Source organism: Kitasatospora sp. NPDC127035 (genome assembly GCF_042726075.1).
In the GTDB taxonomy this organism is placed as follows: domain Bacteria; phylum Actinomycetota; class Actinomycetes; order Streptomycetales; family Streptomycetaceae; genus Kitasatospora.
Genome location: NZ_JBHXDN010000007.1, coordinates 112040 through 166981, shown reverse-complemented (window position 1 = coordinate 166981; position 54942 = coordinate 112040). Strand labels below are relative to the sequence as shown.

Here is a 54942-nt window from a genome sequence, read left to right as displayed (position 1 = left end):
GAGCCGGCGGGGTTCGACCAGGGCGGTGAAGCCGGCCCAGTCGTTGTTGTGGTCGGGGTGGGCGGCGTCGTCGGTGATCTCGGGAATGCGGCGCGGCCGGGTGGGGAGGTGGAGGGGCGGTTCGTGGTCGTCGCGACGCAGGGTGAGCCAGGTCCAGGCCGAGCCGGGGCGGGCGGTGTCCCGGTCGTCCGGGCGGGCGTAGCCGGTGAGTTCGAGGCCCCGGGCGGTCCAGCGGGCGCGCAGCAGCCCGAAGGCGGCGTCCTCGTCGCCCCCGGGTGACGGTTCGCCGGAGCGGGGTGCGGCGTGCGGGAGGACGAGCCGGGTGAGGACAGTCATCTTCCACGAACCTTTCTCGGCAAGAAATCGCGAAGTTACCGGGAAATGATTCCTGAAGTCAATTAAATGTTTACCTGAATATTGCCTGGGAGTTCTCTCGGAGAATGCGTTCTCGACGGTGCCCACGGAAAAGGGCGCCTGACGCGAACATCGCGTCGGGCGCCCTTTTCCGTGGACCGCGGCGGCTACGCCTCGCGGCTCAGCATCGCGTCCACCACCCGGGCGGCGGCCTGGCCGTCGTCCAGGTCGCAGTACTTCTCGCGGAACGCCGCGTACCGGTCGGCGTTCTCCGCGGCCACCTCGTCCACCCGGCCCAGCGCGGCGACCAGCTCCTCGGAGGTGGCCAGCAGCGGGCCGGGCGCCTCCTTCTCCAGCGGCAGCGAGAACCCGCGCAGGTTGTCGCGGTAGTGCGCCAGGTCGTAGGTGAAGAACAGGATCGGCTTGCCGGTCGCCGCGAAATCGAAGACCGACGCCGAGTAGTCCGTCACCAGCACGTCGGCGACCAGCAGCAGCTCGGCGGTGTCCGGGTAGCTGCTGACGTCCCAGACGTAGCCGTTGCCGGCGCCCGGGATCGGCTCGCGCACGTTGGAGTGCCGGCGGACCAGCAGCACCTGGTCGTCGGCCAGCGCGGCCTGCGCCGCCTCCAGGTCCAGCTGCAGGTTCAGCTGGTAACCGCCGTAGTGGCGGCGGCGGTCCTCGCGCCAGGTGGGCGCGTACAGCACGACCTTCTTGCCCTCGGGCAGGCCGAGCCGCTCGCGCACCTGCTCGGCGGTCTTCTCCCGGTCGGGGGAGAAGAACAGGTCGTTGCGCGGCAGACCGCTCTCCAGGATCTCGCCCTTGAAGTCGAACGCGCGACGCAGCACCGGAGCCGCCCAGGTGCTCCCCGCGACCAGCAGGTTCCAGTTCGGGACCTCCTTGGCGAGGCCCTTCAGGTAGTGCGCGTCGGTGAACCAGACCTTCTCGAAGTCGTGGCCGATGTTCTTCAGCGGGGTGCCGTGCCAGGTCTGCAGCACGATCTGCCCGGGCCGGCGGACGAAGAAGTCCGGCAGGTGCGCGCTGGTCACGATGTACTTCGCGGTGGCCAGCGTCTCGAACCACTCGGGGCTCCAGAGCCGGACCGCGCCGGCCGTCTGCGGCAGGTCGGCCTGGAGGTCGTCACTGCCCCACAGGTGCTCCAGCGGCAGGCCGCGGCGGACCAGCTCCTCGTGGATCGCCCGCGGCGAGTCCGCGTAGAGCCCGCCGAGCGCCACGTTGTACAGCACCGTGTCGCGCAGCGGCGCCCGGCGGGCGGCCGGGTAGTCGACCTTCCGCAGCTGGCGCTGGCGCCAGCCGCTGCGCTCCTCCGGAAGCAGTATGTTCTCCGACTCCAGCTGCAGGCCGTCGTGGTGGCGGCGCTCCAGCACGATCCGCTTCCCGCGGGCCTCCACCTCCAGCGGCAGCGAGCCGAAGCACTCGGGCGCGATCAGCGCGTACGAGCTCATGTCCGGGTTGTAGACGACGCCGGCCGGGCGGAACGAGATGTTCCAGCCGCCCTGCGCGAGCGGCGCGTTGCCCGCGAACGAGGCCGTCGGCACGGCCGGCAGCGCGGTCCGGAAGCGGCCGTCCGAGATCTCCACCGGGTAGACGTGCTGCTCCTCGCCCCAGTGGTGGCGGACCAGCAGCTCCCAGTGATGGTTGCCGGGCAGCGGGAAGGTGCCGCTGAGCAGGAAACCGTCCGCGCCGCGCGAGGTGATCTCGTGGACCACCGGCTGCAGCAGCTGGTCGGAGAGCTGCAGGTAACCGCCGGGGGAGGGCTTGGAGTACAGCGTGCGCTGCGCCGCGACCGGGGCCTCGGGGTTCAGCAGCACGTTGAGCTGCTCCGGGGCGTTGCGGTCGTCCAGGGCGATCGGGACGCTGAGGCCGTTGGCCAGCTCCAGGGAGGCGTCCCAGCGGTCGCGGGCGCGCTCCTCGGCGATCGGGTCCAGCTTCGCCCAGGCCTCGCGGACGGCGGTCAGCTCGGCCGTCGGGAAGGAGATGTGGAACGGCTGGAGCGTGCCGACCGGGGTGCCCTGCGAGAGCGGGAAGAACAGCTCGCGCTCGGACTCCACGTGGGTCAGCCGCAGCCGCGCCCCGGCCAGCCGGACGCCGGCGCGGGCGGCGCCGGAGATCTCGACCGTGTTGCCGTGCGCGGCCAGCCCGGTCACCCGGACCTGGACGTTCTCGACCCTGACGTAGACGCTGCCGTCGCGGACGAACGGCACGATCCGGACGTCCGGCTCGACCCAGTGCGAGGGCAGGTACAGCGCGGTGTCCGCCCAGCCGGCCCAGATGCGGCCCTTGTAGACGCCGCCCTTGCCGGCGCCGGCCACCAGGACGCGCCAGTTGCCGTCCTTCCACTGGCCCCGGTGCTTGAGCTTCGCCGGGTCGAGGGCGACGGTGAAGCCGGCCCAGTCGCAGTTGTACAGGTCGTGGTGGTTGGTGGCGGTGGCCTCGGGGCTGTACTGGGTCTTCATCGGCACGGCGACGACCCGGCGGCCCTTGGTCTCGCGCAGCACCAGCGTGCGGACCATGTCGAGCTTGTTGGCGGCGCCCAACTGCTCCGGGTAGGCGTGCCCGGTCAGCCGCAGCCGGCCGCCCTCCCACGCCGACCCGTAGAGCCGGCTGCGGATGACGGTGGAGTTGCGCAGGCTCAGCAGGTTCGACGGCACGCTCTTGCGGCCGCCGCGCAGGAACGGGTAGTCGGCGTACGGGCGCAGCAGGCCCTTGGCGACGACGCCGCCGTTGCTCTCGCCCTCGTACTTGATCTGCTCGACGAACTCGTCGACCCGGCCCTGGAGGGTCAGGTGGTACTTCAGGCGCAGCGGCGCCCGGAGCTTCTTCACCGGGTCCGGGCCGATCGACCGGAGGAGGCGGCTGACGCACTTCACGTAGGCGTCCCGGTACTCCTTGTCGCCGTCCACGACGGACCAGAAGAACATCGGGAGCTCCTCGACGAGGGTGTTCTCGTCGTAGGTGCGCAGGTACTCGGCGAAGCGCGGCTCGGTCTGCTTCTTCAGCCAGCCGCGGACCAGCTCGACCGAGGTGACACGGTCGATCAGGCCCTTCGGGTTGGTGCGCATCTGCGTGATCGACATCTCGCCGACCTCGCGCTCGCGCCAGTGGTAGATCGGCTCGGAGAGCACGTCCACGCTCTTGGCGAGGTAGTGGTGCGGCACGCTGACCGGCGCGTCCTCGTACAGGATGCCCTCGGGGTAGAGGATGCCCGCCGCGTCGAAGAAGGAGCGGCGGTACACCTTGTTCCACGCGGTGCGGTCGGTGACCAGCGAGGGGATCTCGGTGATGTGCGTCTTGAGCACGGTCTTCGCGAACGGGCGGCTGTGGCCGCCGGACTGGTAGTAGCCGATCGCGCGGAACCGCAGCACGTTGCCGGTGGCGAAGTCCGAGCCGGTCTCGTCGAGCGTGTTGATCATCAGCTCGTACGCGCTCGGCGGCATCGAGTCGTCGCTGTCGACGAAGCAGAGGAACTCGGAGTCCGGGTCGATGTGCCGGATACCCGTGTTGCGGGCCGCGCCGAGGCCCTTGTTGACCTGACGCACCAGGCGGAACCGCGAGTCCTCGGCGGCGTAGGCCTCGGCGAGTGCGGCGCTGGTGTCCTTCGAACCGTCGTCGACCATGACGCACTCGAAGTCGGTGAACGTCTGGGCGGCGATCGAGTCGAGACACTCCACGAGGTAGCGCTCGACGTTGTAGATCGGGACGACGATGGAGAGGCGGGGAGCCATCGGCTACGCAGGCCTTTCTCGGGAAGGAGCGTGGCAGCCCGTTCGGGGTCTGACCGCACTTTGAATCGGTGCGTACGTGCCTGTCGATCCTACCGTCCGGCCCAAGGGGCCCCCGGGCAACCGTGGTCCGCCGGCCACTACCCTGTGCCCATGCCCCGCTTCAGCGTGATCGTTCCGGTCCACAAGGTCGAGGAGTACCTCGTCGAGTGCCTCGACTCGGTGCTCGGCCAGGGTGGTCCGGACCTCGAACTGATCGCGGTGGACGACCGCTCCCCGGACGGCTGCGGCGCGCTGCTCGACGCGGCCGCCGTCCGCGACCCGCGGGTCCGGGTGCTGCACCTGCCGGAGAACGTCGGCCTCGGCCGGGCCCGCAACGCCGGCCTCGACGTCGCCACCGGCGACTACGTGGTCTTCCTGGACAGCGACGACACGATGACCCCCGGCCTGCTCAAGGCCGTCGACGACCGGCTCGCGGCCGGCGGCGACCCGGACGTCCTCGTCTACGACTACGCCCGCACCTACGCCGACGGCCGGATCACCCGGGCCGCCTCCTCGCACGTCTTCGGCGCGGCCTCCCCGGCCGTCTTCGACCTCGCCGCCCGCCCGGACCTCCTCGACCTGCTCCAGGTGGTCTGGAACAAGGCCTACCGGCGCGACTTCGTCACCGCGCAGGGCCTCGCCTTCCCGGCCGGCTACTACGAGGACACCCCCTGGACGTACCCGGCGCTGCTCGCCGCGCGGAGCATCACGCTGCTCGACCGGGTCGGCGTGCACTACCGCCAGCGCCAGGAGGGCGGCAACATCCTGGCCACCGCGAGCCGCCGGCACTTCGACGTCTTCGCCCAGTACGACCTGGTCTTCGCCTTCCTGGACGGCCGCCCCGGGCTGGACCACTGGCGCCCGGTGGTCTACGGCCGGATGCTGCACCACCTCAACACCGTGGTCTCCCGGCCCGGCCGGGTCCCGCCCGGCGACCGCCGCGAGTTCTTCCGCCGCGCTGCCGCGCACTGCGCCCGGCTCCGCCCGGCCGGCTACCGCCCGCCCGCCGGGGTGGCCGGGATCCGGACCGAGCTGCTCGCCCAGGGCCGGTACACCCCCTACCAGGCGGTCCGCGCGCTGGCCCGGGCCCGCCGGCTGGTGCGGCGCTGACGCTCCGCCCGCGGAGCGGGTCGGCGGACCTGCCGGTGCGCCGGGGAGTCTGACGGCCATTCGGGCGACCTGCCGGTATAACCGGACGGGTGGACTTCCTGACCCGCCTTCCGGTGATCGGCCCGCTCGTGGCACGGGTGCTGCACAGCCGCCCGTACCGTGCCTACGAACACTTCACCGCCGTCCGCGGCAACCGGCTGGCCGGCGCGGTCACCTTCTTCGGCTTCCTCGCGCTCTTCCCGCTGCTCACGGTGGCGCTGGCGATCGCCGTCGCCACCCTCAGCGACGCCCGCGTCCAGGACATCCAGGACCGCATCTCCGAGCAGCTGCCCGGCATCTCGGACGCGCTCAACCTGCCCTCCCTGGTGGCCAACGCCGGCGCGGTCGGGCTGGTCAGCGGCGTCCTCCTGCTGCTCTCCGGGCTCGGCTGGGTGGACACCATGCGCACCTCGATCCGGGACGTGTGGCAGCTGCCCGACGAGGAGGGCAACCCGCTGCTGCGCAAGGGCTGGGACTGCCTGGTGCTGGGCGGCCTGGGCGTGGTCTCGCTGTTCTCGCTGGGGGCCTCGGCCGCGGGGACGACGCTGGCCGGCCGGATCGCCGACTGGATCGGCCTGGGCCGCGGCGGGCCCGGCGGCTACCTGCTCACCGGCGTGGGCCTGCTGGTCGCGGTCGCCTCGGCGATGCTGCTCTTCGCCTACCTGCTGGCGCCGTTCGCGCGGATCGGCGGGCAGCGCCGGCGGGTCGTGCTGCAGGGGGCGCTGATCGGTGCGGTCGGCTTCGAGCTGCTGAAGATCCTGCTCTCCTCCTACCTCGGCTCGGTCGCGGGGAAGAGCCTCTACGGCGCCTTCGGGGTGCCGGTGGCACTGCTGCTCTGGATCAACTTCGTCTGCCGGCTGCTGATGTACTGCGTGGCCTGGACGGCGACGGCCGACCCGGAGGCCGCCCGGGACCGGGTCCGCGAGCGGGCCCGCGCGATGGTCGAGGCCGCCGACGAGGCCGTCGACCAGGCCGCCGACCCCGCGAAGCCAGGAGCGAAAGCCGGAGCGACGAAGGCCGGAGCGACGAAGGCCGGAGCGGAGACCCCGGCCGGAGACGCTGCGGACGGCGGCACGGACGGCGGGCGTGAGAGCGGCCCCGGGGGCGAAGCGGACGGCGGCGCGACGGAGGCCCGGCCCCGGACGTGAGACCGGGCCCCGTCACGGGTTTCAGCCGCCGGCGGCGCGCCGCCGGTTGAGCAGCAGCAGCCCGGCGGCGCCGCCCGAGGTGAGGGCGAGCGCGACGGCGATCCAGCCGACCGGGCCGAGCCCGTCGCCGTCGCCGCCAGTGTGCGCGGCGGATGCCGTGTCCGCGGCGGTGGTCGTGGCGGCCGGCGAGGGGTGCGGCGGCGGTGCGGGTGCGCCGGCGGCGCCGCCCGCCTGGCCGGTCGGGACCGGTGCGGCGGTCTCGCCCTCCTCGACCAGCTTCCCGACCGGGCTGACCTTGCCGGCCGCGGCGAAGCCCCAGTCCAGCAGCGCCGCCGTCTCGTCGTAGACCTTCTGGTACGAGGTCGGGTGCATGACCGTCACCAGCAGGGTGCGGCCGTCCCGCTCGGCGGCGCCGACGAAGGTGGAGCCGGCGTTGGTGGTGAAACCGTTCTTCACGCCGATCAGGCCGGGGTACTTGCCGAGCAGCCGGTTGGTGTTGGCGATCCCGAAGCTGCCGCGCTGCCCGGTGTTCTTGTCCACCGCGCCGGGGAACAGCATGTCGCGGGTGGCGCAGTACCCGCGGAAGTCGGGGTTGCGCAGCCCGGCGCGGGCGAACAGGGTCAGGTCGTAGGCCGAGGAGACCTGGCCCTCCGAGTCGTAGCCGTCCGGCGAGACCACCCGGGTGTCCCGGGCCTGGAGCGCCTCCGCCCGGGCCTGCATCTCGGCGACGGTCTGCTGGACGCCGCCGTTCATGTGCGCGAGGACGTGCACCGCGTCGTTGCCGGAGCTGAGGAAGACCCCGCGCCAGAGGTCCTCGACCCGGTACTCCAGGTCCTCCTTGATGCCGACCAGGGAGCTGCCGGCGCCGATCCCCTGGATCTCCGCGTCCGCGACCTTGTGCACGGCGTTGCGGTCGAACTTGGGCAGCACGGTGTCGGCGAAGAGGATCTTGAGGGTGGAGGCCGGGGCCAGCCGCAGATGCGGGTTGCTGGCCGCCAGCACCTCGCCGGACACCGCGTCGGCGACTATCCAGGACTGCCCGGTGAGATCGCCCGGCAGGGCCGGGGCGCCGGCCAGTGGCGCCACCTGGACCCCGGGGAGGCCCAGCCGTTCGCCGCCGACCGCGGCCGGCGGCGGTGGTTCGTTCGGGGCCGCGACGGCCACCGGGGCGGCGAGGAGGAGCGGAAGGGCCGCGACGGGCGCGGCGATCACACGTGCGAGCTTCGAGCAAGTGGGCACCAGCAGACGGTACCCAGTGCAGGCCCCCGCCGTCCGCCACTCCGTCGTCCTCCGCCGCAGGAGGGGCCCGCCGTACTCCGAACGGCCGCCCGCGCATACTGGGGAGGCACGTCGTCTTCACCGCTCCGCCGCCTTCACCGCGTCGCCCCGCCGCCCCGCCGAGGAACGCCCCATGAAGCTCAGTCGCCGCACCTCCTGGTTCCTGACCGCCTTCGGCGTCTGGTCCATGATCATCTGGACCGCCTTTGATGAGAAGGTACCTAGCAAAGCTTCGGCAAAGCGGAAAGCGCAGGTCAGACGGTGCGGCAAGCTCAGAGCATGGCAACCTTCCTCGCTCCGGGCATCCCCTCGGACCAGCTAGACGTCGTCCGGGTCGGGCTGTACGCCCGTCAGTCCAGCAAGCGGCCGGACGCCTCCGAGGCGTCGCCCGAGGCACAGCTGAGCGCCGGTCACGCCCTGGTGGCCGCACGCGCCACCAGCAAGTGGCAGGTGGTCCGGGAGTACAAGGATGTGGGCAAGTCGGGGTGGGACCCGAAGGTTGTCCGGCCGGACTTCGAAGAAATGATGCTCTCCGTCGAACGCGGGGAATTGGACGTCATTGTTGTCAATGAGCTTTCGCGCCTGACCCGGCAAGGCGCTTACGAAGCCATGACGATTGACAAGAAGCTGCGCGAGTACGGCGTGCGACTTGTCAGCGTTCAGGAGCCGTTCCTTGACACCAGCAATCCTGTCGGTGAGGCAGTTTTTGCGCTCATCGCTGCGCTGGCCAAGCAGGACTCCGATATCAAGGCGGCCCGCACCGCCGGCGCAAAGGACGAGATTCAAGCCGTCGGTGGACGCCACTCCTCCACCCCACCTTTCGGGATGAAGGCCCGCCGCGAGATGATCGGAAAGCTCACCGTCACCACGCTTGAGCCCAATGAGGATCATTGGGAGGGAGCGGGAATGGCCTACGCCGAGGTGGTCCGGAAACTGGTTGGCCTGGCGTTCAAGGGGTACGCCTACAACCGTATTGCGGCAACCATGAACCAGGAAGGCGTACCCGCCCCGGGCACCACGGCGCAGCGCAACACCGAAGCACGCAAGAAGGCCGTCCTGGAACGCGGATTCCCTGGCAGGCAGCGGACTGGGATCATTTGGCGGGCGCAGACCGTGCGTCACATCCTCACGCATCCCTGTATCGGAGGGTTCGCCTCCGCACGTCTCCCAAAGGGCCCCAAGGGTACACTGACCAACGTCATTGCCCGGGACGGGTCAGGGGCTCCTCTTGCGCCACACAAGGGCATCATCCCCGGCCAGACATGGCTAGAGCTTCAGGAGAAAATCGGTCAGCGCGGCCTTGCTGAGCGGCAGTACGAGAACAGCGTGCCGGAGCTGCTTTCGGGGTGGAAGTTCTCCCGCTGCGCCAAGTGTGAGGGCTCGATGGGCAAGAGCGGGCGGTACTACATGTGCGCAAACCCGATTGGGCATGGCGGCCTTTCCGTGCAGATCACCCACCTTGACGACTTCGTGGCCCGCCGGGTGTGGGCAAAGATCAGCAATGCCGATCTCTCCGACCCGGAAGACCAGGCATGGCTTGTGGCAGCTGCCGTACGGTTTGCAGAGCAGCAGGACCTTGCCGGAGTCGAGGACGAACGGGCCGAAACGCAGGCGCACCTTGACCACGTCCAGCAATCCATCACGGATCTTTATGCGGACCGGAAGGCAGGCGTCTACAAGGGGGAGCGTGGAGCGGCGGCATTCCAGGGAACCATGCTCCAATACCTGGAATACGAGGAGACGTGCTTTGAGCGCCTTCGACAACTGAACGATAAGTCGGCGAATGCGGTGCAGATCCCGGCGGAGTGGTTTGCTGCTGAATCTGACCCGCTGGGACCGGAGTCCCCGTGGGCAGGATGGGACGTCATCAAGCGTCGGCAGTTCCTCGATTTGTTCCTCTCCGGCGTAGCCGTTGGCCCTGGGCGGCGCGCTGACCGGTCCGTAATCCCTGTTGCCGACCGCGTCACCCTGGATTGGCGACCGACACCCGCACCCGAAGAGCTGGCGCACATTATGGGGAACAAGCGCCCGCTGGTGGTCATCTGACGATTCGCCGGAACCGGCCCGGATTGCAGAGATTGAGTCTCTGTGGTCCGGGCCACCTTTGTGTCACCGAGGTGCGACGACTGAATGTAGTTTGCCTCTTGGCAAGATCGCACAGCGAGTGTCTGACCTGCGCGAATGTAGAAATGTAGAAATGTAGGGGTCCCCACATCCACCCTAAGTGCATCTAGATCCCTCTTACGGGGGAAGCCGAGAGGCTCGACACTCGTACCGACGCGCCCCAACAATTGATCAACTGAATAGTGAACCCCGGCAGAGGCCCTACGGCCTTCTTGCCGGACCCGCCGACAGAGATCCGTCTCTTGTCGATAGGCCCGTGTTACGGATGCTGCTTTCCCAACGGTCAGGTCGGTGACCGATGGATGTGCAGCGCCCGTGATGCGGGGCCATTTTTGTACCCAAATTCGACTAGGGGCCGGCCTGTGGACCGACGATCCGAAATCGCCAAGCACATCAACAACGCCCGCGCCGCAGTAGAGGCGAAGAAGGCCGCCAATGCGCCTACCCACGGAAATGTGACCCCGCAGCCGGCCGCCGACCTCTCCGCGCTGTGCCAGCAGATTGGCGCCAAGTTCTCCATCCCTGAGACATGGCGCGACCGCCTTACGGGCTCGAATGCCGAGGAAATCACGGCGGACGCTCGAAAGCTCGCCGAGCACTTCCGTTCGCCCCTCAAAATTACGCCTACGCCACTCGTCAGGGGTGGCGGCGCTGCCGAGCACGATCCCGGGAATGGAGAAATCGATCCGGTAAAGCTCGCCGCTCTAATCCTCCGGCGGCGAATGGCGGCCTAGAACTGCACCGCTAAGCCGCTTCTCTCTGAATTCCTGCCGACAAGGAGCCATATCAATGTCTTACATTTCGCCCGACGCCCGAATCACTCGACTCAACGCGCTGTACGACCAGGCGTCTCGGGAGGTCCCGCGCTACACGTATACGTGCACGCCGGAAAGCGTGAAGAACGCTCTCGATAAATTTGAAGAAATTCTGCGCAAGCGCGCGGAATCCGACGACGCCGTTTCTTTTGCCGAGGCTGACCTCGCCAAGGTGGAGGGCAGGGATCAGCTCGCTGTCAAGGTGGCCCTTGCACAGGGTAAGCCGCTTCCCAAGTCGACCAACCGTGGCCTGCTGGAGAGCCGCCTTGCGGAGGCTCAGCGCGTCCAGACGGCGGCCTATGAGCTTGCCGCCGAGGCCGCTTCGGCGGTCCGTGCTGCGGCTATCTCCGTGCGCGCTGACTGGCGCTCTGACGTCACCGGCCTGGCCGAGGAGAAGCGCGCCGCTGCCGTGGTCGCGGCAACTCAACTGGCCTGTCTCATGGATGAGTTGGTCACCCTGGCGGAAACCGTGGAGGACCTTGACGCGGACCTGGGCCATCCGTGGAACGGGAACGGGCAGCAGTGGCGCTACATGGCACCGCGCGGGGGCATCAATTGGAACGGCGACCGAATTGCGCTGGATCGAATTCTGACCGATCGGCTGGAGTTTAACGGCAATGCATATGGTGCCCTTCCCGGTCGCCTCGACCCGAAGGCGGACCCGGACGCCGAATTCGACCCGGCGGCCGGCCCGTCCTCTCCCGTCAGTGATATGGAGCCGTGGAATCGATGAGCTACGTTCTGACTGATCGGGACGTTGCACTCAAGGCGCTGGGTCACGTGATCCGCAGCGCCGAAACTGGCTGCCTCATTTCGGAAAGACTGGACCGGGGCGGTCGGGCAGTTGTGCGATACGGCGCGCATGGCCATACCAAGAAGGAACTTGCCCATCGTGTGATCTATCGAGCCCTTAATCGGCCGGTTGCGGCTAATGAAGAGCTGCGCCGGATCTGCCGGGACTCGCGTCGCCTGGAGCCTAAGCATTCTGAATTGGTGCGCCATTAGTAGGGGCGCACCCCCTGGGGCATGACCCCCTCCCCGGGGTTCCTTCCCCGCAGAGACTTAGCAGGAATCGGCCTCTGTACCGGTCTGGGACTTTCGGGTAGAGCAGTCTTCTTTGTGAAATGCCTAGTCAGACCCATTTCGTCACACAGAAGCAGCAGGGCCATGCGCGGGTGTGCACATGCGGGTGCGCGTGGGTGCGCGCACGCGAGGGAGGCTAACCACCAGAACACCCTTAAATCGCTGCCACAGCGGACCGTGGACGGCTTTTCAGGTGGGGGTTGGACAGATGGACCAACCCGCCCATCCAAAGCGCTCAGATTCCAGTTTCGAAACCGACGAGAGGTGTCCTTGAAGATCACCCACCCGGCATGCGGCCGGGAGTGGTCCGGCCGGCGCGCCCAACACTGCGCGGCCTGTTGCGAGACGTTCGGCAGCACGCGCGCTGGTGACGCCCACCGCACTGGCCCGCACGACGCCCGCAGGTGCCTTCCGCCCGTCACCGTCGGCCTGTGGCCAGACGCTTGCGGTGTCTGGCACCGGAGGCCCTACCGGGACCGCTGATTCGCCTCTTGCCCCCGTCTGACTCCTCACAGGGGCGGGCGGGGGCTTCTTTGCGTTCTCATGCCAGGCCAAATTGTTGGTCGGCGTAAGGGGCCCGCCGACGACGCCGGAAACCGGAGAGGAGGGCAAGGGTAGGTGCACATCAACTGAACTAATTCGTCTGACAGTTGGGCTGCTTGGCCAGCATACTGGCGCCCATGAGTGAGATTTGGGTGCCGACGCTTCAGTTCCCCGACGGTGACGACGAGGACGAGCACGTGAAGACCACGTTCGCGCACTACGGCCTAGCGATGTATCACGCCGAGGTTCTGGGGCACGGGCTCGTCAACGCGCTCGCTGTAACAAAGATCATCGAAGCCTGAGAGCAGGCTGAGGTTCTGATCCGCGACCCCTGGGTGCAGGGCTTCAAGAAGACCATGGAGAAGCTGATCACCCACGTCAGTCGGCAGACAGCCGCTGATCAGCAGCTTATCGACGACCTCAACGAGTGCCGGACTCGCCGCAACCATCTCGCCCATGCCTTCTGGCGCGATCACGCAGAAGAGTTCTGCTCGTACACGGGCCGAAACGGCATGATCGCAAAACTTGAGTCCGACGATGCCCTGTTCGTGTAGACGGACAAGCGTCTCGCTGAGGTTGTGGGCCCGCTCCACGGCCAGCTAGGCATCACTGAGGACCTGTTCAGTACGACCTTCAGCACGCTGTATCGCGAGGCCAAAGAGCGTTAGAGGGGGTGGGCGGCTGACTGGGCACTGCGTTCCTGCTCACAGTGGATCGTACGGTTGGGACGTGGCCCCAGGAGCTTCCACTAGCCGAGGTGCGGCGTGGTCCTGCCGTCTAGAAAGTGTCGGAGTCGAAGGCGCTGTGTGTGGTGCATCGGTAGATCACCGATGCCTTCAGGCGCGACGAACCGAAGGTCTGTGGACTCGTCAGAGATGCGCAGTTCACCGCCCGTGATTCGGGCCGTGAAGCAGACGTTGAACTGTTGTCGAACCTCGCCATCCGAATAGGCGATGACATGCCGAGGGTCTGTGTAGGTACCGACCAGTCCCGTGATCTCTACATCGAACCCGGTCTCCTCGCGAACCTCTCGCACCGCAGTGTCCGGAAGGGACTCGCCAAGATCCATCGCTCCGCCAGGCAGGGCATACAGTCCGTTGTCAGTACGTCGTTGGAGCAGGATGCGTCCAGCCTCATCCGTGACAACGGCGGAAGCCGCGACCACCAGCCGGTTTGGCTTGGGCGCGTTGGGGTCGTCGTAGTACTCGGTCCGTGCCATGTCTCAGCTCTCCTCGACTGGTTGTGATGCGCTCCACACCGCATCGAAGCTCGAAGCGTAGGTGTCGAACATCGTGCCCGCACCCGTCCGTCGGAGATGCCAGACCGGAGCACCGAAGGCGTTCACGCCCCAGACGTGGGCATTCACGAGAAGGTGATCGTCTGCCCGGTACAGGCTGTTGTAGAGCGTGGTCCCATGGGTGCGGATCTCGATACCGGGAGTGCCGATGAGTGGGCGGTAGTGCATCAGTGCGAGGCGGCATCGGGACTCGATGCCGTGGCCGAACCTCTCCTCTTCGCCGCGCTGTCTTACGTTCTCGCTCTCGGCGTCACCGAGGGCGATGCGGACCACGCAGCCATCGGCGGCACGCTCGCGAAGGAGATCGTTGAGCCTGGGGTACGCCTCGTGGAGGAACACGGCAGCGTAGACCAACACGTCAATGCGTTCAGCAGCCTTACCGAGCAGATCAACGAAGACGGACACCGGCAAGTCAGCCCGCTGCTCGTACAGCGCCACGAGCTCGGGGCTTATCGCCCGTGCGGCTCGTGGCTGCCGCAGGCTCGGCCACAGTGCGAACATGTCTACTCCCAGGGCTTCGGCCGCCAGACGCGCTGTCCCTAACCGGGGCGTCCTGCTTTGGTTGGCCCACCGCTCAACCGACTTGGTGTCCACGCCGGCCTTCTCGGCGAGGGCGGCACATGTCCAACCACCCGACACCATGACGCTCTTCAGTCTCTCGTTCGGCATCTCGCTTGTCTCCCCGCAGGCACCGGTCCTTTGCTAGGGACGTTCTATCGCGCGAGGGACGTTCAGAAGTGTCCTTTGCGCGAGGTTTCACCGTCCCGGGCGGTTGCCGGATCTTGGGGGCAACTCGGCGGGAGGAGCGACCAATGACGGCCAAGACGGGTAGCGGAAGCACGCTGCCTGAGTACAGGGCGGCGCGTCGCCAAGCGAAGGGGACCTTCAACCCGCTTGACGACTACGACGCTGAGGTGTCGGCCCGGGTGACGGTTGGCGACATCCTGCGGGAGTGGCCCGCCTGCACCTGCGGCACGGACAACTGTCCCGACAAGGGGGCCTCGTGATGCGGCCGGGGGTGGCCTCTGAAGCCCCCGCAGTGTGCCCGGTGGGCCGGTCGTTCGCTCGCATGGCCGCCGTGTTCGCTGAGGCCCCCGCAGAGCTTCAGGACATGGATGCCATGCGCGACATTCAGAAGCCCCGGGACAAGCACATTGCGGAGTGCACCAAGGGGTGTGCGCCGTGAGGATGCTTCCTGAAGCCCCCGCGCGGGCCGTCAGCACAGAGTGCCCGGGGTGTGCCTACTTCGACGAGATCGAAGCGCAGTACCCGGCCGACAAGAACCCGACCATTGCCAGACACCTGGGCCGGTGGCGGCAGCAGCACGCAGGCGACTGGGAGTGCTTGAACCAGGAGGCAGACCCGGATGATGACCGGGACGGCGTTCAGGTGCCCCCTGAGGGCCCCACGGAGGGCTCAGAGCCCGTAGACCCGTTCGCTTGGATCATGGCCCATCCTTGGCCCCGAGAGCGGCCTGCCGGGCCCCGCCCGGTTCTCACTCTGGAGGAACACTCTGCTGCGTCCCTGACGCCGGAGGAGCGGCAGCGCCGGGCGGTGCTGCTGGCCCGGGTCCGTGAGGCGAACCACCCGAGGCGCTGACGCGCCCAGAAGACCCCCGTCCTGGTCACCTGGGGAAGGAATCGGCCGGGACGGGTCGTACGACCCGGCGGGCGAGCGCCGGTTGGGCCCAACGGCACGGAGGTACTGAGATGGGGAAGCACGGCGGCGGCACCGGCGACGGCAAGGGTGGCAAGCAGCAGGACGACAGCAACAAGGGCTCCGGGCACGGGGGTGGCGGGTCCGACGAGGGCGGCAACACCTCGGACGGCTCGTCCCCGGCGGGCGGCAAGTGACCGGCGAGACGCGCAAGGAGGCGGGCCCTCAGGGGCTCGCCTCCGCGCTGGTGGCCAGCGGCGCGCTTTCCTCGGACTGGCTTCCGTCCTTCAGGGCCGTGCCCCGTGAGCTGTTCGTCCCGGATCGCATCTGGCCGGGCATCGCGGACGGCACGAAGCAGAACCCCGTGGTGCGCCGGTCGCAGGACCCCGAAGCGTGGCGAAGGGCGGTCTACTCGGACATCCCGCTGACCACGCAGTGGGACGACGGGGACCACGCGGGTGACGGGCTCGGTACCACCCCCAGTTCATCCAACTCCATGCCCACGATGGTGTTCTCGATGCTCCGAGATCTCGACGTGCGCCCCGGTGACAGGGTGCTGGAGGTCGGAGCCGGCACGGGGTGGAACGCGGGCCTGCTGGCCCACCGCCTGGGCAGCCCCAACGTGGTCACCGTCGAGTACGACGCGGACGTTATCCGTGGCGCACGGGAGAACCTTGATCGGGCCGGACTTGAGCCGACTGTGATCGAGGGCGACGGACGGCAGGGCTGGCCGGAGGGCGCTCCCTACGATCGGATCATCGCCACGTGCTCCTTGCTGGAGATCCCTCCGGCGTGGCTGGAACAGACGGCGCCCGGCGGGGCCATCCTCGCCCCGTTTGGCACCGAGTACGGCGGCGAGCAGATCGTCCGGCTGACCGTGAACGACGACGGGACCAGCGCGAGCGGCAGGTTCACCCGGAGTTCGGCGTTCATGCGGCTGCGCCAGCAGCGCACCGACCGGCCGCCCTTCGAGGACTACCTACGTGGTCAGGAATGGCCTGCCGACGCCGAGAGAAGTACCACCGCCCTGGCCCCTCCAGACACAGGTGGGTGGTTCGAGCTGTTCGTCATCGGGGCGGCTGTGCCCGGGACGTTCTGGCGGGCGGAGCGCTACGACAACGGCGCGTACACGCTGTGGCTCTACAGCCGGGACGCCCGGTCGTGGGCCTCCGCCGACTATGAGCGGGACCGCGCGGAGTACGAGGTGTACCAGTCCGGCCCCCGGAACCTATGGGACGAGGTGGAGGCCGCCTGGCGCTGGTGGGATGACCAGGGCCGACCCGGCTTCGACCGGTTCGGGCTCACGGTGACCCTGGACGGCCACACGGTGTGGCTGGACAGCCCGGAGACCCCGGTGCCGGTCCGAGGCTGAGCCAGAACGGCCCCGTCCCTGCGCTGCCCCAAAGCGCATGGGCGGGGCCGCCGTTCCTGGCGAAGGACTCCGCCTACTTCTCGGCGCGGCGGGTCGCGAGAATGCCCCGGAGGCCGATGACGCCGACGGCCGTACCGAGGAAGAACGAGGTGATGGCGAGGAGCAGGTGGACCCAGAAGAAGGCAGTCGGCTGGGAGTGGTCGCCGTTCACGAACGCCTGCCCGCCGGAGTCCTTCCAGAGGTTCTTGGCGAAGGTTGACCAGATCACCCAAGACCACACGCCGAATGCTGCGAGGAACCAGGAGACGGGGCGGGTGAGCTTCACGGGGATGTCCTTCATGAGGGGAGGCGTTCCCTCCAGTATGTGACCCGCCCCTGTTCGGCTGACCGGCGGGGAAGCTTCCGATTCTCCTAGGTGGCTTCCATTCAACGACCTTCGTCAAGAACCTCTGGAAGGACTCCGGCGGCCAGGCCTTCGTCGACGGCGACCACGGGCAGCCCACCGCCTTCTTCTGGATCCACCTGCTGCTCGCCGTGACCTCCTTCGCACTCGGCGCCGCCGTCGGCGCGGTCGGCGTCCGCGGCCTGCGCGCCGCCCGGCGGGAGCCGGTCGCCGGCTGACGCGATACCCGGTTGCCTGACGGTCCGGCAGGCTGGAATTATCCCCACCGCTCGATCGCGATCGAATCTTCTTTCGCGTCCTTCATCGCACCAAGGGTGGGGTACTCCATGAAGCCTGCGCACCTCCGTCGGCTCGGCGGGGCGGCTGCCGTCGCCGTGGCGGCAGGTCTGCTCGCCGCGCCGACCGCCGGCGCGGCCGAGACCGGCCTCCGGGTCACCGGGACCACCGCGTCCCCGCGGCCCGGGAACGTTTCCGAGGGCGTCGTCACCGACGCCTGCGACGCCACCACCGCACCCGGCTGGATCGGGCGGACCACCGACGGCCCGACGCTCAGGGCGACCGTCGCCTCGGACACCGCGGGCACCCTCTCCGCCCGCTTCTCGGTCCGGGACCTCACCGCCGACGGCGCCGCCGTCTTCAGCGCCGTCCGCGAGGCCTCCGCCTGGAACAAGGAGGCGACCACCCTCGTCCCCGGCCTGGTGGACGGCCACGGCTACGCCTGGAACGCCCGCGCCCTCCAGGGCCACAAGATCTCGGCGGCGTCCCCGGACTGCCACTTCAAGGTGGACCTGACCAGCGCCCAGCCCACCGTCTCCTCCGCGGACTTCCCGCCGCTCGGCTCCGGTCAGACGCCCGGCAAGTACGCGGGAGAGACCGCCGCCTTCGTCATCAGCGGTACCGACCCGGCCCCCGCCGGCGGGGGCGAGGCCTCGGGCCTGGCCTGCTACCGGTACGCCCTCAACGACAGCCTCCTGATGTCCGGCGGCTGCGACAGCGGCGCCAGTGTGAAGCCCGGCCCGGGCGGCACCGTCACGCTCGACGTCAAGGTGAGGGAGTGGGGCACCAACGTCCTGTACGTCAAGGCGGTGGACAACGCCGGCAACAGCAGCTTCAACACCGGCTACCACTTCTACGCCCCCTCGGACCCGCGGCCGAAGCCCAGCGCCGTCGGCGACGTGGACGGGGACGCCGTCCCGGACATCCTGCTGCCGGACACCGCAGGCAACCTGCAGATCATCAGCGGCCGGGCGAACGACACCACGCCGTCCTCCGTCCTGCCGGCCGACCTCGCCCCGGGGTCGGTCAAGAACTGGAACAACTACCGGGTGTCGCACCGCGACCGGAACTACTCCACGGCCGACGACCTGCTCGTCCGGGAGGTCGGCGGGCCCGGCAGCGTCTACCTGCTCCGGAACGTCTACGGCACCGGGGAGTTCAGCCGCTCCGGCACCGGCTACGTCGACTGGCCTCGGTGGTGCGCCAACCCCGGCCCCTGCGCGCCGGGCTACCCGGTCGGCTGGGACGGCGTCCAGGACCTCGTGCTGCCCGGTCGGATCGGCACCACCGGCCCGGCCGGGTCGGGCCTGCTCAGGATGCAGGCCGGCGATCTCTGGGTGGCCACGCCCTTCCCCGGCGGAGGGAGCTTCAACGACGCCGAGCGACTCACCACCGGTGGCCTCTGGGCCGGCTACGACCTGGTGACCCCCGGCCCCGACGCCTCCGGAGGTCTCGTGCTGTGGGCGCGTGAGCGGGCCGACGGGGCACTGCACGCCTACGCGATCCCGAAGAAGGCCGACGGCACCCTCGACTTCTCCGCCCTCGCCGACCCGTCGGCCGGCGTGGTCGCCACCGGCTTCACCGTGGACGCCTACCCGACCCTGGGCAGCTCCGGCGACCTCGACGGGAACGGCACCGCCGACCTCTGGGCCGTCACCGCAGACCGTCACCTGGTGACCTACAGCGGCTGGACCGCCCCGAAGGACCTCGGCGTGCTGCGCTGAGCCTTCTCCGGGTACCGCGAAGGCCCCGTCCGATCGTGAGATCGGACGGGGCCTTCGACAGGGAGCGGGGATCAGAAGCGACGGGTGACCAGCGCCCGCTTCACTTCCTGGATCGCCTTGGTGACCTCGATGCCACGCGGGCAGGCCTCCGAACAGTTGAAGGTGGTCCGGCAGCGCCAGACGCCCTCACGGTCGTTCAGGATCTCCAGCCGCTGCTCCGCACCCTCGTCGCGCGAGTCGAAGATGAAGCGGTGCGCGTTGACGATCGCGGCCGGACCGAAGTACTGGCCGTCGTTCCAGAAGACCGGGCAGGACGACGTGCACGCGGCGCACAGGATGCACTTGGTGGTGTCGTCGAACCGCTCGCGGTCCTCGGCGGACTGCAGGCGCTCGCGGGTCGGGTCGTTCCCCTTGGTGATGAGGAACGGCATGACGTCCTTGTACGCCTGGAAGAACGGGTCCATGTCCACGATCAGGTCCTTGAGGACCGTCAGGCCCTTGATGGCCTCGATCGTGATCGGCTTCTCCGGGTTGACGTCCTTGACCAGGGTCTTGCACGCCAGCCGGTTGCGGCCGTTGATCCGCATCGCGTCGGAGCCGCAGATGCCGTGGGCGCAGGAACGGCGGTAGGTGAGGGTGCCGTCCTGCTCCCACTTGATCTTGTTGAGCGCGTCCAGGACGCGCTCCTTCGGGTCCATCTCCAGCTGGTAGTCGACCCACACCGGGTCCGGGTGCTCCTCCGGGTTGAACCGGCGGATCCGGAAAGTGACGGTGATCAGCTTGACGGCCCCGCTCTCGGCCGCGTCCAGAGCGGCCGAGTGCTTCTCCACGGTCGGAGTGCTCATCAGTACTTACGCTCCATCGGCTGGTAGCGGGTCGTGACGACCGGCTTGTAGTCGAGGCGGATGGAGGTGGTGCCGTCCGCGGCAACCTCCTGGTACGCCATGGTGTGCTGCATGAACTTCACGTCGTCACGGGTCGGGAAGTCCTCGCGGTAGTGACCGCCGCGCGACTCCTCGCGGGCGAGCGCGGAGACGGCCAGGACCTCGGCCAGGTCGAGCAGGTTGCCCAGCTCGACGGCCTCCAGCAGGTCCGTGTTGTAACGGAAGCCCTTGTCCTGGATCGCGACGTTCTTGTACCGCTCGCGCAGCGCGGCGATGTCCTCGACCGCCTGCTTGAGGGTGGCACCGGTGCGGTAGACCATGGCGTTGGTGTCCATGGTCTCCTGCAGCTCCTTGCGGATCACCGCCACGGACTCGGTGCCGGTGGACTCGCGCAGGTTGTCGACCAGGGCCTGGACCTTCTCGGCCGGGTTCTCGGGCAGCTCGGTGTAGCCCACCGTCTGCGCGTAGTCGGCGGCGGCGATGCCGGCGCGCTTGCCGAAGACGTTGATGTCCAGCAGCGAGTTGGTGCCCAGGCGGTTGGCGCCGTGCACGGACACGCAGGCGACCTCGCCGGCCGCGTACAGGCCGGGGACCACGTCGGTGTTGTTGCGCAGCACCTCGCCCTCGACGTTGGTCGGGATGCCGCCCATGGCGTAGTGCGCGGTCGGCTGGATCGGGATCGGGTCCGTGTAGGGCTCGATGCCGAGGTAGGTGCGCGCGAACTCGGTGATGTCCGGGAGCTTGGCGTCCAGCTGCTCCGGCGGCAGGTGGGTGAGGTCCAGGTAGACGTGGTCGCCGTCCGGACCGCAGCCGCGGCCTTCGCGGATCTCGGTGTAGATCGCGCGGGAGCAGACGTCACGGGACGCGAGGTCCTTCATGACGGGGGCGTAGCGCTCCATGAAGCGCTCGCCGTCCTTGTTGCGCAGGATGCCGCCCTCGCCGCGGGCGCCCTCGGTGAGCAGGATGCCCATGCGCCAGATGCCCGTCGGGTGGAACTGGAAGAACTCCATGTCCTCCAGCGGCAGGCCGCGGCGGTAGACCAGGGCCTGGCCGTCACCGGTGAGGGTGTGGGCGTTGGAGGAGACCTTGAAGAACTTGCCGGTGCCGCCGGAGGCGAAGACGACCGACTTGGCCTGGAAGACGTGGATCTCGCCGGTGGCCAGCTCGTAGGCGACGACGCCGGCGGTCTTGCCCTCGTTGAGCAGCAGGTCGAGGACGTAGAACTCGTTGAAGAACTCGACGCCGTGCTTGACGCAGTTCTGGAACAGCGTCTGGAGGATCATGTGACCGGTGCGGTCGGCCGCGTAGCACGAGCGGCGGACCGGGGCCTCGCCGTGGTTGCGGGAGTGGCCGCCGAAGCGGCGCTGGTCGATCCGGCCCTGCTCGGTGCGGGAGAAGGGGAGACCCATCTTCTCCAGGTCGAGGACGGCGTCGATGGCCTCCTTGCACATGATCTCGGCGGCGTCCTGGTCGACCAGGTAGTCACCACCCTTGACCGTGTCGAAGGTGTGCCACTCCCAGTTGTCCTCCTCGACGTTGGCGAGGGCGGCGCACATGCCGCCCTGGGCCGCGCCGGTGTGGGACCGGGTGGGGTAGAGCTTGGTGAGCACCGCGGTGCGGCTGCGCTGGGTCGACTCGATGGCCGCGCGCATGCCGGCGCCGCCGGCGCCGACGATGACGGTGTCGTACTGGTGAATCTGCATGGGGGTTCTAACTCGCCTCTGGCCTCTGCCGATTGCCGATTAGATGTTCGGGTCGAAAGTGAAGATCACCAGGGTGCCGAGCAACACGGTGAAGACCGTGGCGGCGCCCATGAGGCCCTTCAGCCAGAGCCGGGTGGAGTCCTTCTCGGCGTAGTCGTTGATGACCGTCCGCATGCCGTTGGAGCCGTGGAGCATGGCCAGCCAGAGCATCAGGAGGTCCCAGCCCTGCCAGAACGGCGAGGCCCAGCGGCCGGCCACGAAGGCGAAGCCGATCTTGGAGACGCCGCCGTCGAGCACCAGCATGATCAGCAGGTGGCCGAGGATCAGCACCACGAGGACGATGCCGGACAGGCGCATGAAGAGCCAGGCCAGCATCTCGAAGTTGGTACGGGTGCGGCGCGGGGTCTTCTTCGTCCGCTGGCGCGCCGGCTCGATCACGAAGTCGTCGGCGGGGTTGCCCGTGCCGAGACCCTTGCCGGTGTGCGCCTGGGCGGAGGGGACCACCAGGGCGTCGGAGATTTCCGTGGACATGTCTCAGATCACTTCCCGAACCAGGAGGTCAGCGTGTGCTGCAGGATCGGGTAGAAGGCGCCGGCCATCAGGACGACCCAGACCCCGACCACGGACCAGAGCATCTGCCTCTGGTACTTCGGGCCCTTCGACCAGAAGTCGACGGCAACGACCCGCAGGCCGTTCAGGGCGTGGAACAGGATGGCGGCCACCAGGCCGTACTCCATCAGGTTCACGAGTGGCGTCTTGTACGTCTGAATGACGGTGTCGTACGCCTCGGGGGACACGCGCACCAGTGCGGTGTCCAGGACATGTGCAAACAGGAAGAAGAAGATGAGGACGCCGGTGACTCGATGAGCCACCCAGCTCCACATGCCTTCCCGGCCGCGGTACAGCGTTCCAGCCGGCACGGAAAAACCCTCCGGAAGCGATTGGGGGCTCGGCCGGCTTCGGTGTCGGTCAGCCCGGCCGGGTACGGTCCACCGGCCGCGAGCATCCTATCGACGCCGTGTCGGGAACCGCCTCCGGGGGCCCGAGGTGTGATCAATCAGGCACGACTGGCCTAGTCGGGCGGGAACCCGGGCGTCGGTTGTCACGGAAAGTGATGGTTCGGGCGCGCTACCGTGCGCACCCCCCGAACCCTGCCGCCGACACCCTGCCGAGGCCCCCGTGCTGCCCTCCCCTCCCCGCCCCTCGCCCGTTCCGCCGCCCCGTCTCCCGCTCCGCCGTTCGCCCCGCCTATCGCTCAGGCCCTCGACCCGCCCGCTGTCCGGCCTGGTGCTCGGCGCCCTGCTCCTCGCCACCGGCTGCGCCACCGTGGACGGCTCCGCCGACCGGGCCCGGGGCGGCGGCCCGGGCCGGGAGCTGTCGGCGGCCGAGCTGCGCGCGGCCGTGGTGACCGACGCCGACCTCGGCCCCGGCTACACGGTCACGGTGATGACGCCGGGTCACGGCGAGACCGGCTCGGGGGGCGGGCGGGAGGTCGCCGACCTTCCGGTGTGCCAGCCGCTGCTGGACGCGGTGACCCCGGCGGTGGCGGCCGGCGCGGCCTCGGCCCCGCCCGGCCCGGCGGCGCCGTACGCGGAGACGGACCTGGGCGTGGCGCGGGCCGCGGACCCGGAGGGGAGCGTCTACGGGGGGCTGCTCGGCTACCGGGGCGACCGGGCGGCCCGGCTGCAGGCGGAGCTGGGGGGCCTGTTCGGTCCGTGTGCGGACTTCACCTCGACGGCGCCGCCGCCGCCGGCGGAGAAGGGGCGCAAGGAGGTGCGGACCCGGCACCGGCTGAGCCGGAACGACACGCCCACGCCCGGGGGAGCCGACGCCGTGACCGGATTCACCCTCACGAATGAATCGGGCTCGGTGGTGCTCGCTCAGCGTGCGGTGCTGGCGCGGGTCGGTCCGGCGCTGGTGGTGTTCAGCACGGTCGGCGTGGGCCCGGCTCCGGCCCCCGAGCCGGACGGGCGGATCGTCGGCCAGCAGGTGGCCAAGCTGCGGGCGGCCCAGAAGGGCTGAGCCGCCCGGAGAACGACCGGGCGGCTCAGCGGGCCGAGGCCCCGGAGTGGGTGGCGACCAGGTGTTCCAGGCGGGTGAGGGCGATCCGGCGCAGTTCGTCGGACGCCACCAGACGCTCCTCGTCCCGGTCGTTGGCGAGCCGGGTGCGGATCGAGCTGAGGACGGTGTCGAGCATCTCCTCGGGGACGACGTTCTCCAGGCAGACCACGAAGACGTGGCCGAACCTGGCCTCGTAGGCGGCGTGGGCCGCCCGGAGCGCGGTGTGCGCCGCCTGGCTGCCGGGTGCGCGCATGCCGAGGAGCGGCTGCGGCATCCAGCTCTCGTCCGCCAGCGCCTCGGCCAGGTCGGCCGGGCGCAGGTCGTACGAGGCCTCGCTGGCGGCGGCCAGCAGGGACTCTATGTCGGGGTAGGGCCGGTGCGCGGTGAGCCTGAGGGCCCACCGGTGGCTGCCGCAGCAGGCCAGCAGGGCCTCTTCGGCGGCGCCGGCGTCGGCCTCGTTGAAGCGGTGCAGTCCGAGGAGGGTCGGCTCGGTCCGGGGGTCGAGCCGCTGTGACGGAATGTCGCTGGCCAGCGGGTCCTCCTCGTGAGGGCGGGAAGGGGCCGGTGAAGTGGTGGTGAAGTCAGGTGAAGTATGAGGCTGCGGGGCGGCGTCCAACGCCCCTCCGTCAGCGACTCAAAGGTAGTTGAGCGGTCATCAGTTGGGGAGAGCGCACGCGGATTTCATCCGAACGAGCTATCAAGTTGTGACGTTGACACCTCGGTGTCAGCGCCCTCCCCATCTTCATCTGCTACGACGTGCCGTCCCCCGTGCCCCTTCCGTCAGCACCGCGTTCCACGGGGTCGCTCCGCACGGCGCCCGGCAACGCGTCAGGAACACCTGGTCCCGGCGGCCGGGAGCGTTCCCTCGGTGAGGTAGGCGGCGTAGGCCGCGTCGATGCAGCCGTTGCCCTTGCCGAAGGCGCCGTGGCCCTCGCCGACCCGGGTCAGCAGGGTGGCGTTGGCGAAGCCCTTGGCCAGCGACTCGGCGGCGGCGTACGGGGTGGCCGGGTCCCCGGTGGAGCCGACGACCAGGATCGGCGCGCTGCCCTCGGCCCGGACGGTGTGCGGCTTCTCGGGCGACCTGAACGGCCAGCCGGTGCAGGAGCCCTCGGTGAAGTCCTCCGCGGTGACGTCCTTGGTGAGCAGCGGGGCCTCCTGCCGGAGCTTCGCCACGGCCGCCTGGGCCTGCTCGGGCGTCGGGGCCGAGGAGGCGCCGTCGGCGCAGCGGACGGCGACCAGGGCCGCCTCGCTGGGGTCGTAGTGGCCCTGGTCGTCCCGGCCGTTGGACTCGTCGGCGGAAGCGAGCAGGACGTTGCCCTGGCGGGCCTGCATCGCCTCGGCGAAGGCGAGCCGCAGGTACGGCCAGTAGGTCTTCTCGTCGCCGTAGAGCATCTGCGTGACGCCGGTCCAGGCGAGGCCGCTGCCGACCTTGCGGCCGTCCTTGGTGGGCAGCGGCTTGTCGCGCAGCCCGTCGAGGAAGTCGGCGGCCTTCTTGGCGGCCTTGGCGGAGGACTTGCCCAGCGCGCACTCGTCGGCGTGGTTCTCGACGCAGTCGACGGCGAAGCGCTCGAAGGACTTCGCGAAGCCGATGATCTGGTTGACGCTGCTGTCGAGGCTCTCCTGGGCGGGGTCGACGGCGGCGTCGAGGATCAGCCGGCCGGTGTTCCCGGGGAACTCCTCCGCGTAGAGCGCGCCGAGGTAGGTGCCGTAGGAGATGCCCAGGTAGTTGAGCTTCTGGTCGCCGACGGCGGCGCGCAGCACGTCCAGGTCGCGCGCGGTGCTGCGGGTGCCGACGAAGGGCAGCAGCTTGCCGGACTTGGCCTGGCAGGCGGCGATGTACTCGGCCTCCTGCTTGTCCGACAGGGCCTTCGCCTCCTGCGGGTCGAGCGGGTCGTCCTGCGCGTTGAGCGCGTCGCGCTGCTTGTCGTCCAGGCAGACCACCGGGGAGCTGCCGCCGGTGCCGCGCGGGTCGAACCCGATCACGTCGAAGCGGTTGTGCAGGGTGCCGTCGAACTGCTCGGCGCCGAACTTGACCATCTCCACGCCGGAGCCGCCCGGGCCGCCGGGGTTGACCATCAGCGAGCCGATCCGCTGGTCCTGCTTGCCGGCGGGCAGCTTGATCAGCGCGAGGTCGAGGGCCTCGCCCGCCGGGTCGGCGTAGTCGAGCGGGACGTGCAGCTTGCCGCACTTCATCAGGGACGTGTCGATCTTCGCCTCGGCCGCCTCGGCGTCCGGGGCGCAGGCGGCCCAGCTGATCTGCTGGCCGTAGAACGGCTTGAGCGCGGGGTCGGCGGCGCCGGTCGGCTTCGCGGTCGGGGTGGGCGTCGGGGTGGGCGTCGGCGTCCCGGCGGCTGTGGTGGCGGCCGTCGGCGGGGTGGTGGCGGCCTGGTCCTGGGCGGGCTTCTGGTCCCCGCCGCACGCCGTGGTGAGGAGAAGGGTGCCGGCAGCGACCGCGGCCAGCAGAAAGCGCGGGCGGGCGGCCCGATAATTCGTCATCGCACGTATGTACCACTGTCGGGTGACAGCCCCGGTGCGCACCCCCGGGGTGCCGGCCCCGGAAGGCCGGTGCCGAAAGGCTCGAACGTATGCGAACAGCCTGAACGCCGCCATGGGCCGGGCCGCACCGTGGCGGCCCGGCCCGGCCGGGGGCGGGGGAGGGGTCAGAGTTCCCGGTGCACCTTGTGGTTGGCGGCCTGGGCGCGCGGGCGGACCACCAGCAGGTCGATGTTGACGTGGGACGGCCGGGTGACCGCCCAGGCCACGGTGTCGGCGACGTCCTCCGAGGTCAGCGGCTCGGCGACGCCCGCGTACACGGAGGCGGCCTTCTCCTCGTCGCCGCGGAACCGGGTGACGGCGAAGCCCTCGGACTTGACCATGCCCGGGGCGATCTCGATCACCCGGACCGGCTCCCCGCACAGCTCCAGCCGGAGCGTCGCGGCGATGGTGTGCGCCGCGTGCTTGGCCGCCACGTAGCCGCCGCCGCCCTCGTACGCGGCCAGCGCCGCGGTGGAGGAGAGGACGAGGATGGTGCCGTCGCCGCTCGCCCGCAGGGCCGGCAGCAGCGCCTGCGTCACGTGCAGCACGCCGAGCACGTTCACCTGGTACATGGCCAGCCAGTCCGCCGGGTCGCCCGACTCCACCGGCTCGGCCCCGATCGCCCCGCCGGCGTTGTTCACCAGGACGTCCACCCGGCCGATCCCGGCCGCGAAGGCGTCCACGGCGGCCCGGTCGGTCACGTCCAGGGTGTGGGCGCGCCCACCGATCTCCTTGGCCAGCTGCTCGATCCGGTCGGTCCGGCGGGCGGTCAGCACCACGTCGAAGCCCTCGGCCGCGAGCCGGCGGGCGGTTGCCGCGCCGATCCCGCTGCTCGCGCCGGTGACGACGGCCACCTTCTGCTCGGTCATTGCCACTCCTGAGATATCCGGTCGGTTCAGCCGATCATCTCAAGGCCGCTCGCCCCCGGGCCGCCGGCGTTACATTGCGAGGGGAGGGGACCGTCCGGCCGAACACCGCGGAGGACACCATGACCCCCGAACCGCCGCCCGAACCGCGCCGCACCGAGTCGGGCCTCCCGATCGCGCCGCTCTACGGCCCCGAGGCCCGGGCCGGCCGGGACCCGGCCGAGCGGCTGGGCCGGCCGGGCGCGTACCCGTACACCCGGGGCGTCCACCCGTCGATGTACACGGGCCGGCTCTGGACGATGCGCCAGTACGCCGGCTTCGGCACCGCGGCCGAGTCCAACGCCCGCTACCGGCAGCTGATCGCCGGCGGCTCCACCGGCCTCTCGGTCGCCTTCGACCTGCCGACCCAGATGGGTTACGACTCGGACGCCCCGCTCGCCGCCGGGGAGGTCGGCCGGGTCGGCGTCGCGGTGGACAGCGTCGAGGACGTGGCCGACCTGTTCGAGGGCATCCCGCTCGGCGAGGTCTCCACCTCGATGACCATCAACGCACCGGCCGCCCTGCTGCTCCTGCTCTACCAGCTGGTCGGCGAGGCCCGGGGGGTGCCGCCGGCCCGGCTCACCGGCACCGTGCAGAACGACGTGCTCAAGGAGTACATCGCCCGCGGCACCTACATCTTCCCGCCGCGGCCCTCGCTGCGGCTGGTCGCGGACGTCCTCCGGTACTGCCGGGCCGAGATCCCGCGCTGGAACACCATCTCGATCTCCGGCTACCACATGGCCGAGGCCGGGGCGACGCCCGCGCAGGAGGTCGCCTTCACCCTGGCCGACGGCATCGCGTACGTGCGCGCCGCACGGGCGGCGGGTCTGGCGGTGGACGACTTCGCGCCCCGGCTCTCCTTCTTCTTCGTGGCCCGGACCACGCTGCTGGAGGAGGTCGCGAAGTTCCGCGCGGCCCGCCGGATCTGGGCCCGGGTGATGCGCGACGAGTTCGGTGCCCGGGACCCCCGCTCGCAGATGCTGCGCTTCCACACCCAGACCGCCGGGGTGCAGCTGACCGCCCAGCAGCCCGAGGTCAACCTGGTCCGGGTCGCGGTGCAGGCCCTCGCGGCGGTGCTCGGCGGCACCCAGTCGCTGCACACCAACTCCTTCGACGAGGCGATCGCGCTGCCCACCGAGAAGGCGGCCCGGCTCGCCCTGCGCACCCAGCAGGTGCTCGCGTACGAGACCGACGTGACCGCCACCGTCGACCCGTTCGCCGGCTCGTACGCCGTGGAGGCGCTGACCGACGCGACGGAGGAGGCCGTGCTCGTGCTGATGGCCCGGGTCGAGGAACTCGGCGGCGCGGTGGCCGCGATCGAGGCCGGGTACCAGAAGACGGAGATCGAGCGGAACGCCTACCGGATCCAGCGGGAGACCGAGGCGGGGGAGCGGACGGTGGTCGGGGTCAACCGGTTCCGGCTGGCGTCCGAGGAGCGGTACCGGCCGCTCAGGGTGGACCCGGAGGCCGGCCGGCGGCAGGTGGCGCGGCTGGCCCGGGTGCGGGCGGCGCGGGACCGGTCGGCGGTGGACCGCTCGCTGGCCGCGTTGCGCCGGACGGCCGGTGGGCCGGACAACGTGCTGTACCCGATGCGGGAGGCGCTGGCCGCCCGGGCCACCGTGGGCGAGGTCTGCGACGCGCTGCGCGAGGTCTGGGGCGGCTACGCCCCGGTCGAGCGGTTCTGAGTGGTGCGGGGCCGGACCGTCGGTGCCGCCGTGCGATTCCGAGCCATCGTCAATTCCCCTGGTGGGAGGGGCGTGACCTTGATCGCCGACGGTCGTTGCACTGGGCAGGAACCTGGGGAAGGCGGCTGAAACAAGATGTCATACCCACCTGCTCGGCCGGTATGCGCCCATCCGGGGACTTCTTTTCCGGAAGTCGGGCCAAATCCCCCCAACGGGCCTACCCTTGTTGAGATGAACCGTCGTGAGTCCGCCCAGTCGGCCGTCACCCTCACCGCTGCCCGTCCCGCCGCCGGTCTCCGTGACCGGGTGAGCGGGCTGGAGCCCGAGCTGATCGCCTTCCGGCGGGACCTGCACCGGCACCCGGAGCTGGGCCGCCAGGAGTTCCGTACCACCGGTCTGCTGCGCGACCGCCTGGTCGCCGCGGGCCTCGCCCCCCGGATCCTCCCGGGCGGCACCGGAATGCTCGTCGACGTCGTTCCCGAGTCCGCACCGCGCGGGGCCGGCTTCCTGGCCTTCCGCGCCGACATCGACGCCCTGCCGATCGACGACGCCAAGACCGACGTCCCCTACCGTTCGACCGTGCCCGGCCGGGCCCACGCCTGCGGCCACGACGTGCACACCTCGGTGGTGCTGGGCACCGCGCTGGTGCTGGCCGAGGCGGCCCGCACCGGCGAGCTGCGCCGTCCGGTCCGGCTGGTCTTCCAGCCCGCCGAGGAGGTCATGCCCGGCGGTGCGCTGGACGTGATCGCGGCCGGCGGGATGGACGGCGTCGAGCGGATCTTCGCGGTGCACTGCGACCCGAAGGTGGAGGTGGGCCGGGTCGGGCTGCGGGTCGGGGCGATCACCTCGGCCTGCGACCGCCTGGTCCTGAGCCTGGACGGTCCCGGCGGCCACACCGCCCGCCCGCACCTGACCACGGACCTGGTCACCGCGATCGCCCGGATGGCGGCCGACCTCCCGACCCTGCTGGCCCGCCGGATGGACCCGCGCTGGGGCGTCTCGCTGGTCTGGGGCCGGATCGCCGCCGGCTCCGCGCCCAACGTGATCCCGCAGCACGCGGAGCTGGAGGGCACCGTCCGCTGCCTGGAGCTGGCCGGCTGGCGGGATGCGCCGGAGCTGCTGCACGAGCTGATCGCCAGGCTCGCCGAGACGTACCGGGCCAAGTGGACGCTGGACTACCACCGGGGTGTCCCGCCGGTGGTCAACGAGGCGGTCTCGGTGGCCCTGCTGGAGGAGGCCATGACAGCGCGTTTCGGCCGCTCCGGCCGCCAGGTGGTGGAGGACACCGAGCAGTCGCTCGGCGGCGAGGACTTCTCCTGGTACCTGGAGCACGCTCCGGGTGCGCTGGCCCGGCTCGGCGTCCGCACCCCCGGCGACACCGCCGTCCGTGACCTGCACCAGGGCAGATTCGACGTGGACGAGCGCGCGATCGCGATCGGTGTGGAGCTGTTCGCGGCGCTGGCCCTGGATCCGGACACGGAGCCCGGGGAGGGCTCCGAGGTCCTCTGAGGGCCCTTTCGGCGGTCGTAAACCGGACACTCACCATGAGTGTCCGGTTTGTCGCAATACAGGCTTTATTTACGGTTACGTACACTGGGCTGCGCCAGTTCCGACCGCCGTTCCTGCATGGAAAAGGGGCGTCGGGAGGGCCGTGAGACCACGGTTTGATAACAACCCGAATGCTCCGGCGGCCCGTAACCCAACCGTGTTCTACGCGCGTTACGGTGGCGTCCGACCACGCTAATCGGGTGCGTGTGAGAAGGAGATACTCCCTTGCGCCGTTCTACTAAGCTCGCCGCGGTTGTGCTCTCGGGTTCCCTGGGCATCGCCTCGCTCGCCGCTTGCGGCGCAAAGAGCAACGACACCGCCGCCTCTTCCGGCTCCGCCGACGGCGGCCTGAAGGTCGGCATGGCCTACGACATCGGTGGCCGCGGCGACCAGTCGTTCAACGACTCCGCCGCGCGCGGCCTGGACAAGGCCAAGAACGAGCTCGGCGTCGCCGTGACCGAGGCCGACGCCAAGACCGGCGAGGCCGAGGCCGACAAGGAGACCCGGCTCAAGAACCTGGTCACCGCCGGCTACAACCCGATCATCGCGGTCGGTTTCGTGTACCAGGCTGCGGTCGAGAAGATCGCCAAGGAGAACCCGAACACCAAGTTCGCGATCATCGACTCGGCCTCCGAGACCCAGCCGAGCAACGTCACCTCGCTGACGTTCTCCGAGCAGGAGGGCTCGTACCTGGCCGGTGTGGCCGCCGCCCTCAAGTCGAAGAACAAGCACGTCGGCTTCATCGGCGGCGTGCAGACCGAGCTGATCAAGAAGTTCGAGGCGGGCTACCGCGCGGGCGTCAAGTCCGTCGACCCGAACATGCCGGTCGAGGTCACCTACCTCACCACGCCCCCGGACTTCTCCGGCTTCGCCTCGCCCGACAAGGGCAAGGAGGCCGCCCAGGGCCAGCTCGACAAGAAGGCCGACGTCATCTACACCGCCGCCGGCTCCTCCGGCAACGGTGCGATCGAGGCCGCTGCCAACGCCAACGCCCTGGCCATCGGCGTCGACTCCGACCAGGCCGCCCAGCCGGCCCTGGCGAAGTACAAGAACAGCATCCTCACGTCGATGGTGAAGAACGTCGACAAGGCCGTCTTCTCCTACGTCGAGTCGATCAAGAAGGGCACCCCCTTCACCGGCGTGAAGAACTTCGACCTCAAGGCCGACGGTGTCTCGCTGGCCACCACCGGCAACAAGATCGACGACATCAAGGCCAAGCTCGACGAGGCCGGCAACGCCATCAAGAGCGGCGCCACCACCGTCCCGACCGACCCCACCAAGTAGGGGTTCGACCGGACGTCGCTGCCGCTGCCGCCTGCCCGGCAGCGCCATGATGGACGCAACATCAGGGAGGGGCCCGGAAGGGTGCGCTCAGTGCGTACCCCCGGGCCCCGTCCCGTCCCTCCACCGCTTTTCGCTTTTGGCCCTCCAGCGCAACGACGCGCCTCCAGACCACCAGGAGATCGCCATCACCGCATCCGACCCCGCCCCGCACACGGGCGGTACCCCCAGCGCGGGGACGGCGACACCGGCCGTCGAACTGCGCGGCATCACCAAGCGCTTCCCCGGTGTCGTGGCCAACCACGACATCAACCTCACCGTCCGCACCGGTACCGTGCACGCCCTCATGGGCGAGAACGGCGCCGGCAAGTCGACGCTGATGAAGATCCTCTACGGCATGCAGAAGCCGGACGAGGGCACCATCGCGATCAACGGTGAGCTGTGCGAGTTCAACACCCCGGGCGAGGCCATCGCGCGCGGCATCGGCATGGTGCACCAGCACTTCATGCTCGCCGACAACCTCACCGTCTGGGAGAACGTCGTCCTCGGCGGCGAGCACCTGTTCGGCATCGGCGCCAAGGCCAAGGCGAAGATCAAGGAGATCTCCGACCAGTACGGCCTGGGCGTGCGCCCGGACACCCTGGTCGAGGACCTCGGCGTGGCCGACCGCCAGCGCGTCGAGATCCTCAAGGTGCTCTACCGCGGCGCCAAGATCCTCATCCTCGACGAGCCCACCGCGGTGCTCGTCCCGCAGGAGGTCGACGCGCTCTTCGACAACCTGCGCGAGCTCAAGTCCGAGGGCGTCACCGTCATCTTCATCTCGCACAAGCTGCACGAGGTGCTCTCGGTGGCGGACGCGATCAGCGTCATCCGCCGCGGCACCACCGTCGGCGACGCGGACCCGAAGAGCGTCAGCGCCCGCCAGCTGGCCGAGCTGATGGTCGGCTCCGAGCTGCCCTCCCCGGAGAGCCGCGAGTCCACCGTCACCACCGACGTGATGCTGGACGTCGCGGGCCTGCGGATCGCCAAGACCGACGCCGAGGGCATCGAGCGCGTGGTCCTGGACGACATCTCGCTGCGCATCCACAAGGGCGAGATCCTCGGCATCGCCGGTGTCGAGGGCAACGGCCAGGCCGAACTGGTCGAGGCCGTCATGGGCATGCTGCCGCTCGACGCAGGCGCCGTCACCCTCGACGGCAAGGACCTCTCCGGCACCCTCACCCGGGCCCGCCGCCAGGCCGGCATCGGCTACATCCCCGAGGACCGCCACCGGCACGGCCTGCTGCTGGAGGCCCCGCTCTGGGAGAACCGGATCCTCGGCCACGTCACCGAGGCCCCGAACTCCAAGGGCGTCCTGCTCGACCCCGCCGGTGCCCGCAGGGACACCGCGCGGATCGTCGAGGAGTACGACGTCCGCACCCCCGGCATCGAGGTCACCGCGGCCTCCCTCTCCGGCGGCAACCAGCAGAAGCTGATCATCGGCCGCGAGATGAGCCACCGGCCCAAGCTGCTGATCGCCGCCCACCCCACCCGCGGTGTGGACGTCGGCGCGCAGGCGCAGATCTGGGAGCACATCCGGGTCGCGCAGCGCGAGGGCCTCGCGGTCCTGCTGATCTCCGCCGACCTGGACGAGCTGATCGGGCTCTCCGACACCATCCGGGTGATCTACCGCGGCCGGCTGGTCGCCGACGCGGACCCGGCCACCGTCACCGCCGAGGACCTCGGCACCGCGATGACCGGTGCGGCCCGCGGCCACATCGAGTCCGAGCCCGAGGCCGTCGAGGAGTTCCAGGCGACCCGGGTCGAGGGCACCGAGGCCGAGCCCGCCGCCGGGGACGACGCCCCGTCCGTCACCGCCGGGGACGACACCCCCACCGACACCGCCGACGACCAGCAGGCGGGGGAGTAGCCACATGACCAGTCCCAACCCCGCAGCCAAGCGTTCGCTGGCGCAGCGGATCAGCGGCGAGAAGATCGTGCTCGCCCTCGCAGCGCCGGTGCTCGCCGTGCTGCTCTCCGTCGTGATCTGTTCCGTCCTCCTGGCGACCTCGGGCAAGAACCCGTTCGACGCCTGGAACGTGATGATCACGTACGCCACCAAGTCGGACGGCCAGGTGGCCATCCTCAACCGGTCCACCACGTACTACCTGGCCGCCGCGGCCGCCGCCTTCGGCTTCCGGATGAACCTCTTCAACATCGGCGTCGAGGGCCAGTACAAGGTGGCCGCGCTGTTCGCCGCCTTCGTCGGCAGCCGGCTCGACCTGCCGTCGTTCATCCAGATCCCGCTGCTGCTGATCACCGCCATGCTGGTCGGCGGCCTGTACGCGAGCATCGCCGGTCTGCTGAAGGTCCTCCGCGGCGTCAGCGAGGTCATCTCGACCATCATGCTGAACGCCATCGCGGTCGCCATCGTCGGCCTGCTGCTCGTCCCCGGCATCTTCGCGCCGGAGAAGAGCGGCACCAGCAACTCGATCCAGACCGCCCCGGTCTCGGAGTCCAGCCACTTCTTCGCGATCAACACCGACGGCGGCCCGCTCTACGGCTTCCTCTTCATCGCGATCCTGGTCGGCGTGGCCTTCCAGTTCACCCTGACCCGGACCCGCTTCGGCTTCGACCTGCGCGCCACCGGCCGCTCGGAGTCCGCGGCGACCGCGTCCGGCGTGAACGTCAAGCGCATGGTCGTCATCTCCATGGCGGTCTCCGGTGCGCTGGCCGGTCTGATCGGTCTGCCCGAGCTGCTGCAGAACTCGTACAACTACGGCCAGAGCTTCCAGGGCGGCCTCGGCTTCCTGGGCATCTCGGTCGCGCTGCTCGGCCGCAACAGCCCGATCGGCATGGCCTTCGCGGCCCTGCTCTTCGCCTTCCTGGACGCCACCGGCTCCCAGCTGCCGCTCCAGGGCGGCTTCCCGTTCGAGATCGTCCCGGTCATGCAGGGCACCATCGTCATCTGCGTCGTCGTCGCCTACGAGCTGGTGCGTCGCTACGGCCTCAAGCGCCAGCAGCAGAAGGTCGGCGCCGAACTCGCCGCCCAGGCCGCCGCGGCCAACGAGAAGAAGGAGGTGTCCGCATGAGCACGGCCACCGCAGCCCGGGCGAAGGCGCCGGGCGCTCCCGCCAAGAAGCGCAAGATGTCCTGGCCGGTGGTGCTGCTGCTGATCGCGGGCGCCCTGGTCCTCTTCTCGGCCGTCGGCATGATCACCGACAACCACTCGCTGACCTCCTCCGGTCAGGTCACCGCCGCGCTCAGCGCCGCCGTGCCGATCGGCATGGCGGGCCTCGGCGGTCTCTGGTCCGAGCGGGCCGGCGTGGTCAACATCGGCCTCGAAGGCATGATGGTCGCCGGCACCTTCGCCGGCGCCTGGGGCGGCTACCTGGTCAGCCCGTGGTTCGGCCTGGTGGCCGGCATGCTCGGCGGTGCGCTGGGCGGTCTGCTCCACGCCGTCATCACCGTGACGTTCGGCGTCGACCACATCGTCTCCGGCGTCGGCGTCAACCTGCTGATCCCCGGCATCTGCGCGTACGTCAACCGGATCTACTACAAGGACTACATCTCCGCCGGTGCCGGCGCGAACCAGTCCCCGCCGGCCGATCCGCTGCCGTACATCACGATCCCCGGCCTCTCGTCCGGCCTGAAGGACATCGAGACCCACCACTGGTTCCTGGTCTCCGACGTGGCCGGCGTGCTCGGCGGTCTGGTCACCAACATCTCGGTGGTCGTGCTGCTGGCCGGCGCGCTGATCGTGGTCAGCTACTTCGCGCTCTGGCGCACCGTGTTCGGCCTGCGGCTGCGTTCCTGCGGCGAGAACCCGACCGCTGCGGAGTCGCTGGGCGTCAACGTCTACAAGTACAAGTACCTCGCGGTCATCACCTCCGGCGCCTTCGCGGGCCTCGGCGGCGCGTACCTCTCGCTGGTCGCGGCGCACTTCTACAAGGACGGCCAGACCAACGGCCGCGGCTTCATCGGCCTCGCGGCGATGATCTTCGGCAACTGGATGCCGGGCGGTCTCGCCATGGGCGCGGGCCTGTTCGGCTTCACCGACAGCCTCCAGCTGCGTGACCCGGAGTCGGTGCACGTGCTGATCCTGGTGGTCGCCATCGCGATGGTGCTGCTGGCGCTCTGGAACCTGTACCGCCGCAAGATCCCGGCCGCGCTGATCACCTTCGTGGTCGCCGGTGGCCTCTTCACCTGGTACTTCACCACCGAGGAGGTGCAGCGTCCGCTGATCGTGGCGACGCCGTACGTCATCACCCTGGTGGTGCTCTCGCTGGCCTCGCAGCGGCTGCGCCCGCCGAAGGCCGACGGCCAGATCTACCGCAAGGGCCAGGGCAAGTGACGGCCGCGGCCGCGACGGTCGACTGGGAGGCGCTCCGCGAGGCGGCGCGCGAGGCGATGACCCACGCCTACGCCCCGTACAGCAGGTTCCCGGTCGGCGCGGCCGCCCTGGTGGACGACGGCCGGGTGGTCACCGGCTGCAACGTCGAGAACGCCTCGTACGGGATCGGCCTCTGCGCCGAGTGCGGTCTGGTCTCCGCGCTGCACGCCGGCGGAGGCGGCCGGCTGACCGCGTTCACCTGCGTGGACGGGGCCGGAGAGCTGCTGATGCCGTGCGGGCGCTGCCGCCAGCTGCTGTACGAGCACGGCGGGCCGGAGCTGCTGATCGAGCTGCCGTCCGGGGTGCGCCCGATGAGTGAGGTCCTGCCCGACGCGTTCGGGCCGGAGCGGCTCTAGCACTGCCATTTGTTACGCGCGTAGAGTGTCGCGAGTGGGCCCTGACCGGGCCGACTCGCGGCACTCTTCGCTTTTCGGGTGCCGCCTGCGCGCGATGCTTTCCGCGTGCGGCACCCCCGCACGCCGCTTTTGAATGCCGCTTTTGAACGCTGCTTTTCCGAAACCCCCTCCCGGGAGCAATGGAGCAACCATGGACGCCATCTCCGTCATCAGGACCAAGCGCGAGCGCGACGAGCTGAGCGACGCTCAGATCGACTGGGTCATCGACGCCTACACCCGCGGCGAGGTCGCCGACGAGCAGATGTCCGCCCTGGCCATGGCCATCCTGCTGAACGGCATGAACCTCCGCGAGATCAGCCGCTGGACCGACGCGATGATCCGCTCCGGCGTCCGGATGGACTTCTCCTCCCTCGCCCAGCCCACCAGCGACAAGCACTCCACCGGCGGCGTCGGCGACAAGATCACCCTGCCGCTCGCCCCGCTCGTCGCCGCCTGCGGCGCCGCCGTCCCGCAGCTCTCCGGCCGCGGCCTCGGCCACACCGGCGGAACCCTCGACAAGCTGGAGTCCATCCCCGGCTGGCGCGCCCTGCTCTCCAACGACGAGATGATGGACGTGCTGCGCTCGTCCGGCGCGGTGATCTGTGCGGCCGGCGACGGCCTCGCCCCCGCCGACAAGAAGCTGTACGCCCTGCGCGACGTGACCGGCACCGTCGAGGCCATCCCGCTGATCGCCTCCTCGATCATGTCCAAGAAGATCGCCGAGGGCACCGGCGCACTCGTGCTGGACGTCAAGGTCGGCTCCGGCGCGTTCATGAAGAACCTCGGCGACGCCCAGGAGCTGGCCCGCACCATGGTCGGCCTGGGCAAGGCCGCGGGCGTCAACACCGTCGCGCTGCTCACCGACATGTCCACCCCGCTCGGCCTCACCGCGGGCAACGCGCTGGAGGTCCGCGAGTCCGTCGAGGTGCTGGCCGGCGGCGGCCCCGCCGACGTCGTGGAGCTCACCCTGGCGCTGGCCCGCGAGATGCTGGCCGCCGCCGGCGTCCACGGCAAGGACCCGGCCGACGCGCTGCGCGACGGCTCCGCGATGGACCACTGGCGCCGCATGATCACCGCCCAGGGCGGCGACGTCGACGCCCCGCTGCCGGTCGCCCGCGAGCAGCACGTCATCACCGCCCCGGCCTCGGGCGTGCTGACCAGCCTGGACGCCTACGCCGTCGGCGTCAGCGCCTGGCGCCTCGGCGCGGGCCGGGCCCGCAAGGAGGACCCGGTGCAGGCGGGCGCCGGCGTCGAGATGCACGCCAAGCCCGGCGACACCGTGGTGGCCGGCCAGCCGCTGCTCACCCTGCACACCGACACGCCCGAGCGCTTCGAGTACGCGGTCGAGGCCCTCGCGGGCGGCGTCGAGGTCTCCCCGGCCGGCACGGCGTTCACCCCGAACCCGATCGTGCTGGACCGCATCGCCTGATCCCGCCCCGCCCACCGGGGGCCCGCGCACGGACGGCCGCTCAGGCGTACGTGCACGGGCCCCCGGTGTCGAGCGTCCACGGGCCGACGGCGACGCTGTCGCCGAAGGCGAACTCCCTGCGCGAGGTGCAGCCCGGCCCGTCGTGCACGACGCCGGTGCCCTTGCGCGGATCGACCGGCAGGTAGAGCGGGATGCCCATGGCCGCGTGGCCGCGGACCTTGGCGTGGTAGTCGTTCTCGGGGTTGGACTTCGAGACGATCTCCACGACGAGGAGGACTTCGTGGGGGAGGAGCCCGCGCTCCTCGTCGTCCAGGGCGACCTCGGGGAACACCATCAGGTCGGGATTCCCGAGCCGCCCCAGGCCGACGTCCTCCAGGTCCGCGCCACCGTGGGCGATGTGACCGGGACGGGTCTGCGGGAGCCGGGCGTTGAGCTGCCGGGCGACGCGGACGACCGCGAGCTCGTGCCGCTTGACCGGCGACGTCGTCATGACGATCCCGCCGTCGGCGATCTCGGCCTTCCCCGCCCCGGGAATCCTCGGCAGCTGGTCGGCGATCTCGCGAAACCGGGCGTACGCGGCAGGATCGGTGCTCACGGCCCGGAGCGTTTCGACGGTCACCGTCGGCCGGGCCGGCGTCGGCCTGCGGCGTCAGCCGGCGGCGGCGAGGGCGGCCTTGAGGAACTCCTCGGGAGCCTCGCGGATCAGGTCGTGGCCGAAGGGGAGGGTGATCACCGTCCAGGTCGGGTCCTCGCTCAGCCGCGCGAAGGTCTCCAGGAGCGGGCTCTCCTCGAAGGCCGAGGCGTGGAGGTAGGTGCGCCGGGTGACGGCGTCCAGGGCGCCGGTCAGGGTGATCGACTGCAGCAGGGACGCCAGCGGGTGGACGCCGGCGCGCGGGTCCAGCGCGGGGTTGCGGCCCGCCGTGGTGAGGCCGTCGGCGGACGCGCCGGCCAGGTACCGCTGCTTCCAGACCTCGTCGACGATCCCGTACGCCGACTCGCCGTCGCGCGGGACGAAGGCGTCCGCGTACAGCAGCGAGGCGATCCGCTCCGGCACCCGGTCGGCCGCGCCGGAGGCGACCATCCCGCCGTAGCTGTGCGCGACCAGCACCACGTCCGTGAGCTGCTCGGCCTCCAGCACGGACACCACGTCCTGGATGTGCGTGTCGAGGTTGACCGTCCCGTTGTTCAGGTGGCCGCGCTCGGCCACCCCGGTCAGCGTCAGCGGGTACACCTCGTGCCCGGCGGCGCGCAGGCCGTCCGTGAGCGGCCGGAACCACCAGCCGCCGTGCAGCATGCCGGGGATCAGGACGAAGGCGGTCATCGTGCGCTCCTCTGCTCGTACGGGTGGGAAGAGTCGTACGGGTCGTACGGGTCGTTCGGGTCGTACGGGAGGAAAGCTACGGCGGATACCTGACAGCGAACGTCAGGTATCCGCCGGGCGGCGACGGAATCGGCAGGTCCCGGTGGCGTGATCCGGTGGCGGCGTCCGACGGGGTGGACCCGGGAGGGCTACCGGGCGGAGAGCCCGCCCGGCAGACCTTCGGCCCGCCGGAGGGTGGCGGCGGTGTGGGCGCGGCGGGTGGCGTAGAGGGTGACCCCGGCGGCGAGGGCCATGGCGGCGAGGCCGACGGCGGCGGCGCCCGGCCAGCCGGTGGAGTGGTAGGCGTCCGCGCCGACGGTGCCGCCGAGGCTGTTGCCCAGGTAGTAGGCGATCAGGTACAGCGCGGAGGCCTGGGCGCGGCCCTCGGTGGCGGTGCGGCCGACCGCCGAGGACGCGGTGGCGTGGCCGGCGAAGAAGCCGGCGGTGATCAGGACCAGGCCGAGCAGCGCGCAGGCCAGCGAGTCGGCGAGCGAGAGCAGCAGACCGGCGGCGGTGGTGCCGATCGCGACGTAGAGCGCGCCGCGCCGGCCGAGCCGGCCGGAGAGTCGGCCGGCGGCGGCCGAGGTGCCGGTGCCGACCAGGTAGACGACGAAGATCGAGGCGGCCACCGACTCCGGCAGGTGGAACGGCGCGGCGATCAGCCGGTACCCGACGGTGTTGTAGACCGCGCCGAAGACGGCCATGAAGAGCATCCCGAGCAGGTACAGCCGGACCAGCAGCGGGTTGCCCAGGTGGCGGCCGACCGTGCGGGCCAGGGCGCGGGCGTCCACCGGGGCCGGGGCGAAGTGCCGGGCGGCGGGGATGAGCAGCCGGAAGGCCAGCGCGGCCAGCAGCGCGAGGGCGGCGGAGGCCGCCAGGCCCCAGCGCCAGCCGAAGCCGGCGGCGACCCAGCCGGAGAGCAGCCGGCCGCCCATGCCGCCGATGCTGTTGCCGGCCACGTACAGACCCATCGCGGAGGCCAGCGCGGAGGGGTGGACCTCCTCGGCGAGGTAGGCCATGGCGGTGGCGGGGAGCCCGGCGAGGGCGGCGCCCTGGAGGACCCGGAGCACGACCAGGGTGGTCAGGTCGGGGGCGAAGGGCAACGCCAGCGCGAGGGCGGAGGCGGCGAGGACGGACGCCGTCATCACGGCGGTGCGGCCGTACCGGTCGGAGAGCGCGCTGGCGGGGAGCAGGGCGAGGGCGAGTCCGAGGGTGGCGGCGGAGGCCGTCCAGCTGGCCTGGCCGGGGGTCAGGTCGAGGTCGGAGGAGAGGACCGGCAGCAGGCCCTGGGTGGAGTAGAGCAGGACGAAGGTCGCGATACCGGCGGCGAACAGCGCGAGGTTGGCGCGGCGGAAGGCGCGCTGCCCGGGGCGGTGGCGGTCGTCGGCGGTGGCGGCGGCGACGGCCTCCGCGGTGGCGGCGTTGGTGGCGGCGTCCGCGGCGATCTTCGGCCCTGCGGCGGTGGCGGCGGACCTTCGCGCCGCGGTGCTCTGCCGGGCGGCGGCGTCCTGCCGGGCGGCGGCGGTCGCCTGGGCCGCGGCGGTCTTCGGTCCCGCGGCGGTCTTCGGGGTCGGCTGGGCGAGGGCGTCCGGAGTGGCCACGGACGCCCCGGTACTGGAGGGCTGCATGAGATCGACCGTAGGCCCGGCCGAATGATGCGTCCAATGCATGAGACGTCGATAATGCATGCCTACGGGTATGAGTCGAGCGTGCGGCGGTGAGGGTGGTGCGTGCAGGCGTGGAGGACGACGGGGGAAGCGGGGCCCCGGCCAGGCTCGCGGAGTTGGGGCCGGACCTTCCGGCGACGCAACTGGCCCCGAGGCTGGCCCAGTTCGCGGCGGTGGCGCGGCTGGAACACGTGACGCAGGCGGCCGCGGTGCTGGGCATGCCGCAGCCGACGCTGTCCCGGGCGGTGGCCCGGCTGGAGGCCGAGCTGGGGGTGGACCTGCTGGCCCGTCAGGGCCGGACGGTCCGGCTGACCAGGGCCGGCCGGCTGCTGCTCGACTCGGTCGAGCGGGCCCTGGCCGAGGTCGAGCGCGGTGCCGAGGCGGCCCGCGCGGAGGCGGACCCGGCGACCGGCCGGGTGGCGTTCGGCTTCCTGCACACCATGGGGACGGACGCGGTCCCGGCGCTGCTCCGGGACTTCCGGGCCGCGTACCCGCAGGTGCGGTTCCAGCTGGTGCAGGACTACGTCGGCGCGATGCTGGGCCGGTTGCGGGCCGGGGAGCTGGACCTCTGCCTGGTCGCGCCGGTGCCGGAGGACGATCCGGCGCTGGTGGCCCGCCGGCTGGACGAGCAGCGGCTGCACCTGGTCGTCCCGGCCGACCACCGGCTGGCGGGCCGGCGCCGGATCCGGCTGGCGGAGGTGGCGGAGGAACCGTTCGTCGGGCTGGAGCAGGGGTACGGGCTGCGGGCGATCACGGACGGGTTCTGCGCGGAGGCGGGGTTCGTGCCGAGGCTCGCGTTCGAGGGCGAGGAGGCGGAGACGCTGCGCGGGCTGGTGGCGGCCGGCCTGGGGGTGGCGCTGCTGCCGCCGGCGCTGGTGCCGCGGCCGGGGGCGGTGGAGCTGGAGGTGACGGCGCCGCGCACCCGGCGGGCGATCGGGCTGGCCTGGGCGGCGGGGCGGCCGATGACCCCGCCGGTGGCGGCGTTCCGGGACTTCGTGCTGTCGCGGCGGGGGCGGCTGCTGGAGCACGACTGAGGCGGGCGGCGGTCCGGACGACCGACGAGTAGGTTGCCCGGATCGTCCCTTTGGTGGAATTCCCGGTGGACATTGGCCGATTCGGCCGGTGAACGGTGGCCCGTCTACGCGCGTAGGAGCTACACTCCCGCAATGGAGAAGCAGATCCCCGTCACCATCGCGGGCGCCGGCCCCCGCATCCCCACCGCCGATCAGATCGTCCGCGCTCCGAAGGTGCTCCTGCACGACCACCTCGACGGCGGACTGCGCCCCGAGACCGTGGTCGAGCTGGCCGCGGCCGTCGGCTACCAGGGACTCCCCACCACCGACCCCAAGGAGCTCGGTGAGTGGTTCCGCGAGGCCGCCGACTCCGGCTCGCTGGTCCGCTACCTGGAGACCTTCGCGCACACCTGCGCCGTCATGCAGACCCGCGACGCCCTGATCAAGGTCGCCGCCGACTGCGCCGAGGACCTCGCCGCCGACGGCGTCGTCTACGCCGAGGTCCGCTACGCCCCCGAGCAGCACCTCGAAGGCGGCCTGACCCTCGACGAGGTCGTCGAGGCCGTGCAGGACGGCTTCCGCCTCGGCGAGGCCAACGCCCGCGCCGCGGGCCACCGCATCCGGATCGGCACCCTGATCACCGCGATGCGGCACGCCGCGCGTTCGCAGGAGATCGCGGAGCTGGCCAACCGCCACCGCGACTCGGGCGTCGTCGGCTTCGACATCGCCGGCGCCGAGGCGGGCTACCCCCCCACCCGCCACCAAGCCGCCTTCGACTACCTCAAGGGCGAGAACAACCACTTCACCATCCACGCGGGCGAGGCCTTCGGCCTGCCGTCGATCTGGGAGGCCCTGCAGTGCTGCGGCGCCGACCGGCTCGGCCACGGCGTGCGGATCGTCGACGACATCACGGTCGACGAGGACGGCAGCGTGCAGCTGGGCCGCCTGGCCGCGTACGTCCGCGACAAGCGCATCCCGCTGGAGATGTGCCCGACCTCCAACCTGCAGACGGCGGCGGCCACGTCGTACGCCGAGCACCCGATCGGGCTGCTCAGCCGGCTGAAGTTCCGGGTCACGGTGAACACCGACAACCGGCTGATGAGCGGGACCAGCATGAGCAAGGAGTTCGGCCACCTGGTCGAGGCCTTCGGCTACACGCTGGGCGACATGGAGTGGTTCACCGTGAACGCGATGAAGTCGGCGTTCCTGCCGTTCGACGAGCGGCTCGCGATGATCAACGACGTGATCAAGCCGGGCTACGCCGAACTCAAGGCCGAGTGGCTGTTCAGCGCCGGCAGCTGACGCCGTCGCCGTTCGTCGGATGAACGCCATTCCGGGCCCGTCCTGAACGCCCTTTTCGGGCAAGGAATTTGGCGTTCATCCGACTACCCACTCGTGTGGGTGAACCGCCTTTGGTCCTCGTGCGATCCAATCAATACGGTGTGCCAGTCAATGCTGACCGGCCGTGGCGGACGGAACCCGTCGTGCCAGCCGTACCGGTCGGCCACCGACGAGGACCCAAGGGGACCAACCACATGAAGCAGGCCACTCTCAAGGCCGCCGGCACCGCCGCGCTCGGCCTCGCCATCGCCGCCGTCGGCGCCGGCAGCGCGTCCGCCGCCCCCGCCGCCACCGGTGGCCTGGGGCTCCCGACCGGCGCGCTGACCAACCCGGCCGTCACCGGTGCCGTCACCGACACCGCCGCCAAGCTGCCCGGCGGTGACCGGGTCGCCAACACCCTCGGCACCCTCGCCCCGAGCGCGGGCCAGGCCACCGCCCCGGTCGCCGGTGCGGCCGGCAACCGCGCGGGCGTTCCGAGCATCCCGGGCCTCGACAAGACCCCGGTCGGCGGGCTCACCGGGCTCCTCCCGGGCCTCGGCGGCTGACGCTCCGCACCCGCGCACGGCGAACGGGCCGCTCACTCCCCCCGGAGTGAGCGGCCCGTTCGCCGTGGTCGACCTGTGGTGGTGGTCCCGGTGGTCCCGGTGGTCCTGGCCGGTGGTTCTGGTGCTCTCGCCGGGGAGGTTCGCGGTGGCCGTCCCCGGCGGGGCGGTCACGGCTCCTGGGGGAGTACCAGCCAGAGCGCCAGGTAGATCAGGAACTGCGGGCCGGGCAGCAGGCAGGAGACCAGGAAGATCGCGCGGACGGTCCACGGGGTGAGTCCGAACCGCTCGGCGATCCCGGCGCAGACGCCGGCGATGACGCGGTTGTGGCGGGGGCGGGCGAGGCGGCTCATGGCGTACTCCGTTGCTGTGGCGCCGGTGGCCGGTCCCTCCGGCTGGCGTACCTCCATGCTCCGCCGGATTCCCGGCCGGTACCTCAGCCCGCAAGCCGATCCGGCCCCTGACGTCCTTCCCCTCGCAGGGCGACCCGGCCTCCGGGTTTTCCTCAGGGTCGCCCCGGAGGTTGGCGTGCGGACGGAGTGGGAAGTCGGCCGGTCCGACGTCTCGTGCGGGGTGCCCGACCGCACGGGGACGGCGCGCCCGCCGTGCCCGGCCGGGCACGGCGTCCCGGGCGATCCGCTGCCGTTCCGGTGTGGTTCCGGTGTGGTTCCGCTGTCGGTCCTCGGCGATAGCGTCGTGCCATGAGCTCCTCCCTGAGTGTGTACCTGTTGGACCCCGAGGCCACGCGCGCCCTGGTCGGCTCCGGTGACGACCAGCTGCTCCAGGTCGTCAAGGACCGCTTCGGCGCGGACCTGGCGTCGGACGACGAATGGTTCGAGTCGGAGATCGAGGCCGGCGCCCCGACGGCCTACGAGGCGCTGCACGCCGTGGTGCACGCCGGGCCCTTCGTGGAGAACAGGGAGCACGCGTTCCAGTACGGCTACGCCTACAAGCGTCTCTGCGGCCTGACCGGGTCCTTCCTGGACAACTCCTCCTTCAGCCCGTTCAAGGGCGACTGGCTGTCCGTCGTCGACGAGGGCCTGAAGGCGCTGAGGATCACCGCCGTGTCCGTGTCCGAGTTCGGTTACTCCGGGCTGCCCGCGCCCGTTCCGTCCTCGTACCTGCCGGGTTGCGGCGAGTGGACGCACGAGCAGTGCCTGCGGGCCCTGGAGGAGTTCGAGGAGACCAAGCGGCAGGGGCACGCGCCGCCGCTGGAGCCGGAGGTGGTCGAGGCCGTCATGGACGTCATCAAGTGGCTGCGCCACGTCGAGGCGCGTTCGGGCTTCGGCGTCGTGGGCTTCGTGTCGTAGCGGCGTCGGGCTCGTCCCGGCCGCGGGCGGCGCCGGGACGAGGCTCGGGACCGCCACTCTCCGGGGGCCCCGCGCCCCCGGCTACGGCACGAGAACGACCTTGCCGAGGTTGCGGCGCTGTTCGATGACGGCGTGGGCACGGGCGGCCTCGGCGAGGGGGATCTCGGCGTGGACGGCCGGGCGCAGGGTGCCCGCGTCGCGCAGCTGCCAGAGCTCGCGCAGCCGGCGGGCGTGGACGTCCGGCTTGCCGAGGGCGACGGCGCGCATCTGGAAGCCGATCAGGGACGCGCCGCGGAGCAGGAGTTCGTACGCCTCGACGGTGCCGCCGCCGGAACTGTAGGCCACCAGCCGGCCGCCGGTGGCGAGGGCGCGGACGGCGGGTGCGAGCAGGTCGCCGCCGACGCCGTCGAGGATCACGTCGTACGGGGCGCCCCAGTCGGCGTCGTCGTAGTGGACCACCTCGTCGGCCCCGAGGCCGCGCACGAAGCCGTCCTTGGCGGGGTTGCCGACGGCCGCGACGACACGGCCCGCTCCGCCGGCCCGGGCGTACTGGAGGGCGAGCGTGCCGACCCCGCTCGCGGCGGCCGTGACCAGGACGGACTCGCCGGGCTCCACGCGGGCCGACTCGTAGGCCCCGCACGCCACGAGTCCGCTGCGGACCAGGGCGACGGCCTCGACGGCGGTGGCGTCGTGGCCATCGCGGTGTTCAGGACGGCGAACACGGCGTAGGCGTCGGCGAAGCAGAGCCCGGTGACGCGGTCGCCGACGGCGAAGGCGGCGTTGCCACCGGGTGCGCCGTCTCCCGGGCCCGCGGCGACGACCCGCCCCGCGACCTCGCCGCCGAGGGGGACCGGCCCGCCGCCCTCGCGGACCTTGCGGACGGTCGGCAGGGTGACGCCGACCGCCTCGACCCGGACCAGCAGTTCCCCGGCTCCCGGGGTGGGGGCGGCGGCCTCCTCGGCGCGGAGCGCGGTGTGGCCGTCGTCGATGTCGTGGCGGATGCGCAGCACAGGACCTCCCGGCCTGAAGTCATTGGATCTCCCAACGATAGGCCGAAAGTCATGGGGAAGTCCAATGAAAACCCGAGTAGCCTGGGACCATGACCTCGCCCCTCCAGCACCTCCAGTCCCTGCCGAGCTGGCTCGCCGGTCGCGTCGCGGCGCGCGGCCGGGGCCTGGTCGCCGACGCGATCGCCGGGGAGGGGCTGAGGCTCATGCAGCACGCGGCGCTGGCCGCCACCGCCGAGCACGGCCCGGTGGCCCAGGCCGACCTGGGGCGGCTGCTCGCCGTCGACCCCAAGGACATGGTCGGCATCCTCAACCACCTCCAGCGGGCGGGATACGTCCTGAGGTCCCCGGATCCTGCCGACAAGCGGAAGAACGCGGTGACGGTGACCCCGGAGGGGGCGGCGGTGCTCGCCCGCTGCGCGGCCCTGGCCGAGGCGGCCAACGAGGAGCTGCTCGCACCGCTGAACCCGGACGAGCAGCGGCAGTTGATGGCCCTGCTGGCGCGGGTCCACGAGGGGGCGTAGGGCCGCCGGGCGGTGCGGGGCCGCGCGGTGGCGCAGGCTCCGGCCGGAGGGATCTCGGCCTGTCCGGGGGCGGTTCGGCCGTGGATCCGTCGGCAACCGATCCGTCGGTAGCCTGGGCGGATGACCGAGAGCCTTGATGCGACGGACTGGGCGATCCTGGCGGAGCTCCAGCGGGACGGCCGGGTCGCGTTCACGGAGCTGGCGCGGCGGGTGAACCTGAGCGCGTCGGCGACGACGGAGCGGGTGCGGCGGCTGGAGTCGGTCGGGGTGATCACGGGCTTCCGGGCGGAGGTCGACCTGGAGCGGGCCGGGTACCCGGTGCACGCCGTGGTCCGGCTGAAGTACCCGGGGCCGGGGACGCGGCACGAGCCGTTGCGGCGGTTGCTCGGGGAGCGTCCGGAGATCCTGGAGTGCCTGCGCACCACCGGGGACGACTGCTACGTCATGAAGGTGGCGACCACGTCGCTCGCGCATCTTGAGGAGATCGTCGACGAGCTGGCCCAGTTCGGGAGCACGACCACCAGCCTGGTGCTGAGCCGGACGCAGTCGTCCCGCGGCCCGGCCGCACCCCGGGCGGTCGCCGCGTCGTCGTGAGGCGGGGCGCGGGTGGCAAGGATGCAATCCGCGTGCGGTCGGGGCTCGCGTCCGGGCGTTCGCCGTCCTCCGGAGGGGTCAGGGGGTGTCCGGGGCCGGCAGGGGGTGGCCGTCGCCCGCGGACAGGCTGAACACCTTGACGTGCATGTCGGTCGTGACGGTGATCCGGTCGGGGCCCGTCCACGTGGCGGACTTGAACGCTCCGTAGCCCGGGTACTGCCCGGCCATCTCGTGGACGGTCCACCGGCGGGCGCACCAGCCGGTGCCGGCCTCGACCAGGATCGACCAGTACTGGCTCTCGGTCTCGCCTCCCGGATCGGCCTGGAGGCGTACGACGAGCGCCCGGTCGGGCCGGTCCGGGGCCTGCTCGCGGCTCATCGTCTCGGTGACGCGCAGGCCCTGGAGCAGGACGCCGCCGATCATGACCGTGATCCAGACGAGCACGGTGAAGAGCGCCGCGACGATGCGGTCGCGGCCGGGCTTCATGAAGCAGGCGGCGAGCACCAGCAGGGCGAGCGAGCAGCTGATCAGCAGTATCGGGCGGTCGAAGGCGTCGGCGACGAGCAGGTGTCCGCCCGAGCGGCTCTCCCAGATTCCCGCGGCGTACAGGCACACCGGCAGCGCAGCGGCTCTGGAGAGGAGTCGTCGCGTCGTCCGGCGATGTGCGGTGGGGAACATGTGTACGGACTATGGGACTTCGCCCGTAGGCACGTCAAGGACGGTGCACGGGTCGGAGCGGGAAGTCGGTGGTGTCGACTTTTGGTGCGGGTGCGGGTGCGGGTGCGGGTGCGGGTGCGGGTGCGGCTGCGCGGTGGTGGGCGGCGGCTGGGGCGGCAGCCGCCGTGCGGGTGGGGCGGGATCAGCGCGGTATGCGCCTGTCGGGCTCGTCGTCGGCCGGTTCGCGGTGGACCTTGAGGGCGGTGATGACGCCCAGGGCGACGGTGGTGATCGCGAGGGCGAGGAGGACGGCGAAGGCCGCGCCGACCAGGTAGTCGACGGTGCCGGGCCTCACCGCTGGATTCGCAGGAGGCGGTGGCCGAGCCGGGCGGCGAGGGCGTGGAGGAGGTCCTCGGCCTGGTCGCGGGTGAGGGGGACGGCGAGGTGCTCGCCGGGGGCGGCGTGGATGTCGAGGTCGGGGGCGAGGCGGAGTTGGAGGGGGGCGTCGGGAACGGTCTCGACGGTGACGTGGGCGACGGTGGTGCGCTCGGTGTGGACGGCCTCGGTGACGAGGGGGATCAGGAGTCCCACGGGGGGCGTTCCTTTCGGTGGAGCGGAGGAGGTGGAGGAGGTTGAGGAGGGTGGCGACGGGGGCGTTGCCGAAGTCGACGAGGAGGCGGCCGTCGACGGCGCCGGGGAGGGTGGCGGCGGATCCCCACTGGATGCCGAAGGGGCGGCCGAGTTCGTGGAGTTCGGCGAGGAGGGCGGTGACCTCGGGCTCGGTGTAGGTGCGGATGACGGGGTCGTGGGGGGTGAGGGGGGTGCGGTCGTGGTTCACGCGGCGGCGTCCAGTTCGAACCAGACGGATTTGCCGTTCTTGTGGGAGTCGGCGCCGAAGCGGTGGGTGAGGGCGCGGACGAGGTGGAGGCCCCGGCCGGACACCTCGTAGGGGTCGGCGGAGATACGCGGTTCGGGGAGGGCGGGGCTGTCGTCGCAGACGCAGACGCGGAGGGTGCGGGGGAGGAGGACGGCGATGACGAGGGGAGCCCGGCAGCCGGCGTGCCGCCAGGCGTTGAAGTGGAGCTCGTGGAGGGCGAGTTCGGCATCGTGGACGGCGTCCGGGTGCCAGCCGGAGGAGGTGAGGGCGGCGCGCAGCTCGTTGCGGGCGGCCGACCAGTCGGGCGGGTTGAAGGTGCGCATGGCAGACCTCCGAGGGGAGAGGTGGGGAGGAGAGGAGTCGACGTGCGTCGCCGTGAGCCAGGCCGGACCGGACCCGGTTGCTCTGCGGTGCGTGAAGGCAGCAGGCGCCTACTGCCTTGGAGAAAAGCGTTACTGACGCTCCGTCGTGTGATCGGTGCAACACTGACAGTAGGGTTGCGAGTCATATTGTTGCAACCAAAACGGCAAGGTTGACCCTTGTGAGTGACGGGCCGCCGGTGGCGGCGGGTCGCGTCGATGCGGAACACTGCGGGAAGAAGGAAGGGACGCTGTGGGGCTCAGGGGAGAGATCAGTCAGCGGCAGCGCCGCTTCGGAGACGAGCTTCGCCGTCTGCGGTCGGCGGCGGGCTTGTCGGCTCCGGAGGCCGGCGCGCTGGTGGGGATGAAGAGCCCGGCGGTCAGCCACACAGAAGCGGGCCGGATCAGCCTCAACCAGGAGCGGTTGAGCGTGTGGCTGGACGCCTACGGCTGCGAGGATCCGGCGTATCGCGCCGGGCTCGCGGACATGGGGCGGGGTTCGGGCAAGGGCTGGTGGAGCGCCTTCGCCAACAAGGTCCCGGACCTTGCTCTCGATCTCGCGGAGCTGGAGGACCGGTCCGTTCGGCTGGACAGTTACGACACGCTGTACATCGCCGGGCTGCTTCAACTTCCCGCGTATGCCGAGGCCATCTACGAGGATGCCTACAAGGTCGGCGCCAGTTGGGACATCTCGACAGCGGTCGATTTCCGCATGCAACGGCAGCGGATCCTGACCGATGGCAAGGATCGGCAGTTCCGGTTCGTCATCCACGAAGCAGCTCTACGCATGCGCTTCGCCGGGGATGCCGTGATGAGGGCGCAACTGCGCCACCTCCTCGACGTGGCGGAACTGCCCAACGTCACCATCCAGGTGCTGCCGTTCACCGCCCCGAAGCACGGACCGATCTCGGCTTCGTTCCTGGTCTGTGACCCGGGATGCTCCGACCTCTCCACGATCGTTCTCTCCGGCCCCAAACGGGCCGAACATCTCGGCGATCCGACGGACGTCGGCGACTATCGCCACGCGTTCCAGCGGTTGGCCGACAACGCCTTGCCTGCCGTCGACGGGCGGAGAGACTTGTGTGAACTCCCCTCGCGAGACTCCTGGGGCCTGGTCCAACATCTCCTCTACCTGCTGCAGACCTGAAAGGCGTCCGATGTTCCACCTGTCCTGGCAGAAGTCCTCCTTCAGCGGCGCAGACGGCGCTGACAACTGCCTCGAACTGGCACGGGGTGCTGACGGCCTGAGGCATGTTCGGGAGTCCGATGACCCGGGCACAACGCTGACGAGTGATGCCACTAGGCTCCGTGCGTTCCTCCTCGCGGCCAAGGCCGGCGAGTTCGACCACCTGGTCTGACACCAATGTCGGGGGTGTATGTGAACCGGATCGATTGGCAGAAATCCAGCTTCAGCGATGCTGATGGCGGAAGCACGTGCGTCGAGCTTGCCTACGGCAGCGGAGACGTCCGCCACCTCCGCGAATCAGATGACTCGGATGCCGTCATCGCTACCGACGTGGTGAGGCTCCGCGCCTTCCTCCTCGCGGCCAAGGCCGGCGAGTTCGACCACCTCATCTGAACCGCGCTTCTCCCCGCCCCGGAGGATCTCACTGATGAACGCCGACACCTGGCGTATCCGACTCATCGTCCGCACCACCCAGGTCGGCGTCATCGGCGGGACCCTCTGGGGCGCCCTCGTCGCCCTCATCGCCTTCCGCTCCACCTCCGTACCCCTCGGCGCCATGGTCGGCCTCCTCGTCGGCACCTTCATCTCCATACCGACCGGCTCCCTCCTCTCCGCCCTCCCCAAGCGCCTCGCCTTCCACCACTTCTCCGCCCCCGCCCTCGGCGCCGTCCTCACCGGGACCGCCGGCTACCTCGTCCTCTCCCACGTCCTCGACGTGCCGCACGTCCTCTTCCGCGTCGGCGTCGCCTCCCTCTTCGTCCTCTCCACCGTCCTCGCGGCCACCGCCTTCCACTTCGCCGTCCGCACCCTCCGCCCCGGTGCACGCGGCAGCGAACAGCGCTTTCGTCGTGGTGGTGCGTACGAGCGACTGTTCCCGTGGCGCCACCGCTCACCGTTGGACGGCCTGTAATCGCTACTGCTTAGCTGGGGTGACGACAGTTCCAGGTCGGAGCGAGCGAGCGAGAGAGAGGTGCCCGGTGGAGACTCCCCGCCTGGAGGAGGTACGCCTGACCTCCTTCAAGAGCTTCACCGGCCAGTGCCTGCCCCTCCGCGACCTCACGGTACTGATCGGCCGCAACGGCAGCGGGAAGTCCAACGCGCTGGACGGGCTGGTGGTGCTGTCCCGTCTTGCTCTGGGCGAGCCGGTGCATGACGCCCTGGACGGGCCACGGAGCGGCGGTGAGGAACCGATCCGCGGTGGCGCCGAGGGGTGCGCGCCGCTCGGGGCGGAGAGCTTCGCGCTCGGTTGCCGCGTGCGATCCGGTGAGGCGGTCTTCGATCTCGATGTGGAGATCGCTGTGCACCCCGAGGTGCGGATCCTGAGCGAGCAGCTGACGGCTGTGGAGGGAGTGCGCTACGGCAGCCGCCGACTCGCCGCCGGCCGTTCGCTGCTGGCCAGTAGCCCTCCGGACCCGCGCCGCAGCGACCTGAAAGTCCGCTACTTCAACGGACTGCGAGGTACTGATCCGGGGATCCCCTTCGCCGCCGACCGCTTGCTGACGAGTCAGGTCCCGGTGAGGCTGCCTGCGACGACGGAAGCGACCAAGCTGGTACACCGCGCTGCGCAGGACGTTCTTTCCGTCCTGCGGGAAGTGTTCCTACTGGATCCGGTTCCACACCTCATGCGGCAGTACGTCAACAGGCGTGACACGGAGCTCAGACGAAGTGCCAACAACCTCAGCGCAGTGGTGGAGAACCTGGCCGAGACCGATCTCCAAGCCTTCGGACGGCTCACGGAACTCGTGGCGGGTATGCCCGAGTACCCGGTGATGGGCATCAGCAGCGTCGACACACGGATCGGCGATGTCCAACTGGTGCTGCGCGAGTCCGGCTATCACGGCGAGGAGCACGATGTTCCGGCGCGACTCCTCAGTGACGGCATGCTGCGGTTCCTGGCGTTCGGCACCGCGCTGCTCAGCGCTCCCGTCTCCTGCGATGGCGAGGAGCCTGCGCAGGCCCAGCGGCATCTGGTGATCGAGGAGATCGAGAACGGCCTCTACCCCACGCAGGCCGCGCGCGTACTACGGCTGATGAAGGAGGAATCGGTGCGGCGAAGCGTCGATGTTCTCTTCACCACCCACAGCCCGGCACTGCTCAATTCCCTTGCCGCGCAGGATCACTCAGGTGTGGTCGTGTGCAGCCGTGACCAGGAGTCCGGGGAGAGCATTCTGACTCGCCTCACGGATCTGCCGGGCTACGTCGATCTGTTGGCGGCCGGAGACCTGGGCGATGCAATCACCAAGGGCCGACTGCCGGAAGCGATCCGTCCCCGGGACGGCATGACCAGCGTCGAGGACTTCCTGAGGAGCCTGTGAGCCCGTGAGCGACCAGCGCAGGTCAGGGCTCCAACTGCCTGTCGTCGACTTCCTCGACACCTCGATCCTTGTCGAGATCCTCGACGTGCCTCACATGAACGGCCATCGCGCCGAGATCCTGGCGCAGATGGATGTCCGGCTGAAGGCCAGGGTGCGCTTCGTCCTGCCGACCGCGACGGTGATCGAGACCGGTAACCACGTCTTCCAGATCAAGGACGGGACGGCCCGTCGCGCCTGCGCCACCAGTTTCATGAGCATGCTGCGCAAGACAGCGTCCGGCGAGGCCCCTTGGAAGCTGCACGAGCGGACCTGGGACGGCGCCTTTCTCAGCCTGCTATGCGGGGGCGGGGCCACCGGCATGGGTCTGGCGGATCATGCGGTTCGTCAACAGCTCGGCACCGGCGATCTGAGCATCGTCGCCGAGCGGGACCTGTACGCATCCCGGGTGCAGGCCGACGTCCGTATCTGGACACTGGAAGCCACGATGGGCACGTGGGCCGAACTCGCCTGAGGTCGAACGTCACGGTCCTCGCTCTCTGCGCAGGAAGTCGGCCGATCCGACTTCCTGCGCAGCCACCGCCGCCGCCGATGTCCGCCGACCGGCGGACTCGGACGTTGCGGGGTGCTGGTCCTCAGCTCAACTGCCGAGCCTCAGCGCGTAGTAGACGTTCAGGGCGGACTCCGCACCCGAGCCGGTGGCGGTCATGATGCGCTGGCCCCGCGCGGACCGGAGGTCCCCGGCGGTGAGGACGCGGGGGTGCTGCCGTTCGGGCGGGCAGTAGCCGTCCTCGCCCCGTACCAACGCTCCGGGCACGGCGGCCGGGCGGCAGCCGAGGTTCACGAAGACCGCGTCGGCGTCGAAGGCGCCCAACTCGTCTGCCGTGAAACGGCCGTCGACCGTCCGGCGGAGGTCGAGCGAAGCGACCTCCCGCAGGGTCACCCGGCCCTCCCCGCGCACCTCGTCGGCCTTGTAGGCGTCCGCCGGCGGGTGCGGCACCACCAGGCGGAGCGGGACGTCCGGGTGGGCGCGCAGCAGCGTGCCGAGGGGGCGGTCGGCACCGAGGACGAGGGCGGGGCGACCGGAGAGGGAGACGGCGTCCGCCTCCCACACCGGAGGGATCGGGCCGGCGTCGGAGGTGATCCACTCCGCCTCCTCCGGGAGCGCCGCCCGGACGCCGGTCGCGACCACCGCGTACCGCGCGCGGACCGAAGTGCCTGAGGCCAGGCGCACGGTGACCCCGCCGTCGTCCGCCTGCAACTCCTCCGCCGCGTCGCCCGTGCGGACCTCGCACAGCTCGTGCACCCGCCGTACGTCCGCCGCGACGGCGTCCGCGAACGCCCCGCCGGTCGCGAAGCCGAGGACGTTCTCCACCGCCGGCACCCGGCGGAGCGTGTGCGCCGGCTCGTGCCGCTCGATCAGCACCGACCGCAGCCCCACGCTCGCCGCCATCACCGCCGCCGCGCAGCCCGCCGGGCCACCACCGACGATCACCAGGTCGTGCGTCACCGCCTCCGGCGTCACCGGCGCTCCTGTCAGCACTGTCCGACCAACTCCTCCGCCGTCACCGACCGTCGCGCTCCCACCCTTACAGGAACTGATGGACGATGCCCGCTGCCGCGTACCCGTTGACGATTCCGATGACCACGGCGATGCCGACCTTCCGGTCCGAGGCGTACGACATCGTGGTGCCGATGGCCAGGAACAGGGCCCCGGCCGCGAGGGAGCGCCAGTCGGTGAGCGGCTCCATCGTTCCCCTCAGGTGGAGTCCGACGAACAGCAGGAAGGAGGCGAGGACGGTGACGAGCATCCACCTCTCGAATCCCGGCAGCGTGCGGTTGGTCCGCTGGTTCTCGCCCGACATCCGATGCGCCCTCCCCGGCACGGCTGTGTCCCGGGTGCCATTGCATCGTGTGCCGGGGCGTTTGTCGCGGGGGCTTCCGGCCGTTGCGGGGGAAGTTCAGCGTTCCCAGGACCGGGGCCGGTCCTGGGCCTCCCAGTCCGGGCGGAGGAGGGCGAGCATGGCGATGTCGTGGCGCCGCCCCCGGTGGAAGCAGGCGGAGCGGCGGACGCCCTCCTGGACGAAGCCGGCGCGGGCGAGGGTCGCGAGCCCCGGGGCGTTGGTGGTGTGGGGAATCGCTTCGAGGCGGTGCAGCGGGAGTTCGCCGAAGGCGAGGTCGACCAGGGCGTCGAGGGCGGCGGCACCGTAACCGTGGCCCCGTTGCTCGGGAGCGACGAGGAAGCGGACGCAGGCCAGGCCGTCCACCATGTCCTGGTCGGCCAGGACGGCGGAGCCGACCGGGGTGCCGTCCGGGAGCACGACGAGGAAGCCGTCGTGGTCGGAGTCCTCGATGTCCTGCTCGATCCGTTCGCGGACGGCCGACAAGGGG

Annotated in this window: 57 protein-coding genes and 2 pseudogenes (2 of these 59 only partly in view); 34 read left to right on the top strand and 25 right to left on the bottom strand. The window is 70.6% G+C overall.

What is annotated here, in order from left to right; all coding sequences use genetic code 11:
- Together ACFWIC_RS07005 and ACFWIC_RS07000 are read right to left on the bottom strand one after the other, a co-directional pair.
- A protein-coding gene (locus tag ACFWIC_RS07005; protein WP_380363648.1) for a CDP-glycerol glycerophosphotransferase family protein crosses the window boundary here: on the bottom strand, nt 1-336 show its beginning. The gene continues 2172 nt to the left of window position 1, outside the view; 336 of the gene's 2508 nt are visible here — the first part of the coding sequence; the start codon lies at nt 334-336; the stop codon falls past the left edge of the window.
- A 185-nt stretch (nt 337-521) separates the two neighbouring features.
- Entirely contained in the window at nt 522-4097 is a 3576-nt protein-coding gene (locus ACFWIC_RS07000) for a CDP-glycerol glycerophosphotransferase family protein (protein ID WP_329885317.1), read from the bottom strand.
- Nucleotides 4098-4247: 150 nt separating this feature from the next.
- Between ACFWIC_RS07000 and ACFWIC_RS06995 the strand changes: the two genes are divergently transcribed.
- The gene (locus ACFWIC_RS06995; RefSeq protein ID WP_380516527.1) at nt 4248-5246 is read left to right on the top strand and encodes a glycosyltransferase family 2 protein; all 999 of its coding nucleotides are present in this window, start codon (nt 4248-4250) and stop codon (nt 5244-5246) included.
- A gap of 89 nt (nt 5247-5335) precedes the next feature.
- Nucleotides 5336-6433, top strand: coding sequence for a YihY/virulence factor BrkB family protein (locus ACFWIC_RS06990; RefSeq protein WP_380516524.1), 1098 nt, complete (start codon nt 5336-5338; stop codon nt 6431-6433).
- 21 nt (nt 6434-6454) lie between these two features.
- Here the strand turns inward: ACFWIC_RS06990 and ACFWIC_RS06985 are convergent, their stop codons facing one another.
- Entirely contained in the window at nt 6455-7678 is a 1224-nt protein-coding gene (locus ACFWIC_RS06985; RefSeq protein ID WP_380516571.1) for a D-alanyl-D-alanine carboxypeptidase family protein, read from the bottom strand.
- 312 nt (nt 7679-7990) lie between these two features.
- Here ACFWIC_RS06985 and ACFWIC_RS06980 point away from each other — a divergent pair, with 312 nt between their 5' ends.
- The 6 genes from ACFWIC_RS06980 (at nt 7991) to ACFWIC_RS06955 (ending at nt 12830) form a co-directional block, all read left to right on the top strand.
- Complete coding sequence (locus ACFWIC_RS06980; protein ID WP_380516521.1) at nt 7991-9757, top strand: recombinase family protein; 1767 nt, start codon at nt 7991-7993, stop codon at nt 9755-9757.
- 440 nt (nt 9758-10197) lie between these two features.
- On the top strand, nt 10198-10569 hold the full coding sequence (locus tag ACFWIC_RS06975) for a hypothetical protein (protein WP_380516518.1): 372 nt from the start codon (nt 10198-10200) through the stop codon (nt 10567-10569).
- Nucleotides 10570-10624: 55 nt separating this feature from the next.
- Nucleotides 10625-11383 carry a hypothetical protein gene (locus ACFWIC_RS06970; protein WP_380516515.1) on the top strand — a complete coding sequence of 253 codons (759 nt, stop codon included), beginning with the start codon at nt 10625-10627 and terminating at the stop codon, nt 11381-11383.
- Complete coding sequence (locus tag ACFWIC_RS06965) at nt 11380-11655, top strand: hypothetical protein (protein ID WP_329947732.1); 276 nt, start codon at nt 11380-11382, stop codon at nt 11653-11655. Before ACFWIC_RS06970 ends, ACFWIC_RS06965 begins: the two co-directional genes overlap by 4 nt.
- A 758-nt stretch (nt 11656-12413) precedes the next feature.
- The gene (locus tag ACFWIC_RS06960; RefSeq protein WP_380516511.1) at nt 12414-12578 is read left to right on the top strand and encodes a hypothetical protein; all 165 of its coding nucleotides are present in this window, start codon (nt 12414-12416) and stop codon (nt 12576-12578) included.
- Nucleotides 12579-12632: 54 nt separating this feature from the next.
- A complete protein-coding gene (locus ACFWIC_RS06955) occupies nt 12633-12830 on the top strand; it encodes a hypothetical protein (protein WP_380516509.1) in 198 nt (65 codons plus the stop codon).
- Between the two features lie 194 nt (nt 12831-13024).
- Here ACFWIC_RS06955 and ACFWIC_RS06950 read toward each other — a convergent pair whose 3' ends face one another.
- Complete coding sequence (locus ACFWIC_RS06950; RefSeq protein WP_327679661.1) at nt 13025-13495, bottom strand: NUDIX domain-containing protein; 471 nt, start codon at nt 13493-13495, stop codon at nt 13025-13027.
- A gap of 3 nt (nt 13496-13498) precedes the next feature.
- Nucleotides 13499-14242, bottom strand: a complete 744-nt coding sequence (locus ACFWIC_RS06945; RefSeq protein WP_329947730.1) for a helix-turn-helix domain-containing protein — start codon at nt 14240-14242, stop codon at nt 13499-13501.
- 143 nt (nt 14243-14385) lie between these two features.
- Between ACFWIC_RS06945 and ACFWIC_RS06940 the strand changes: the two genes are divergently transcribed.
- The 3 genes from ACFWIC_RS06940 to ACFWIC_RS06930 all read left to right on the top strand — a co-directional run bounded on the left by ACFWIC_RS06940 (nt 14386) and on the right by ACFWIC_RS06930 (nt 16601).
- Nucleotides 14386-14580 carry a hypothetical protein gene (locus ACFWIC_RS06940; RefSeq protein WP_380516506.1) on the top strand — a complete coding sequence of 65 codons (195 nt, stop codon included), beginning with the start codon at nt 14386-14388 and terminating at the stop codon, nt 14578-14580.
- A gap of 702 nt (nt 14581-15282) precedes the next feature.
- On the top strand, nt 15283-15426 hold the full coding sequence (locus ACFWIC_RS06935) for a hypothetical protein (protein ID WP_329947728.1): 144 nt from the start codon (nt 15283-15285) through the stop codon (nt 15424-15426).
- The gene (locus ACFWIC_RS06930) at nt 15423-16601 is read left to right on the top strand and encodes a methyltransferase domain-containing protein (RefSeq protein ID WP_329947727.1); all 1179 of its coding nucleotides are present in this window, start codon (nt 15423-15425) and stop codon (nt 16599-16601) included. The genes ACFWIC_RS06935 and ACFWIC_RS06930 overlap by 4 nt, the downstream gene beginning before the upstream one ends.
- Before the next feature lie 73 nt (nt 16602-16674).
- On the opposite strand, the gene ACFWIC_RS06925 is transcribed toward ACFWIC_RS06930, so the two are convergent.
- A complete protein-coding gene (locus ACFWIC_RS06925; protein ID WP_380516568.1) occupies nt 16675-16926 on the bottom strand; it encodes an SCO4848 family membrane protein in 252 nt (83 codons plus the stop codon).
- A gap of 107 nt (nt 16927-17033) precedes the next feature.
- Here ACFWIC_RS06925 and ACFWIC_RS06920 point away from each other — a divergent pair.
- A pseudogene (locus ACFWIC_RS06920) lies at nt 17034-17222 on the top strand (SCO4848 family membrane protein); the annotation flags it as partial.
- A 108-nt stretch (nt 17223-17330) separates the two neighbouring features.
- Nucleotides 17331-19004: a hypothetical protein gene (locus ACFWIC_RS06915; RefSeq protein WP_380516503.1), complete on the top strand. Its 1674-nt coding sequence runs from the start codon at nt 17331-17333 to the stop codon at nt 19002-19004.
- Between the two features lie 71 nt (nt 19005-19075).
- Here the strand turns inward: ACFWIC_RS06915 and ACFWIC_RS06910 are convergent, their stop codons facing one another.
- Genes ACFWIC_RS06910 through sdhC form a run of 4 tightly spaced genes read right to left on the bottom strand, consistent with a single transcriptional unit; the run spans nt 19076 to nt 22511 of the window.
- Nucleotides 19076-19849, bottom strand: a complete 774-nt coding sequence (locus tag ACFWIC_RS06910) for a succinate dehydrogenase iron-sulfur subunit (RefSeq protein ID WP_329885313.1) — start codon at nt 19847-19849, stop codon at nt 19076-19078.
- Entirely contained in the window at nt 19849-21591 is a 1743-nt protein-coding gene (gene sdhA / locus ACFWIC_RS06905) for a succinate dehydrogenase flavoprotein subunit (protein ID WP_329885312.1), read from the bottom strand. The genes ACFWIC_RS06910 and sdhA overlap by 1 nt, the downstream gene beginning before the upstream one ends.
- Nucleotides 21592-21630: 39 nt before the next feature.
- Nucleotides 21631-22122 (bottom strand): succinate dehydrogenase hydrophobic membrane anchor subunit, encoded by a 492-nt coding sequence (locus ACFWIC_RS06900; RefSeq protein WP_329885311.1) that lies wholly within the window; start codon nt 22120-22122, stop codon nt 21631-21633.
- A gap of 8 nt (nt 22123-22130) precedes the next feature.
- Complete coding sequence (gene sdhC / locus ACFWIC_RS06895; RefSeq protein ID WP_329885310.1) at nt 22131-22511, bottom strand: succinate dehydrogenase, cytochrome b556 subunit; 381 nt, start codon at nt 22509-22511, stop codon at nt 22131-22133.
- Nucleotides 22512-22878: 367 nt separating this feature from the next.
- Between sdhC and ACFWIC_RS06890 the strand changes: the two genes are divergently transcribed.
- Nucleotides 22879-23613 (top strand): hypothetical protein, encoded by a 735-nt coding sequence (locus ACFWIC_RS06890; RefSeq protein ID WP_355403557.1) that lies wholly within the window; start codon nt 22879-22881, stop codon nt 23611-23613.
- A gap of 25 nt (nt 23614-23638) precedes the next feature.
- Here ACFWIC_RS06890 and ACFWIC_RS06885 read toward each other — a convergent pair whose 3' ends face one another.
- From ACFWIC_RS06885 to ACFWIC_RS06875, 3 genes are all read right to left on the bottom strand, one after another.
- Nucleotides 23639-24184 (bottom strand): 2-oxo-4-hydroxy-4-carboxy-5-ureidoimidazoline decarboxylase, encoded by a 546-nt coding sequence (locus ACFWIC_RS06885; RefSeq protein WP_380358639.1) that lies wholly within the window; start codon nt 24182-24184, stop codon nt 23639-23641.
- Nucleotides 24185-24480: 296 nt separating this feature from the next.
- Entirely contained in the window at nt 24481-26148 is a 1668-nt protein-coding gene (locus ACFWIC_RS06880) for an alpha/beta hydrolase (RefSeq protein WP_380358611.1), read from the bottom strand.
- A 164-nt stretch (nt 26149-26312) separates the two neighbouring features.
- Nucleotides 26313-27056, bottom strand: a complete 744-nt coding sequence (locus ACFWIC_RS06875) for an SDR family oxidoreductase (RefSeq protein ID WP_329885307.1) — start codon at nt 27054-27056, stop codon at nt 26313-26315.
- A gap of 119 nt (nt 27057-27175) precedes the next feature.
- Between ACFWIC_RS06875 and ACFWIC_RS06870 the strand changes: the two genes are divergently transcribed.
- The 8 genes from ACFWIC_RS06870 to ACFWIC_RS06835 all read left to right on the top strand — a co-directional run bounded on the left by ACFWIC_RS06870 (nt 27176) and on the right by ACFWIC_RS06835 (nt 37802).
- Nucleotides 27176-28777 (top strand): methylmalonyl-CoA mutase, encoded by a 1602-nt coding sequence (locus ACFWIC_RS06870; protein ID WP_380516497.1) that lies wholly within the window; start codon nt 27176-27178, stop codon nt 28775-28777.
- A 231-nt stretch (nt 28778-29008) separates the two neighbouring features.
- Nucleotides 29009-30286 (top strand): amidohydrolase, encoded by a 1278-nt coding sequence (locus ACFWIC_RS06865; RefSeq protein ID WP_380358607.1) that lies wholly within the window; start codon nt 29009-29011, stop codon nt 30284-30286.
- A gap of 264 nt (nt 30287-30550) precedes the next feature.
- The gene (locus tag ACFWIC_RS06860; RefSeq protein WP_329885304.1) at nt 30551-31609 is read left to right on the top strand and encodes a BMP family ABC transporter substrate-binding protein; all 1059 of its coding nucleotides are present in this window, start codon (nt 30551-30553) and stop codon (nt 31607-31609) included.
- A gap of 49 nt (nt 31610-31658) precedes the next feature.
- A complete protein-coding gene (locus ACFWIC_RS06855) occupies nt 31659-33515 on the top strand; it encodes an ABC transporter ATP-binding protein (RefSeq protein WP_380358636.1) in 1857 nt (618 codons plus the stop codon).
- 4 nt (nt 33516-33519) lie between these two features.
- Complete coding sequence (locus tag ACFWIC_RS06850; protein WP_329885303.1) at nt 33520-34677, top strand: ABC transporter permease; 1158 nt, start codon at nt 33520-33522, stop codon at nt 34675-34677.
- A complete protein-coding gene (locus ACFWIC_RS06845; protein ID WP_329885302.1) occupies nt 34674-35939 on the top strand; it encodes an ABC transporter permease in 1266 nt (421 codons plus the stop codon). The genes ACFWIC_RS06850 and ACFWIC_RS06845 overlap by 4 nt, the downstream gene beginning before the upstream one ends.
- Nucleotides 35936-36334: a cytidine deaminase gene (locus ACFWIC_RS06840; protein ID WP_329947721.1), complete on the top strand. Its 399-nt coding sequence runs from the start codon at nt 35936-35938 to the stop codon at nt 36332-36334. The genes ACFWIC_RS06845 and ACFWIC_RS06840 overlap by 4 nt, the downstream gene beginning before the upstream one ends.
- A gap of 190 nt (nt 36335-36524) precedes the next feature.
- Nucleotides 36525-37802: a thymidine phosphorylase gene (locus ACFWIC_RS06835; protein ID WP_329885300.1), complete on the top strand. Its 1278-nt coding sequence runs from the start codon at nt 36525-36527 to the stop codon at nt 37800-37802.
- Between the two features lie 40 nt (nt 37803-37842).
- Here ACFWIC_RS06835 and ACFWIC_RS06830 read toward each other — a convergent pair whose 3' ends face one another.
- From ACFWIC_RS06830 to ACFWIC_RS06820, 3 genes are all read right to left on the bottom strand, one after another.
- Nucleotides 37843-38397, bottom strand: coding sequence for a Uma2 family endonuclease (locus ACFWIC_RS06830; protein WP_380516490.1), 555 nt, complete (start codon nt 38395-38397; stop codon nt 37843-37845).
- A gap of 54 nt (nt 38398-38451) precedes the next feature.
- Complete coding sequence (locus ACFWIC_RS06825) at nt 38452-39123, bottom strand: alpha/beta hydrolase (protein WP_329947720.1); 672 nt, start codon at nt 39121-39123, stop codon at nt 38452-38454.
- Between the two features lie 188 nt (nt 39124-39311).
- On the bottom strand, nt 39312-40790 hold the full coding sequence (locus tag ACFWIC_RS06820) for an MFS transporter (protein WP_380516487.1): 1479 nt from the start codon (nt 40788-40790) through the stop codon (nt 39312-39314).
- Nucleotides 40791-40945: 155 nt separating this feature from the next.
- On the opposite strand from ACFWIC_RS06820, the gene ACFWIC_RS06815 reads away from it, so the two are divergent.
- From ACFWIC_RS06815 to ACFWIC_RS06805, 3 genes are all read left to right on the top strand, one after another.
- Nucleotides 40946-41863, top strand: a complete 918-nt coding sequence (locus ACFWIC_RS06815) for a LysR family transcriptional regulator (RefSeq protein WP_380358633.1) — start codon at nt 40946-40948, stop codon at nt 41861-41863.
- Between the two features lie 132 nt (nt 41864-41995).
- Nucleotides 41996-43144, top strand: coding sequence for an adenosine deaminase (locus tag ACFWIC_RS06810; RefSeq protein WP_329885297.1), 1149 nt, complete (start codon nt 41996-41998; stop codon nt 43142-43144).
- 233 nt (nt 43145-43377) lie between these two features.
- A complete protein-coding gene (locus ACFWIC_RS06805) occupies nt 43378-43728 on the top strand; it encodes an ATP-binding protein (protein ID WP_329885296.1) in 351 nt (116 codons plus the stop codon).
- Between the two features lie 167 nt (nt 43729-43895).
- Here ACFWIC_RS06805 and ACFWIC_RS06800 read toward each other — a convergent pair whose 3' ends face one another.
- Nucleotides 43896-44078 carry a PspC domain-containing protein gene (locus ACFWIC_RS06800; protein WP_329885295.1) on the bottom strand — a complete coding sequence of 61 codons (183 nt, stop codon included), beginning with the start codon at nt 44076-44078 and terminating at the stop codon, nt 43896-43898.
- Nucleotides 44079-44426: 348 nt separating this feature from the next.
- Here ACFWIC_RS06800 and ACFWIC_RS06795 point away from each other — a divergent pair, with 348 nt between their 5' ends.
- Nucleotides 44427-45035: a hypothetical protein gene (locus ACFWIC_RS06795; RefSeq protein WP_380516482.1), complete on the top strand. Its 609-nt coding sequence runs from the start codon at nt 44427-44429 to the stop codon at nt 45033-45035.
- A gap of 81 nt (nt 45036-45116) precedes the next feature.
- Here ACFWIC_RS06795 and ACFWIC_RS06790 read toward each other — a convergent pair.
- Nucleotides 45117-46045, bottom strand: a pseudogene (locus ACFWIC_RS06790) (zinc-binding alcohol dehydrogenase family protein).
- An 89-nt stretch (nt 46046-46134) separates the two neighbouring features.
- On the opposite strand from ACFWIC_RS06790, the gene ACFWIC_RS06785 reads away from it, so the two are divergent.
- A complete protein-coding gene (locus ACFWIC_RS06785) occupies nt 46135-46566 on the top strand; it encodes a MarR family winged helix-turn-helix transcriptional regulator (RefSeq protein ID WP_380516479.1) in 432 nt (143 codons plus the stop codon).
- A 120-nt stretch (nt 46567-46686) separates the two neighbouring features.
- Complete coding sequence (locus ACFWIC_RS06780; RefSeq protein ID WP_329885292.1) at nt 46687-47160, top strand: Lrp/AsnC family transcriptional regulator; 474 nt, start codon at nt 46687-46689, stop codon at nt 47158-47160.
- A 78-nt stretch (nt 47161-47238) separates the two neighbouring features.
- On the opposite strand, the gene ACFWIC_RS06775 is transcribed toward ACFWIC_RS06780, so the two are convergent.
- The 4 genes from ACFWIC_RS06775 to ACFWIC_RS06760 form a co-directional block, all read right to left on the bottom strand.
- Nucleotides 47239-47838 carry a hypothetical protein gene (locus ACFWIC_RS06775; RefSeq protein WP_329885291.1) on the bottom strand — a complete coding sequence of 200 codons (600 nt, stop codon included), beginning with the start codon at nt 47836-47838 and terminating at the stop codon, nt 47239-47241.
- 181 nt (nt 47839-48019) lie between these two features.
- A complete protein-coding gene (locus tag ACFWIC_RS06770) occupies nt 48020-48172 on the bottom strand; it encodes a hypothetical protein (RefSeq protein ID WP_329947716.1) in 153 nt (50 codons plus the stop codon).
- Nucleotides 48169-48408, bottom strand: a complete 240-nt coding sequence (locus ACFWIC_RS06765; protein ID WP_355403582.1) for a hypothetical protein — start codon at nt 48406-48408, stop codon at nt 48169-48171. The genes ACFWIC_RS06770 and ACFWIC_RS06765 overlap by 4 nt, the downstream gene beginning before the upstream one ends.
- Before the next feature lie 243 nt (nt 48409-48651).
- Nucleotides 48652-49017: an ATP-binding protein gene (locus ACFWIC_RS06760; RefSeq protein ID WP_380516475.1), complete on the bottom strand. Its 366-nt coding sequence runs from the start codon at nt 49015-49017 to the stop codon at nt 48652-48654.
- Nucleotides 49018-49306: 289 nt separating this feature from the next.
- Between ACFWIC_RS06760 and ACFWIC_RS06755 the strand changes: the two genes are divergently transcribed.
- The 6 genes from ACFWIC_RS06755 (at nt 49307) to ACFWIC_RS06730 (ending at nt 53065) form a co-directional block, all read left to right on the top strand.
- A complete protein-coding gene (locus tag ACFWIC_RS06755; protein WP_380362103.1) occupies nt 49307-50200 on the top strand; it encodes a helix-turn-helix domain-containing protein in 894 nt (297 codons plus the stop codon).
- Nucleotides 50201-50210: 10 nt separating this feature from the next.
- A complete protein-coding gene (locus tag ACFWIC_RS06750) occupies nt 50211-50411 on the top strand; it encodes a DUF397 domain-containing protein (RefSeq protein ID WP_329947713.1) in 201 nt (66 codons plus the stop codon).
- Between the two features lie 20 nt (nt 50412-50431).
- Nucleotides 50432-50632, top strand: a complete 201-nt coding sequence (locus ACFWIC_RS06745; protein WP_355403593.1) for a DUF397 domain-containing protein — start codon at nt 50432-50434, stop codon at nt 50630-50632.
- Between the two features lie 34 nt (nt 50633-50666).
- Nucleotides 50667-51149, top strand: a complete 483-nt coding sequence (locus ACFWIC_RS06740) for a hypothetical protein (protein WP_329950695.1) — start codon at nt 50667-50669, stop codon at nt 51147-51149.
- A 67-nt stretch (nt 51150-51216) separates the two neighbouring features.
- Nucleotides 51217-52554, top strand: coding sequence for an AAA family ATPase (locus ACFWIC_RS06735; RefSeq protein WP_380516470.1), 1338 nt, complete (start codon nt 51217-51219; stop codon nt 52552-52554).
- 4 nt (nt 52555-52558) lie between these two features.
- Nucleotides 52559-53065 (top strand): hypothetical protein, encoded by a 507-nt coding sequence (locus ACFWIC_RS06730; protein WP_380516468.1) that lies wholly within the window; start codon nt 52559-52561, stop codon nt 53063-53065.
- Nucleotides 53066-53191: 126 nt separating this feature from the next.
- Here ACFWIC_RS06730 and ACFWIC_RS06725 read toward each other — a convergent pair whose 3' ends face one another.
- The 3 genes from ACFWIC_RS06725 to ACFWIC_RS06715 all read right to left on the bottom strand — a co-directional run.
- Complete coding sequence (locus ACFWIC_RS06725; protein WP_380516466.1) at nt 53192-54076, bottom strand: FAD-dependent oxidoreductase; 885 nt, start codon at nt 54074-54076, stop codon at nt 53192-53194.
- A gap of 64 nt (nt 54077-54140) precedes the next feature.
- On the bottom strand, nt 54141-54416 hold the full coding sequence (locus ACFWIC_RS06720; protein WP_380516463.1) for a hypothetical protein: 276 nt from the start codon (nt 54414-54416) through the stop codon (nt 54141-54143).
- A 96-nt stretch (nt 54417-54512) separates the two neighbouring features.
- Nucleotides 54513-54942, bottom strand: the 3' portion of a protein-coding gene (locus ACFWIC_RS06715) for a GNAT family N-acetyltransferase (protein ID WP_380516460.1). It continues 134 nt past the right edge of the window; 430 of the gene's 564 nt are visible here — the last part of the coding sequence; its start codon lies beyond the right edge, outside the window — the gene reads right to left on this strand; the stop codon is at nt 54513-54515.

Coding starts and splice junctions, on each gene's coding strand:
- ACFWIC_RS06855 (WP_380358636.1), top strand. CDS start 31,659: ATGGACGCAACATCAGGGAGGGGCCCGGAAGGGTGCGCTCAGTGCGTA.
- ACFWIC_RS06995 (WP_380516527.1), top strand. CDS start 4,248: ATGCCCCGCTTCAGCGTGATCGTTCCGGTCCACAAGGTCGAGGAGTAC.
- ACFWIC_RS06900 (WP_329885311.1), bottom strand. CDS start 22,122: ATGTCCACGGAAATCTCCGACGCCCTGGTGGTCCCCTCCGCCCAGGCG.
- ACFWIC_RS06760 (WP_380516475.1), bottom strand. CDS start 49,017: ATGCGCACCTTCAACCCGCCCGACTGGTCGGCCGCCCGCAACGAGCTG.
- ACFWIC_RS06970 (WP_380516515.1), top strand. CDS start 10,625: ATGTCTTACATTTCGCCCGACGCCCGAATCACTCGACTCAACGCGCTG.
- ACFWIC_RS06795 (WP_380516482.1), top strand. CDS start 44,427: ATGAGCTCCTCCCTGAGTGTGTACCTGTTGGACCCCGAGGCCACGCGC.
- ACFWIC_RS06845 (WP_329885302.1), top strand. CDS start 34,674: ATGAGCACGGCCACCGCAGCCCGGGCGAAGGCGCCGGGCGCTCCCGCC.
- ACFWIC_RS06785 (WP_380516479.1), top strand. CDS start 46,135: ATGACCTCGCCCCTCCAGCACCTCCAGTCCCTGCCGAGCTGGCTCGCC.
- ACFWIC_RS06935 (WP_329947728.1), top strand. CDS start 15,283: ATGGGGAAGCACGGCGGCGGCACCGGCGACGGCAAGGGTGGCAAGCAG.
- ACFWIC_RS06875 (WP_329885307.1), bottom strand. CDS start 27,056: ATGACCGAGCAGAAGGTGGCCGTCGTCACCGGCGCGAGCAGCGGGATC.
- ACFWIC_RS06850 (WP_329885303.1), top strand. CDS start 33,520: ATGACCAGTCCCAACCCCGCAGCCAAGCGTTCGCTGGCGCAGCGGATC.
- ACFWIC_RS07000 (WP_329885317.1), bottom strand. CDS start 4,097: ATGGCTCCCCGCCTCTCCATCGTCGTCCCGATCTACAACGTCGAGCGC.
- ACFWIC_RS06805 (WP_329885296.1), top strand. CDS start 43,378: ATGAAGCAGGCCACTCTCAAGGCCGCCGGCACCGCCGCGCTCGGCCTC.
- ACFWIC_RS06740 (WP_329950695.1), top strand. CDS start 50,667: ATGAACGCCGACACCTGGCGTATCCGACTCATCGTCCGCACCACCCAG.
- ACFWIC_RS06870 (WP_380516497.1), top strand. CDS start 27,176: ATGACCCCCGAACCGCCGCCCGAACCGCGCCGCACCGAGTCGGGCCTC.
- ACFWIC_RS06910 (WP_329885313.1), bottom strand. CDS start 19,849: ATGAGCACTCCGACCGTGGAGAAGCACTCGGCCGCTCTGGACGCGGCC.
- ACFWIC_RS06720 (WP_380516463.1), bottom strand. CDS start 54,416: ATGTCGGGCGAGAACCAGCGGACCAACCGCACGCTGCCGGGATTCGAG.
- ACFWIC_RS06820 (WP_380516487.1), bottom strand. CDS start 40,790: ATGCAGCCCTCCAGTACCGGGGCGTCCGTGGCCACTCCGGACGCCCTC.
- ACFWIC_RS06865 (WP_380358607.1), top strand. CDS start 29,009: ATGAACCGTCGTGAGTCCGCCCAGTCGGCCGTCACCCTCACCGCTGCC.
- ACFWIC_RS06980 (WP_380516521.1), top strand. CDS start 7,991: ATGGCAACCTTCCTCGCTCCGGGCATCCCCTCGGACCAGCTAGACGTC.
- ACFWIC_RS06825 (WP_329947720.1), bottom strand. CDS start 39,123: ATGACCGCCTTCGTCCTGATCCCCGGCATGCTGCACGGCGGCTGGTGG.
- ACFWIC_RS06750 (WP_329947713.1), top strand. CDS start 50,211: ATGTTCCACCTGTCCTGGCAGAAGTCCTCCTTCAGCGGCGCAGACGGC.
- ACFWIC_RS06955 (WP_380516509.1), top strand. CDS start 12,633: ATGGAGAAGCTGATCACCCACGTCAGTCGGCAGACAGCCGCTGATCAG.
- ACFWIC_RS06775 (WP_329885291.1), bottom strand. CDS start 47,838: ATGTTCCCCACCGCACATCGCCGGACGACGCGACGACTCCTCTCCAGA.
- ACFWIC_RS06810 (WP_329885297.1), top strand. CDS start 41,996: ATGGAGAAGCAGATCCCCGTCACCATCGCGGGCGCCGGCCCCCGCATC.
- ACFWIC_RS06945 (WP_329947730.1), bottom strand. CDS start 14,242: ATGCCGAACGAGAGACTGAAGAGCGTCATGGTGTCGGGTGGTTGGACA.
- ACFWIC_RS06880 (WP_380358611.1), bottom strand. CDS start 26,148: ATGACGAATTATCGGGCCGCCCGCCCGCGCTTTCTGCTGGCCGCGGTC.
- ACFWIC_RS06965 (WP_329947732.1), top strand. CDS start 11,380: ATGAGCTACGTTCTGACTGATCGGGACGTTGCACTCAAGGCGCTGGGT.
- ACFWIC_RS06960 (WP_380516511.1), top strand. CDS start 12,414: ATGAGTGAGATTTGGGTGCCGACGCTTCAGTTCCCCGACGGTGACGAC.
- ACFWIC_RS06835 (WP_329885300.1), top strand. CDS start 36,525: ATGGACGCCATCTCCGTCATCAGGACCAAGCGCGAGCGCGACGAGCTG.
- ACFWIC_RS06800 (WP_329885295.1), bottom strand. CDS start 44,078: ATGAGCCGCCTCGCCCGCCCCCGCCACAACCGCGTCATCGCCGGCGTC.
- ACFWIC_RS06950 (WP_327679661.1), bottom strand. CDS start 13,495: ATGGCACGGACCGAGTACTACGACGACCCCAACGCGCCCAAGCCAAAC.
- sdhA (WP_329885312.1), bottom strand. CDS start 21,591: ATGCAGATTCACCAGTACGACACCGTCATCGTCGGCGCCGGCGGCGCC.
- ACFWIC_RS06940 (WP_380516506.1), top strand. CDS start 14,386: ATGACGGCCAAGACGGGTAGCGGAAGCACGCTGCCTGAGTACAGGGCG.
- ACFWIC_RS06915 (WP_380516503.1), top strand. CDS start 17,331: ATGAAGCCTGCGCACCTCCGTCGGCTCGGCGGGGCGGCTGCCGTCGCC.
- ACFWIC_RS06780 (WP_329885292.1), top strand. CDS start 46,687: ATGACCGAGAGCCTTGATGCGACGGACTGGGCGATCCTGGCGGAGCTC.